Origin of the sequence: uncultured Parabacteroides sp. (assembly GCF_902493135.1) — a bacterium.
Classification (GTDB): domain Bacteria; phylum Bacteroidota; class Bacteroidia; order Bacteroidales; family Tannerellaceae; genus Parabacteroides.
Genome location: NZ_CABUOD010000034.1, coordinates 1 through 51176, shown reverse-complemented (window position 1 = coordinate 51176; position 51176 = coordinate 1). Strand labels below are relative to the sequence as shown.

Here is a 51176-nt window from a genome sequence, read left to right as displayed (position 1 = left end):
TTATCCGTGTAAATCCGTGAAATCCGTGCCTAAAAGATCGTGATAAAGGAGTTCTACCACTTATTATACAACACCACTTCGCGAGAGTCCCGTACGCTCATGGTCGGGAACCAGATGTCGTCTGCTGTCAGGCCGCATTCGTCGACGGCTTGCAGGCAATATTCCAGTTTGCCGAAATCGGCATCGACATTGTTCGTGCCGAAGGTGAACTTGATTCCGCGTTCTTTGGCTTTACGGATGATATCCATGCTTGGAATCTTGTAGCGTGCGTTGATTTCGAGTGCTATATTGTATTGGACCAATACGTCCAGGACGCGGTCGACACGCTCGTCGGTCCAGTATTTGGCATACTCTGCATTCAACTCTTCGGGCAGGAAGGTAGGATTGGCATAGATGTCGGCCGGTTCGTTGGTCAGGATCTTGACGGTCTGGTCGACCAGATGATCCATATATTGTTCTTTGGTAACATCGTCGTAGTGCACCTCTTCCGGACGGTAGATTCGAGACAGCCGGCCTTTATGGTCCACAATGGTCATGCCGTCGGTAAAGAGATAGTCGAATACGCCTAAAGCCTTTTGCGAGAAGGTGGCTGTCCATTTACGGCCTTCACCTTGTACGCCACGCAGGAAAGGCATGTCTTTTACTTCGTTGTAGTATTCGTACACTTCCTTGTCGTCGGCAAGCATACGCCCTACGCCACCTTCGCCGGCATTAGGAGCTACACCGTAGTTGATGCCGTAGTTCATCGACATGGCTTGTGCCATCTCCTTCGTCAGGCCGCCTTTCAGGTGCACATGGTAGTCTATCACAGGGAAGTTTTGCTGCTGGAAACGGATCACGGCATCGTTCTGTTCGTCTATCCGGGGCATTGTGTCCGCTTCATTGACCGCGTTTTTTTTCAAACGGGTCATGTTGAGGTTACGAAAGGCTACATCGCCGCTCACGCCTTTTAGCGCAATAGCGCCCCGGCTGAGCAGGCGCTTTGCATATTCTTTCGTACGATAGGGATATTCGGGTTCGGTATAGCATACTACCACCGTATCGTTTATGGCAACCGATATGTTATGCCCGCGTACGGCGATCTCGAAATCGAACCATTTCCCGTCTTCGGCCAATGAACGGTAGAGGTTGCGCACGGATGTGAGGCTGCCGCTTTTGCGTGTGCCGTCGATAGCTCCGTTCCGGAATGCCACCTCATAGCCTGATTGCCCGTCGGTGTGGAACAGCAAGGCTGCTTCCGCATTGTCTCCGGTGAGGGCTTGTCCGGTAAGTATAAAGTTCTTGTAATCCCCTCCTTCGGCGAACCAGGTCGATCCGGCTGTCACGGTTATTTCATTACCGTCGGCAGTCCCCATTTCGGGATTGCTGAAACGGGTTAACGGTTCTGCAACGTTGTATCGTACGCAGCCGGTAAGTCCTAAGATACTTATCAAGACCGCTATGATTGCTGTATTGGTTTTATTAATCATAATGTATTTGTTTTAGTAAATTACACATTAAAGCGGAAATGCATGATATCGCCGTCCTGGACGATATATTCTTTTCCTTCGACACTCATCTTTCCGGCTTCTTTCACGGCAGATTCGGAACCGTAGGAGATATAATCCTCATATTTGATGACTTCGGCGCGGATGAAGCCTTTCTCGAAGTCGGTATGGATCACACCGGCGCATTGCGGGGCTTTCCAGCCTTTATGGAACGTCCAGGCACGGCATTCGTCGGGACCGGCAGTCAGGAAGGTTTGCAGGTTCAAGAGTTTGTAAGCGGACTTGATCAGGCGGGCGACGCCGGATTCTTCCAAACCGATCTCCTGCAAGAACATCTGGCGTTCCTCGTAGGTGTCGAACTCGGCGATTTCGCTTTCGATCTTGGCCGCTACAACCAGGATTTCAGCTCCTTCGTCTTTTACGGCTTCGCGTACGGCATCCACGTATTTGTTGCCGTTGACAGCACTGGCCTCGTCTACGTTGCAGACATACATCACCGGTTTGTCGGTCAACAGGAACAGGTCGTGTGCGATCTTTTGCTCGTCTTTCGTGTCGAAAGAAACGGTGCGGGCGCTTTTGCCCTGTTCCAGCGCTTCCTTGTATTTGCAAAGTACCTCGTAAGCGATCTTAGCCTGTTTGTCACCGCCTGTCTGTGCCTGTTTCTGCACTTTGGCGATCCGGCTGTCGATGGTTTCGAGGTCTTTGATCTGCAACTCGGCATCGATGATTTCCTTGTCGCGCACCGGATCGACACGGCCGTCTACATGGACGATATTGTCATCGTCGAAGCAACGCAATACGTGCAGGATTGCATCTGTCTCGCGGATATTGGCGAGGAATTTGTTTCCCAATCCTTCCCCTTTGCTGGCGCCTTTTACGAGGCCGGCAATATCTACGATTTCGACCGTAGTAGGAATAACACGTTGGGGATGTTCGATTTCAGCCAGCTTGTTCAGACGTTCGTCCGGTACGGTGATCACGCCGACATTCGGTTCGATCGTACAGAACGGGAAGTTAGCAGACTGTGCTTTTGCATTCGATAAGCAGTTGAAAAGAGTAGACTTTCCTACGTTGGGAAGTCCTACGATGCCACATTGTAATGCCATTCTATTTTGTTGTTATGATTTATTCAAAAAATCTGTTTTCAGTTTGCAAAGATAAGGATTCTTTTGTATTTCTGTTGCCGGATAGTAGGCGAACCGAATATTTTGCTTATGTTTGTGTACCTTTTAATTAATGTATTATGAACAAAAAACTTAAAGCTCTTCTTTGTGTTTTGGCATGTTCTCTGATGACGACCTATGCACAACAAAAGCCGGAATGGATGAATCCGGAAGTGAATGCTGTCAACCGCGCTCCGATGCACACGCATTATTTCGCCTATGAAACGGAAGATGCGGCCTTGCAGGGCGAGCAGCAAAAGTCCTCCAACTTCATGTCGATCGACGGAACCTGGAAATTCAACTGGGTGAGGAATGCCGACCAACGGCCGCTCGACTTCTTTAAAGTTGATTTTAATGATAAGGGATGGGACAATTTCTCCGTTCCCGGTCTTTGGGAAATGAACGGCTATGGCGACCCGCTGTATATCGAGAGCGGCTATGCCTGGTGCTACCAGTTCGAAAGTAACCCGCCTTATGTGCCGATCGAAAACAACCATGTCGGTTCATACCGCCGGGAGATCGAACTGCCTGCCGGCTGGAAGGGGAAAGAGGTTTTTGCCCATTTCGGTTCCGTTACGTCCAATATGTATCTGTGGGTAAACGGCAAATATGTCGGATATAGCGAGGACAGCAAGCTGGAAGCCGAGTTCAATCTGACTAAATACCTGAAACCGGGCAAGAACCTGATAGCGTTCCAGGTGTTCCGCTGGTGTGACGGGACGTATCTGGAAGACCAGGATTTCGTTCGTCTTTCCGGAGTGGCCCGTAGCTGTTATCTCTATGCCCGTAACCCGAAATATATCGAGGACATACGGATCACGCCGGATCTGGATGCAAGCTATAGAAACGGGACGGTCCGGGTGGATCTGGACCTGAAAGGAAATGCCGCCGTAGAACTGAAACTGACGGATGCCGAAGGTCGTGTGGTTACGTCCGAAGAGTTGAAGGGGAGCGGTAAGCTGAATACCTCTTTTGCTATCGGAAATGCACGGAAATGGTCTGCCGAGACCCCTTATCTGTATACGCTGACCGCTACCTTGAAAGACGGGGACCGGGTACTTGAAGTTATCCAGCAGAAGGTCGGTATCCGGAAAGTCGAATTGCGCAATAACCAGGTTTGGGTGAACGGTTCGCCGGTCCTGATCAAAGGTGTGAACCGCCATGAGATCGATCCGGACAGGGGGTATTGGGTGACGCCCGAACGGATGCTCCAGGATATCCGGATTATGAAGGAAAATAATATCAATGCGGTCCGTACCTGCCATTATCCGGATGATAACCTGTGGTATGATTTGTGTGACGAATACGGTCTGTATATGGTTGCCGAAGCCAATGTGGAATCGCATGGCATGGGGTACGGCGAAAAGACGCTGGCCAAGAATCCGGCGTTTAAGAAGGCTCATTTGGAGAGGAACGAACGGAATGTGCAGCGTAACTTCAATCATCCGTCCATTATCTTCTGGTCATTGGGAAATGAAGCCGGTTTCGGCCCTAACTTCGAGGCTTGCTACCGTTGGGTGAAAGCGGAAGATCCGTCACGCGCCGTACAGTATGAACAGGCGGAGGAGAATGAGTTTACCGATATCTATTGCCCGATGTATATCCCGTTCGACAGTTGCCTGAAGCATCTGCGTGGTAATTATGGCAAACCGTTGATCCAGTGCGAATATGCGCATGCGATGGGTAATTCCGAAGGTGGTTTCAAAGAATATTGGGATCTGATCCGGAAGGAACCCGAATATCAGGGTGGCTTTATCTGGGATTTCGTCGACCAGTCTCCCCGTATGTTTACGAAAGAAGGTGTACAATACTTCGGTTACGGAGGCGACTTCAATAAATATGATGCTTCGGGACAGAACTTCCTGGATAACGGTCTGGTCAATCCTGACCGGCGCCTGAATCCGCATATGGATGAAGTGCGGCATATCTATCAGGATATCTGGGTAACGCCGAAGGACCTCGAAAAGGGGGAAATCTCCGTTTATAACGAATACTTCTTCCGTGATCTGGATGCTTATTACCTGGAATGGCAGTTGCTCGCCGACGGCGTGCCGGTGCAGAACGGTATTGTCCCCCGTTTGGAAGTTAAGCCGCATGAGACGAAAACAATGCATCTGGATTACGACCTTTCGCGTATCTGTGCGGATAAGGAAGTCTTGCTGAATGTCGCTTTCCGTTTGAAACAGTCCGAAACACTATTGCCTTCCGGTTATCCGGTCGCCAAGAACCAGCTTTCGGTCCGCCCCTATAAAGCTCCGTCTCTTGACAATGTGAACCGGGCGGAGAGCAATCAGCCTGTGATCACGCCGGTTGTGAAGGAAAATGATATCAACTACCTGATCGTGGAAGGGGATAACTACCGTGCCGAATTCGCAAAGGAAGATGGATTCCTGACGCTGTACACCGTGAACGATGTCCCGATGATGAAGGAGGGGGGCAAGCTGACACCGAACTTCTGGCGGGCTCCGACCGATAACGAGATGGGCGGCAATATGCAGAAACTATATGCCGTCTGGCGTAACCCGCAGATCAAGCTGGATAAGATCACCCAAAAGGCGGAGAACGGCCGGGCTCTGGTCGAGGCGGCTTATACCATGCCCGAAGTCTCTGCCAAGTTGTATCTGACTTATCAGATCAATAATAAAGGAATCATGAAAGTCACTCAGAAAATGGTTGCCGATGCTTCTGCCGACGTTCCGGACCTGTTCCGTTTCGGTATGCGCCTGCAAATGCCGAAGTGTATGGACCGGATCTCTTATTATGGCCGCGGGCCGATTGAAAACTATCCGGACCGTAATCATTCGACTGATCTGGGAAGATACAAACAGACGGTTGCCGAGCAGTTCTATCCGTATATCCGCCCGCAGGAAACAGGTACGAAGAGCGATATCCGTTGGTGGAAACAGCAGACGGTTGCCGGTGACGGGCTGAAGTTCTTTTCCGGTAAACCGATTCTTATGTCGGCCATGAACTATACGGTGGAAGATCTGGACGACGGACCGGAAAAAGGCCAACGCCATTCCGAACTCGTCCCGCAGGTCGATTATACCAATGTGCTGATCGACCTGAACCAGAAAGGACTGGGATGTATCACCAGCTGGGGTAAACGTGCTTTACCGCTCGAACCTTACCGGATTCATTATGGTAATTATGAATTCTCGTTTATCATGCAACCGGTGTTCGGCGATTATGAATAGTTTTTACTGCTATCGTAAGAGAGCGTTTACGATGATCGTAACAGGGCGTTTACGATAGCCGTAACAGAGGGCTTACGATGATCGTAACAGTGCTTTTACGATGGCCGTAACAACAAAGCCTCATCCTTCCTGCCCGGTGCAGGGTTCGGATGAGGCTCTTCATTTAACATTCAGAAAAAATATTGTTTGGGCGAATAGGCGGGAGAGGATTGGGGTATTTCAATAATCCAGTATGGCCCGGACCTGCCGCTTTTCCTTTTTGGGACATATATCGAGGCTGCTGTTTGCCATATTGAATGCCACTCCCAGGTCGATCACGCTGTTGTCTTTGCACCAGTATTCCTCGTCGTATAGCAGGGTTCCCCGGCGCTTGGCAAGGAGCAGGTTGAATTCCCGTTGCTTGGTGTGCAGCAATACCAGATTGAGCATATCCGGCAAATGCCAGTTGTCCAACGTCCCTTCGGAAATAGACTCGCAATAGATCAGGGCATCGAAATAGTCGAGTGTCTGTTCCCGTATCTCCATTACCGAACCTTTATAAGGGATGATATCGGGTTCTATATGCTGGCCGGAAGGACCTTCTCCGACCCGTATAACCACGCCGTTCGCATAAAGATCTCCGACGGCCGGAGCCTGGAAGGGGGGAAGATGGATGCCTTGCGCGATCTGATACCCTTTTTCGGGGTAATAGTAAATGAAATGGCTTAGGGATGTCGTGAGGCGGATGGAACGGATGTGACTGGCTTCGTCCGGAATAGCGATTGAAATGCCCCGATTCAGTATCTCTGTATCCGGTGTTATGTATCGATACAAGGGGAACTGTTCGGATGTGAATTCGAACGCCGCCTTTTGTACGGATGCCGGAAGATTGTCTGGGAATATGAAATACATAATTTTCCAATTGCTCCATCTGTCCCCCTGAGATGGAAAAAATAATAGAAGCGTGGGAACTGCCATCTATCCAAGCAAGAGGTATCGCCAAACACCTATCCAGCAGATAGACAACAGCCCACGCTTTATGTTTATATAATATGTATATATACAAAAAACGTGAGGCAATTGTTGTCTACTGTCCTTGCTGGATGAAAAATTGGCGATTTTCTTGCTTAAGGACAATATGATAACGCTTCTGTTTTACTATGTGATATTGCAACTCTTTGCAATAAAGTTCACTACAAAGATAGTGTATAAATGATATGATTTATAATCTTTATGTGTTTTTGTTAATGCGCTTCCAGCCAGTTCACCCCTTCACCGCAGTCGGCGATCAGAGGAACTTGCAGCTTGATTGCATTTTCCATTTCATCCAATACGATTTGTTTCACTTTTTCCAGTTCGTCCTTGTAGACGTTAAAGTTCAATTCATCGTGTACCTGCAGGATCATCTTGCTTTTCAGGCCTTCGGTTTCGAAACGGTTGAAGATACGAACCATAGCCACCTTGATGATGTCGGCGGCACTGCCCTGGATCGGGGCGTTGATCGCGTTTCGTTCGGCATATCCCCTCACGATGGCGTTGTGGGAGTTGATATCCGGCAGGAAACGTTTCCGCTTGTAGATCGTTTCTACATATCCTTTTTCTTTCGCCACCTCGATGCTTTCGTCCATGTAGGCACGGATGTCCGGATAGGTCTTGAAGTAGCCTTCGATCAGCTCTTTCGATTCTGCACGGGGAATGTTCAGCCGTTCGGCCAACCCGAATACGGAGATACCGTAGATAATGCCGAAATTGGCCGTTTTCGCTTTCCGGCGCATGTCGGAAGTGACCTCTTCGACCGGAATGCCGTATATCTTGGCGGCAGTGGCGGCATGGATGTCGGCTCCGCTGCGGAAGGCTTCTATCATGTGGGCATCCTGGCTGAGGTGAGCCATGATGCGTAGTTCGATCTGCGAATAGTCGGCGGAGAAGAAGATACAGTCTTCGTTTTCGGCTGTAAAGGCTTTCCGGATTTCACGTCCCAATTCGTCGCGTACCGGAATGTTTTGCAGGTTCGGGTTGGTGGAGCTGAGGCGGCCGGTCGAGGTGACTGCCTGGTTGTAGGACGTGTGGATCTTGCCGGTCTCCGGGTTGATCAGTTCGGGCAGGGCGTCGATATAGGTGCTGAGCAGCTTCTTCAGCCCGCGATATTCGAGCAGCTTTTCCACGACGGGATGTTTGGAACGCATTTTTTCCAGTATTTCTTCACTCGTGCTGTAGCTGCCTGTCTTCGTCTTCCTCGCTTTCTCTTCTATCTTGAGGTGATCGAAAAGGACTTCGCCGACCTGCCGGGCGGAATTGATGTTGAACTTCATTCCTGCCAGTTCGTAAATCTCTTTCTCCAACTTCTTGAGTGCGGCTGTCAGTTCTCCGGACGATTGTTTCAGGGCGACGGTGTCGAGCGTCACTCCCGTATATTCCATTTCGGCCAATACATATATTAAAGGCATCTCGATGTCATAGAAAAGCGATTCGAGCCCTTCTTTCTCCAGGCAAGGAGCAAAATAGTTTTTCAGCTTGAGCGTGATGTCCGCATCCTCGGCGGCATATTCGGCTACCTGTGGAATGGGGACGTCGCGCATGCAAAGTTGCTTTTTCCCTTTCGGCCCGATCAGCTCCTCGATGTGTACCGTTTTATATTTAAGATACGTTTCGGCAAGATAGTCCATGCCGTGGCGCAATTCGGGATTCAGAAGGTAGTGGGCGATCATCGTATCGAATAGAGGGCCGGCTACCCGGATTCCGTATTTGCGGACGACAAGGATGTCGAATTTTATGTTTTGTCCGATCTTGAGCGATTTCGAGTTTTGCAGGGCGGGGGAGAAGTGGGCAAGAACTTTGTCCGCTTCTTCGCGGGCTGCCGGAACAGGGACGTACCAAGCCTCGTTTTCCTTCACCGCGAACGACATTCCGACCAATCCGGCCTTCAGCGGGTCGACGCTATCTGTTTCCGTGTCAAAAGCAAAAAAATCCTGTTCCTCCAAAAACCGTCCTAATTCGGTTCTTTTCTCCTCTGTATCAACAAGATGATAGGTGTGAGGAGTGGACTTTAAGTTCGCGAGAGTCGAATATTTGGGAACAACCGTAGGCTCGGTCGCAAATTCTTCAAAGAGCGAGCCTTGAATGGGGCCTGTGGGAACTGCTTTTTTCTTCGTGTTACTCTTTGCCGGAGCTGACGCCGCTTTGAATTCCGTTTTGACTTTTTCCGGCTCTCCGCGCATCCTGTTAATAAATGTTCTGAATTCTAATTCGGTGTAAATCTCTATGAGACGTTCCTCATTCATCTTTTCACGGATGCATTTGGCGGCATCGAACCGGATCGGGACATCCGTCTTGATAGTGGCCAGGAACTTGGAGAAGCGGATCTGCTCCATGTTCTCCGTGACCTTCTTTTGAAGGGAACCTTTTAGCTTGTCGGTATTCTCCAAAAGATTTTCGATCGTTCCGAATTCGGTCAATAATTTCTGGGCGGTCTTTTCACCGACACCCGGACATCCGGGGATGTTGTCGGAACTGTCGCCCATCAGTCCCAAAAGGTCGATCACCTGGTTGACCGATGTCAGGCCGTATTTGCCCAGCACTTCGGGTACGCCCATAATCTCGTAGTCACCGCCGAAGCGGGGGCGGTACATGAATATATGTTCGGACACCAGCTGGCCGTAGTCTTTGTCCGGGGTCATCATATAAACCTCGAAGCCTTCTTTTTCGGCTTGCTTGGCAACCGTGCCGATCACATCGTCGGCTTCATAGCGCGGGACTTCCAGTATCGGGATATTGTAGGCTTCTATGATGTCTTTGATGAAAGGGACCGACTTGCGGATATCTTCCGGTGTCTCTTGCCGTTGCGCCTTGTACTGTTCGTAGGCTTCGTGGCGGAAAGTCGGGCCTTTCGGGTCGAAGCCTACCGCAATATGGGTCGGGTTTTCACGTTTCAGGACATCTTCCAGGCTGTTGATAAAACCGAAGATGGCCGAAGTGTTCATACCTTTGGAGTTGATACGCGGGTTCTTGATAAAAGCGTAGTAAGACCGATAAATCAATGCATAAGCATCTATGAGGAATAACTTCATCTCTTTTAACACGTTTTAGTGTGACAATTGTCGGTAAATGTACGAAAAAACTCGCTTACTCGATACTTTTTGTTACTTTTGCGCATCTTAGGATCGATTATGAAGGATAGAAGTAAAATAGAACAACCGGTTGCCGTAGAGTTTCAACGTTTTAATGATGAGTTTGCTGCTTCGCTGCGAAGCGAAACGAATCGTTTGCAATCGGCTATTGACCAGATACTGAATGCGAGCGGGAAACATGTCCGCCCCTTATTGGTACTTTTGACAGCTAAAGCATGCGGGCAGGTAACGGATAATACGATCAATTCGGCTGTTTTGCTGGAATTGCTTCATACTGCCACACTGATTCATGATGATGTGATCGACGAGACCAAACAGCGTCGCGGCGTTCCTTCCCTGAATGCCATATTCGACAACCGCATATCTGTTTTAGTGGGCGATTATGTCCTTTCCACCGCGTTGATCCGTTCTATCCAGACAGGTAATCTGCAAATCATAGGTATCGTATCCAACCTGGGCCGCGATCTTTCGGAAGGGGAGATCAAACAGTTGGAGACGGCCGAAGAAAGCATCATCGACGAGTCCTGCTATATGCAGGTGATACGGAAAAAAACGGCCATGCTGCTTTCCGCGTGTGCCGAGATCGGTGCCATCTCGGCCGCAGTATCCGGTGAAATGGTGGAAAAATGCCGGGAGTTCGGTGAATACTTAGGTTACTGTTTCCAGATCAAAGATGATATCTTCGACTACTTCAAGGAGGCGAATATCGGCAAACCGACCGGCAACGATATCCGGGAGGGAAAGGTCACGCTCCCTTTGCTGCACGCTTTGCAGACGGGCAAGAGGGAAGAGGCTGAACATTGCCTTCATATCATAAAGGAGAAAGACTTTACCACAGAGAATATAGATTTGCTGATTGATTTTGCGAAAGCGAACGGGGGAATCGAATATGCCGAACAGCGTATGCAGGTATATCATGACAAAGCGGTAGAGGTTTTGATGACATTCCCTGAATCGGAAGCACGTGAAGGTTTGCTGTCGCTTGCCGATTACATCGTAGAGCGCCGTAAATAGGTTTTCGCGTATTTACTGTCACTCTATCACTTTTCTCCTTGCATCCTTTGTATATCAACATGTATTGAGTGTGATAGATGCCCTTTTCATCTATCACTCCTGTGTCACTCTCTATCACACTTTTCTTTTCATTTAATACGTTATTGGTTGAAAATCAATTTGATAAATATGCCGAGGGAAAGTTAGGTTTGCTGCTTTATTATCAGTATCTTTGCCAGATATTACTTAAAAACAGTGACTATGACAAAAAAAGAAGCGATTAAGCTCTTCGAAGAGCGTAAAGTCCGGACCGTTTGGGACGATGAACTGGAAAAATGGTACTTTTCTATTGTAGATGTAATAGGTGTGCTAACCGACAGTGTTGATTCACGTAAGTATTGGAATAAGCTAAAACAGCGGCTTAAAGAAGAAGGAAATGAAACGGTGACAAATTGTCACCAGTTGAAATTAGTAGCCGAAGATGGAAAGAAACGTCTTACCGATGTTGCCGATACCGAACAACTTTTCCGCCTGATTCAATCCGTACCTTCTCCCAAAGCCGAACCTTTCAAAAGGTGGATGGCGCAGATTGCCAGTGAAAGAATCCTCTCCGTTGAATGCGCATAGCACTTTGGAGAAACTTCCGGAAGATACGGAAAAAGATGAATGAACTGCTTATATAAACACGACGACACCCGGATGTAGGCGATTCCTGCATCCGGGTGTTCGTTTAGGGTAGATCCGGGTGTAGCGGGAGGGAACATCCGGATGTAGCCGAATTTACGTCGTTGTCTTTTGGAAAAAAGACTATGGGCTTGTGGGAAATGTCCCGTTGCTTTTCTTATTTTCCCAAACGGTGTTCGATGTCTTCCACCAGGCTGCTGGCTCCTATGCGGAACAGATCTTTATTCAACCAGTCGTTTCCTAATACTTCCTTGACAACGGTATAGTAGCGGACAGCCTCTTCTGCCGTGCGGACACCGCCTGCGACTTTGATGCCGACGCGCTTTCCCGTGATGGAATGGTACTTTTTCAGGACTTGGCACATCGTGTAGACGGCTTCCGGAGTGGCGCCCGGATAGCCCTTCCCGGTCGATGTCTTGATGAAATCCGCACCGGAATAGACCGCGAGGATAGCCGCTTTCTGAATGCTTTCGGGAGTCTGGAGGGCACCTGTCTCGAGGATGACCTTCAGTTTGGCATCACGGCAGCTCTCTTTGATCTCCTGAAGTTCTTCGGTAAGTTCGTCATAGTTCTCTTCGAGGAAATAGCCTAAGTTCATGACAACGTCGATTTCATCGGCTCCCTGCATGACGGCCATCGCCGTCTCGGCAATCTTTATTTCCATGAAGGTCTGCGAGGAGGGGAAACCGCCTGCTACGGACGCAATCTTTACCTCCTGTGCGGAGAGGGCCTCTTTTACCGTCTCTACAAACAGGGGATAGGTGCAGATGGCGGCCACGTTGGGCACGTCGGGGCGGGTTCCTTCGAAATCGTTCACCTTGTCGACCAGTTTCCAGATGCTCTCCTTCGTGTCGATACTGGTGAGCGAGGTCAGGTCGATGAAACCGTGGATCTGCTTCAAGACGTCGGGAGTGAAGTTGTCGTTCCCCTGTTTTCCGAGCAGTGTCTTTACCCGTCCGGCGACTTCTTCCGTCGTGCCGGCCGCTTCGAATTTGGCGAATGCCTGCAGGTATTTGTTGGTGTGGAGATGTTCGGCGTCTTCATCGTGATGATGATGTCCGCATCCACATTCGTGATCGTGTTCGTGTACCATAATCTTATAGCTTTTTATTGTTTATATGTCGTTCTTTATCGCGGTCCGTTTTCTTTTGCAGATTCTTTTCGAAAGCAGCAGTCAGATCGACGCCTGTCTGGTTGGCAAGGCAAAGCAATACCCATAGGACATCGGCCATTTCATCGCCTAAATCACGGTGTTTGTCGCTTTCCTTGAAAGACTGTTCGCCGTATGTGCGGGCCATGATGCGGGCCAGTTCGCCGACTTCTTCGGTCAGGATGGTCATATTCGTCAGTTCGTTGAAGTAGCGGACGCCATACGTTTTGATCCAGCTGTCCACCTGTTCCTGTGCCTGTTTGAGCGTAATTTCTGCCATATCTTTATCATTCTTTATTCTGTGAATCGATCCAGATCGTGACAGGCCCGTCGTTCACCAGTTCCACTTTCATGTCGGCGCCGAACGTGCCGGTCTGCACTTCCTTTCCGATCTGCAAGCCCATCTCGGCGCAAAAAGCCTCGTACATCGGAATGGCTATGTCCGGTTTGGAGGCATGGATATAGGAAGGGCGGTTCCCCTTCTTTGTGGAGGCGTGGAGGGTAAACTGGCTGACCACCATCACTTCCCCTTCCGTTTCGACGACAGAGCGGTTCATAACGCCGTTTTCATCGTCAAAGATGCGGAGGTTGGCAATCTTCTTGCACAACCATTCGATATCCTCCTGCGTGTCGCGGTCTTCAATGCCGACCAGCACGAGCAGGCCTTTCCCGATTTTGGACTTCAGCTGTCCGTCTATGGTTACGGAGGCATGTTGTACCCGTTGTATCAATGTTCTCATATCTTTATTTTAAACCATTTAATAATGCTTTTGTTTTGGCTTCTCCGATCACTTCCTTCAGCTCGTCGAAGCCGGCTTCGCGGATGCGTTTTACGCTCTTAAAATGACGTAAAAGTAATACTTTTGTCTTTTCTCCGATCCCTTTTATCGTATCCAATTCGGATTTTGTCTGGTTTTTGCTTCGCTTATCCTTGTGGAAAGTGATGGCGAAACGATGCACCTCGTCCTGTATTTGCGTGAAGAATTTGAACATGAAACTTTGTATCGGCATGCCGATCGTTTCGGGAGGGAAGCCGAACAGGAGTTCCGAAGTCCGGTGTTTCCCGTCTTTTGCCAGCCCGGCAATCGGAATATCCAAGTGCAGTTCGTCCTGGATCACTTCGCGCACGACTTCCATTTGTCCCTTTCCACCGTCGGTGATGATCAGGTCGGGCAGGGGAGCCTCTTCGGCGATGGCACGCTGGTAACGGCGGCGTACGACCTCTTTCATCGAGGCGTAGTCGTCCGGGCCGACAACCGTTTTGATGTTGTATTTCCGGTAATCTTTTTTCGATGGTTTCGCCATTTTGAAGACGACACACGCAGCCACCGCATCGCTTCCCTGTATATTGGAGTTGTCGAAGCACTCGATGTGTGCCGGCAATTTCGAGAGATGAAGCGTGTCCTGTATCTCTTTTAAAAGGCGGGTGCTGCGTTGCTCCGGATTCAGTTTCTCCGCTTGTTTCAGCTTGTCGACCTTATACTGCTTCACGTTCATCTCCGACAATTCCACCAGCTTCTTTTTGTCTCCGCGCTGCGGAACGGTGATCGAAACGTTTTCCAGTTCTATATCCAGCGGAAAAGGAACGATGATTTCGCGTGCAGTGCTTTTAAAGCGGTTGCGCATTTCGATGATGCCTAAGCTGAGCAGGTCCTCTTTCGACTCGTCCAAGCGTTTTTTGTATTCGAACGTATAGGCTTGCACGATCGCCCCGTTGCCGATATGCAGGTAATTGATGTAGGCGGAATTCTCGTTTTCGGCCAGCGAGAATACATCTATATTGTGGAGCATCGGGGTGACCACTGTCGATTTGGAACGGTAATTCTCGATGACTTCATACTTTTCTTTGATCTTCTGTGCCTCCTCGAACCGCAATTCTCCGGCCAGTTTTTGCATCTCTTCGTACAGATGCTTGCTTATCTGCGAAATATTCCCGCGTAGGATTTCCTTTATCTCGGAAATGTTTTGCTGGTATTCCTCCAGTGTCTGCAATCCTTCACAAGGTCCTTTACAGCGTTTGATATGGTATTCGAGGCATACTCTATACCGTCCTTCCGCGATGGATTCGGGGGTAAGAGGGTATTTGCAGGTACGTAGCGGATACAGCTCTTTCAACATTTGCAGCATGACCTTTGCCGTGTAGATGGAAGGGTAGGGACCGTAATAGCGCGAACCGTCCCGTACGATATTCCGGGTTTGGAATACGCGCGGGAAATATTCGTTCTTGACAACGATGGACGGATAGGTCTTGTCGTCTTTCAGCAGCACGTTGTACCGGGGGCGATATTGCTTGATCAGGTTGTTCTCCAAAAGAAGCGCATCCTCTTCCGTGTCGACAACAAAGTATTTGATGTCCCGTATCTGTTTGACCAGGACACGCGTTTTGTTGCTGTCGTGTTCTTTGTTGAAATAGGAGGAAACGCGACGCTTCAGGTTCTTCGCTTTGCCTACATAGATGATCGTTCCCTTCTCGTCGAAGTATTGGTAGCAGCCTGGCGATTCCGGTATGACGGAAAGGATGTTTTTTATATGTTCCTCGGTTGCGTTCATTTCTTTTTGCATCTATTTCTATCCTATTCTCAGTCTTTTACGCTGTTGTTGTTAAAGTAAATGTTTCACGTGGAACATTCCGCCTTTAGCGCCCCAACATCACCAAAAGGATGTTGATGTCGCTCGGTGAGATACCCGGAATGCGGCTTGCCTGGGCTATCGTGTCCGGGTCTATCCGTGTCAGTTTCTGGCGGGCTTCCGTAGACAAAGACTGGATCGAATTGTAGTCGAACTTCCCTTTGATGTGGATATTCTCCAGACGGTTTATCTTGTCGGCGATGATCTGCTCGCGGCGGATGTAGCCGCTATACTTGATTAAGATTTCTGCCGCTTCGATAATCTCTTCCTTTCGTGAAACAGGAACCTTGTCCAGTTCTGTCCGGAATGCCGGAACCAGTTCCGCGATATTCTCCAACGTGATCTGAGGGCGCGGAATCAGTTCGATCAACTTGCATCCGTGTGCGAGCGGGGTAGTGCCCAACGCCTCCAGGCCGCTGTTTATATATTGCGGTTTGATGGAGTAGTTTTCTGCGAAAGAAATGATCGCGTCCCGGCTTGCCTTTTTTTCTTTCAGCAGATCGTAGCGGTCCTGCTTTGCCAAGCCGAGATGATACGACTTTTCCGTCAAACGCATGTCCGCATCATCCTGGCGGAGCAGAATGCGGTATTCTGCACGCGAGGTAAACATGCGGTAAGGTTCGTCCACGCCTTTCGTGACAAGATCGTCGATCAATACGCCGATATAGGCTTCGTCGCGTCCTAAGACGAACGGCTCTCCGCCGTGGCAATTGATATGTGCGTTTATTCCGGCCACCAATCCTTGTCCGCCGGCTTCCTCATATCCGGTCGTCCCGTTGATCTGTCCTGCAAAGAACAGGTTGCGGATATGTTTTGTTTCCAGGTTATGGTGGAGTTGTGTCGGATCGAAGAAATCATATTCGATTGCATATCCCGGACGGTAGATCTGTATGTCGCGGAATGCCGGGATCTGTTGCAGGGCGCGTAGTTGTATCTCTAAAGGCAAGGAGGAGGAGAAGCCGTTCAGGTAGTATTCCTGTGTCGTTTCGCCTTCCGGTTCCAGGAAGAGCTGGTGCTGGGGCTTGTCTGCAAACGTCACGATTTTCGTCTCGATGCTCGGACAGTAGCGCGGGCCGATGCTCCGGATCTGTCCGTTATACAACGGGGAGTCGGGGAGACCTTCGCGCAGGACTGCATGGCAGGCTTCGTTGGTGAACGTTGTCCAACAACTTAGCTGTTTCAGAACGCGGTGCGAGGTGTCCATATAAGAAAACTTATGGAAGTCGTTTTCTCCGGGCTGTTCCGCCATTTCATCGAAGTGTATGCTCCGTGCATCGATACGCACAGGCGTTCCGGTCTTCATCCGTTCGGATTTGATGCCTAATGAGACCAGTTGTTCGGTCAGTCCGGTCGCCGCCGGTTCGGCTATGCGGCCGCCTCTGATCTGTGTCCGGCCGATGTGCATAAGCCCGTTCAGGAAAGTCCCGTTTGTCAAGACTACGCTTTTCGCATGGAATTCGACTCCCATATCCGTCTTTACGCCGCATACGGTATTCCCGACGAGCAACAGTTCGCGTACGGTATCCTGCCAGATATACAGGTTCGGCAGGTTTTCCAGTATTCCCCGCCAGCATTCGATGAAACGGGCGCGGTCGCTCTGGGAGCGCGGGCTCCACATCGCCGGTCCCTTGCTTTGGTTCAGCATACGGAACTGGATGGCTGTCCGGTCCGTCACGATTCCCATATATCCGCCTAAAGCGTCGATTTCGCGGACGATCTGGCCTTTGGCGATACCTCCGACAGCCGGATTGCAACTCATTTGCGCAATCTTGTTCATGTCCATTGTTATGAGAAGCGTCTTCGAACCCATATTGGCGGCCGCCGCTGCGGCTTCACAGCCGGCATGACCGGCACCTACCACGATCACATCGTAATTGAAAGTCATTGTCCTAATTGTCTTTGTTTCTTTTGCAAAGATAGTCATACTCGGCCTTTCAGTCATCATCCCAAAGAATATTTTGCTTATGCTTTGTTTCGTTAAGGTTCGACGAAACTTATCGGTCGAGGTATGCAGCGTTTCGAATGCTGCGACCATCTTACTGATATAAGTCTAAAAGAAATGTTATGAAAAAGTATGTACTTTTGTTAGGGCTGTTGATACAGGCGGTGTCGGTTATGGCCCAGGAGGCGTCTGCCGGGAAGTCGATGTTCTCCGTTCATGCAGGGCCGTCCTGGTATTTGGGGAAAATGATCGGGATCACGAACAACGCCGACGCTTATCGGAATGGTTTACGGAATGGGATCGCCTGGGATGCCGACTATTATTTCTTGGGTGACAAATATATCTCCGGTTCGTTTAAGCTCGCTCCCGGACTTGTCTATCAGGGCGGGTGCTATAAAAACACTCATGACGAAAGTTCCGACAAGATCCTGATGCATTATATCGCGCCTCAGCTTGCCTTGTTTATGGTGAAGCAGAAATACAATCTGTCTTTGTCGACCGGGGTGGGATATCAGCATTATAAAGATAAAAGTTTTGTGTACGGCAAGCCGCGGGATGTGTCAATGAATAAACTGGCCTATAATCTGTCGGCGGGGGGTGAGTATCGTCTTTCTCCGCTTGTGGGGATTTCCGCAAAGCTGAACTGGATCGTTACCTCCTCCGAGAGCTATTCGGTCAGGTACCACGGCCAGAAATGGCAGGTCGAATCTCCTGAATTGAGCGATGGCGGAGGATGCTTCTCCCGATTATCCTTATTGTTCGGTATGAATTTACACTTTTAATCAGATACGGTTATGAGACATCTGTTATTTATCTGTTTGTTGCTGTTTTGTGTGGCCTGTGAAGAGAACGAATCGGTCGATCCGACGGTCATGCCCGAAGCTACTACGACCGGGGCGAATACATTCGGTTGCCTGGTAGACGGCTGGGTGTACACAAGTGGCCGGTGGGGGTTGCCTGTCGCGGAATATTGGGAGCGGGAAGAGGACTCCGGCATGACGGTTTCGGCGCAGGTCGGTCTTGGTTCGTTTATCCGTTTTACGATTGCCGATCCCAAGCAGGGCGAGACGCTTCCTTGCGTGAATGTATCTTTTGAGAATCAAAATATGGAGGATGGCAAGGTCTACATCTCCCGTATGTCGGACGGCGTGTTCAGCGGCACTTTCGAGGGAGGACGCATCACGAAAGGCCGTTTCGATCTGAAATACAAGGAATGAGCGATCGCTCAGGCGGCTTGGTTTATAATTGCTTTAATACTTCCATCACATAGTTCCGCCGTTGGCGGGAAATGCTGACCGAAGCTCCGTCTTTCATGCGTATATATCCGCCGTCGCTCTTGATGAAACTTTTGATTTCATCCAGGTTGATCAGGTGCGATTGGTGGACGCGGAGGAAGTTGTAGGGTGTCAGCAATTCGTCAAACTCCTTGAGTGTCTTCGATACGATCAGTTTTTCTCCTGACTTCAGATAGAAGGTCGTGTAGTTGCTTTCGGATTCGCAACGGATGATGGAACCGATTTCGACAAATTCTATCTTATCGGCGACCGACAGGGCTATTTTCTTTTGCTTGTCCAATACTTGCGTGTTTTGCAAGAGGTTCTGCATCCGTCTGTTTTCCTGTTTCCGAAAGACGACCTGGACCGCCTTGTCTACGGCATGCGTCAGTTCTTCCGGGTCGATAGGCTTCAGCAAATAGTCGAGCGCGCTGAAGCGGATGGCCTGGATCGCATAGCTGTCGTAGGCGGTAACGAAGATCACTTCAAACGGAATCTCCGGAAGACTGCCTAAAAGGGAGAAGCCGGTATCGTCGCCCAACCGGATATCCAGGAAAAGGATATCCGGTTTAGCTTCGAGCAGCACGGCACGGGCTTCGGTGACGGAACTGCAAACGGCCGATATCCTGATTTGCGGACAATGCCTCCCGATCATACGGAGCAGGTTCTCCCGGTTCCCCTGCTCGTCTTCTACGATTGCTGCTGTTATTTTTGTATTCATATTTTGTCTTATAAAGGAATGGATAGCCGGACATGGCAACCGGAAACGGATTCTTTCTCCTGCCTGTTTTCGATCGTTATGCCGATTTCCGTATTGTACAAATCCTTTAATATCTCGAACTCGTTGCTGATGGCACGGATACCGAAGCCGCTTCCCGTTTCTGCTTTCATTCCGGGACCGTCGTCGATGATGTCGATGACCAACAACTGGTCTTGCAAAGATAATCGAATTATGATTTCTCCCGTACCGCGCGGAGCGATTCCGTGTTTGACGGCGTTTTCGATGAAAGGCTGTATCAGCATCCCCGGAATCTCGATCGCATCCGGTTCGATATTTTTGTCTACCGTCAGCGAGTAGGAGAAGGGGAAACGGAGCTGTTCGAGCTTCAGGTAGAGTTGTAATTGTTCGATCTCGTCGGAGAGGGGGACCAGTTTCTTTTCGGAAGTCGCCAGCACTTTCCGCAACAGGCGTGAGAAGTCGATCAAATACTTATTCGCCTCCTGATTGGCCGAGCGGTTGATCAGGTTCTGGATCGAACTGAGCGCATTGAATATAAAATGCGGGTTCATCTGGGAACGGATGGCACGTAGTTCGAGTTCACGGATGCGGCGGCGGTTACGCTCCTTCTTTTGCCTTCCTTTCACCCTGAAATAATAAGCGATACCGATGATTGCCGCGATTAAAAGCGTACCTAATACTCCTTCTTTGAATCCCTTTATAAAGTCGTTGAAAGATTCGTCTTCCCGTTTCAGGTCGTTTTGAATGATTTCCAAGGCGGGGCTGGGATCAAATTCCCAATTCGTAAATTGCCGATGGAGGATGGTCCCGTCTTCACGCATCAGGATAGTCACGGTGCCGAGTCCCTTACGCCTTAATTCCTCTATTTGCAGATCGGAAATAGCTTTAAAAGGCTTTACCCGTTTGGCATTGTTAGATTGGAATTTTGAATATAATTCGAGTTGCACGATGGAGGCCAGCCCTTCCGATTCGAGGCGTTTCTTGAAATCGAGTGCATTTTGAAGGCTTGGCGCTGGAAGACCTTGTTCCCTCGTTGATAAAAACAGCAGGATGTATTTTCGGTCGCTTCCTTTCACCAGATGCAGGCTATCGGCTATCATAAGGCCGCTTTCCCGGATATTTTTTCCGGCTTCGAAGGGCAATAGTTTATCGTATGCTCTTCGAAGCTGATTTGTCAGGCTGGTATCCGGACAGGAGCGGATAAAATCGTTGTAATCCTCTTGAGTTTCAGCTAACGTTTTATCGTACATTAAAAATTGTAAATTCATTTCGTTTACTTGATATTTGGGAAAGCCGGAGAGGATATGTTTATTCAGAAAATAATCATCTGCCGGATTCAATACATATTTTTCCTTCGCTTTTTGTGTTTTTAGGTTCAGGTTGTCTGATTTCAATTCCTGTTTCTTATACATCGTGTAAACATTCAAAAAATAAAAGTAATTAGCAACCTCCGGTCGATGCATGCTGTATGCAAAATCGATAAGTGGATTGACCGATACGAAATAGGGAGCTTGCCAGTCGACCAAGCCGCTTTTGTGCCAAACTTCTTTATCGTTGGCATACATATAGAGATGAAGGGCAAGCGCCCCTTTAAGATACTGTTCCGAACGTTCGAATACCATCCGCCAATAAGGATCCATGTTTTTAAAATCTTTCGCTAATACATTTTGGAACAGAGATTCGCGGAGTTGGAAGGCTTTTTTCATTTTATCGGGAGATTCGAGGTCCGAAGGGTACATATAAAGGTCTGATTCGTACAGGTCGGCGAATCTTCGGTAGCTGTATTGGAGATTGTTTTGTTCGCTTCCCCGTCCCTGATAACGTCTTTTGTGCGTTGTGGCAAACAATTCTTTGTCTTGCGTGATGGAATCCCCCGGAGTAAGCCGTAGCGTCACCCGTTCGCCCACTTTGTGTTCGGTCGGGTAGGCGATGAATATCTTCTTGTGGACGGTCGAATCGTCAGACAAGTCGAAATTGACATAGCTACAGGTAAATTCCGTATTCGGAGGAAGGGAGAACGAGGCGTCGATGACCCGCGTGTTTTGTGCCAGCCGAGGCATCCCGTCTTCCTGCCAGCCGGTCAGGATATCCTGTGCCGCCGGTGCAAGCAGTTTGTCCAAGGGTAAGGAATCCTGGACAGTCGTTTCCGGATAGGCGGACAACCCTGCCTGTCTTACTCCGAAAGGGACATAGTTTTTCGAGTAAGAAAAGGTAGTTTCTTGCCTGTCTAAAGTATGTGCTTTCCGGCTTTCCCGATCGTATGTGACGCGCAGGAACCGTTTGCCGACCATCTCGTGATCGAACGTAAAGTCCTGCTGATAACGGCTGTCAAAATAGTAGAAACCGGGCTTCCCGGTATCGTTCTTGCAATCGTACAGGCTCTTGAACGTGAAATCGAGGGTGAGGGTACGTGCATTCAGCTCCGTTACGGTCGCCCTGAAGGTGATTCGTCGGATGTTTTCCGCCCGCCAGGGAACCTTTTCTTCGATGCCCGGAGCCACATAGGGATAGTAGTGGACGGACTCGATTTCCACCCAATCGCCCTTTTTCAAAGAGTCGGGTGTATAGGGAACGAACGTTTCAGCCGAACCGCTGTTTACCAGAAAAAGGAGAAGCAATAGGAGTGCTGTTTTCATACCTGTAAAAATAAGATGAATAATTGAATTACCCTTCAAATATATCCCGTAAAGACCGCTTATTGTTGATTTAATGAGCGGATGGTTGTTTTGAATGAGTATCGGACCTCGTTTATAAGCTTCTGTTTTTTTGTTTTATCAACATAATCACCGGATTGGAGTCTTCGTCCAGTTCAGATGCGATCTCTTTGAGCTTCCCTTTGAGTTCTCCTTTGTTGTAAGATTCGACAAGTTGGTAGGCTTCTAAAGAGTTCCAGGATGTAATTTCGTGACTAATGGGTTTAATCATGCTCATATAGATTTCTTTTTTTGTTGTAAAATCACCATTGTATATGGTGTATCCGGAAAAAGACTGTTCTTTCGTGTCGTATACGAAATACTTACTTGGAAATCCTTCTTGTGTGTTCCAGTCATATATATTTTTGATTGATTCCATAAAATAATAACGATCCGAAAATAACCGGATAATCAAACCCTCTTCCGGATTCATGGATTGAATCGACGGTGTTCTTGCGATAAAAGGATGTAAGTTGTAGTCCGGTAAAAAGGTGTATACCGTATCTGATGAAAGCTCTGAAAGTAGCCAATTGCCATTGAAGGGGAAGATGGAATAGTAACGACCAGGTCCGACCCCGATCACTGCTTGGCCGTTGTTTTCCTCTGTATTCCTTATTTGGCTTAAGAACTTCTTTTCTTTAAATGGGACTTTTATCTCTTGGGCAATGTGCCCATCCTGTTTGGATATAAGTACAAACGGAAGCTCTTTATTGTATTCGTCATAACAAATTAAATGCTGTCTGTCATAATTGAATATGTCGCTATAAAATTGGGAATCCGTACCGTTTTTGTGTTTAAAGCTTCTTTTGAAGTTGCCGTATAAATCATATACTACGATTTTTCTCCCTAAGATATCGTTTACGAACATTTCTTTGTCCTCTTCATCTAAAGTGACGGTGTAAAGACTTATATATTCTTCACCACTTTGTCCTTTACGATTAATCTTTCGTACGGCTTTACCGCTCCGGTCATACACAAAAATATTTCCGTCATTAATCCGGTTTCTGTTTTTTACTAATATGAATTCCTTACCGATATCCAATACGATACCTTGATTTATGAAATCATCGTTCGTTTCTAACGCAATATATTCGACATCCATAAAGTCCTGAAGTATCAATTCCTTTTTGGAGGAATAATTCTTAACAACATCAACCGTAATGAAATCATTACTGCCTTTCTGTTTTTGTCCTTTACTTTCCGCCACTATTGCCAGAAAAAGAATGATTGCTAAAGCTACATTGATTCTTTTCATATTCTATATCTGTATTTGATAAGCGATAATATAACCTAAAGGTTACTTTTTGTGTTTTACCAACATAACCACCCGATTGTCATCCTCCTCCAATGTCGCAGCGACTTCTTTTAGTTTGCCTTTCAACTTCCCCCTTTTATAGTCCCGACAAAGTTCGAAAGCATTGATAGTAGAGCACAATTCGCCTTTTGAATTGATTGGAGGCAATGTCACGATATAGATTTCTTTCTTATAAGAATAATCACCATTGTATAGGATATAGTTAAAAAAGTCCTTTTCCTGTATATCGTACATAAAGTACTTGCTCGGGAAACCTTCTCCTTTGCTAAAATCATATATATTCGTTACACTTTCCATGAAATAATAGCGATCGGAAATCAACCTTAAAACCACGAAAACTCCAGGATCCATGGTGTGGATAGGTGGTGTTCGCGCAATAAGTGGGCGCAAACTGTAATCAGGCATTAATGTGTAGATCGTATCCGAAGAGGCCTCAAATAGAATCCAATTACCATTAAAAGGAATTATACAGTTATGAGGACTTGGTCCTGCTGATCTTGTTACTCCTTTCTCATAATCTCTTACAACGATATGAAACAATTGCTTCTCTTTAAAAGGGACCTTGATTTCTTTCGTTATACTTCCATCTTGCTTCGACACAAGCAAGAACGGTATCTCAAAATTAAACTTATCATAACAGATCAAGTTGTTCTTGTCATAATCAAGCATATCCAAGTAAGACGAATTTTTCTCACTCTTTTGATTCAGATTTCGTTTGAAATTTCCTTCCAAATCATAAACCCTTATCTTCTTCGCACGAAAATCATTTACGAAAATCTCCTCATTTTCTTCATCCAACGAAACCGATCTTATAGACACGTATTCTTCTCCCCCTGTCCCCTGCGGTTTATTTTGCGGATAGCTTTTCCGCTCCGATCATATACGAAAATATTGCCATTATCATAATAATTTATCACTATTATGTATTTTTCGCCAACCGCCTGCACGCATGCCCGATTAACAAACTCATCATTTGTTTCCAGCGGAATATATTCCACATCCATGAAGTCTTGAAGAACCAGTTCTTTCTTGGGGTAAGAACCTTTCGTTACATCTACTGTTATAAAACCATCAGTCGATGAATTACCTCCACATCCTGCCATCACAAACAGGATGATTATTTCTATAAAAATTAATATTTTCATCTTCATATCATTTTATTTACTCTATTATTCTTTCACATGACAAAAATTTGCTGAAAACGGATGATATACACCAATCCCGGACATTCGATTGATGTACCGTTAGGCATGGACATATGAATCAACTTGTGTTCCAACACTGTCAATATTTTTTTACTTTTTAGACTTCACCAACATAACCACCCGATTGTCATCCTCCTCCAATATCGCAGCGACTTCTTTTAGTTTGCCTTTCAACTTCCCTTTTTTATAGTCCCTGCAGAGTTCGAAAGCATTTAAAGTAGCCCATAATTCGCCTTTGGAATTGATAGGGGTCAACATAGACATATAAAATTCTTTTTTATATGTATAATCACCATTGTATGCTGTATAACTATAAAAATCCTTTTCATGTGTATCGTACACAAAGTACGTTCTCGGAAAGCCTTCTTTTTTACTGAAATCATATACATTCTTTATGCTTTCCATGAAATAATAACGATTGGAAACCAACTTTAAAACTAAGAAAAATTCCGGATTCATAGTGTGGATAGGAGGTGTTCGTACGATAAACGGCCGCAAATTGTAATCGGGCATTAATGTGTAGATCGTATCTGATGAGGGTTCTAACAGAATCCAATTGCCATTAAATGGGATTATTCTACTGTATTCACCCGGTCCAGCAGCTCTTGTTCCTCCTTCATGTCTTAAAAGTTGAAGAAATAGCTTCTTCTCTTTAAATGGGGTTCTAATCTCTTTGGTTATGTTTCCGTCTTGCTTCGATACGAGTAGGAAGGGTATTTCTTGATTGCATTCATCGTAACAAATCAGATTCTCTTTATCATAATTAAATATATCCAAATAAAACTGGGTATCACCATCTTGTTTCTGTTTGATACTTCGTTTAAAATTTCCTTCCAAGTCATAAACCTTTATTTTTCTTGCCAAGAAATCGTTTATAAACATTTCATTGTTTTCTTCATCCAATATAACACTTCTACAAGAGATGTACTCTTCTCCCCCTTGCCCTTTACGATTTATCTTACGAATGGCTTTTCCGGTCCGGTCATACACAAAAATATCACCATTATCCTTATAGTTTTTTACTAATATGAATTCTTTACCTACATCCTGCACAAACCCTTGATTCACAAAGTCATCATTTGTTTCCAGCGGAACATATTCCACCTCCATGAAATCTTGAAGAACCAGTTCCTTTTTGGGAAAAGAATTTTTGGTGACATCTACCGTGATCAAGTCGTCTGCCGTTTGAACCTGTCTTTTGCAACCTGTCGTTATTAACAAAATAGATAGAAAGAAAATAGTTGTGCCTTTCATGCCGGGTAATTTATTATTGTTGCCAATCCTTTATTTGCCTGTTTCCAGGAATTCAAATCTATATGATAATGCTGGGGAATATCCGGCAAATGAGCAGATGGTCGTTTGGAATGAGTATTTATGATGGTAATGGCGAGCAATCGGTTTTGGGAACATTGCTCCGGTTAAAAGCAGATATAACCGGAGCATACACAGGCTTTTTCAGGCACACATATCATACAACCTCTTCAGAAGCATCCTTAACAGGAAGCGGCTCCAGACATTTCTTTTTACCGGGAAAGTTAACTTTCCCGGCATTCCTCCGGCAATATCGCCAGTGCTTTGTTCTCGTTGGCCTCCATGATCTCGCGTTCTCCAGGCCCTTTATCGTTGATGCCGCATAGATGGAGGATGCCGTGGATGATGGTACGGTGGAGTTCCTCGTTGTAGGAGGTGTTGAAGGCTTCGGAATTAGTCTTCACCGTATCGAGGCTGATAAACAGGTCCCCCGATATCTTGTCGCCGCTGGTATAATCGAACGTGATGATATCCGTATAATAATCATGTTGGAGGTACTGGCGGTTCACTTCCAGTATCTTCTCATCGGAACAGAAGATGTAGCTGATATCGCCGACTTTCTTCCCGTATGTGGCGGCAACCTCTTTCACCCAGTTGCCGACCGCTCTCTTTTTGATTGCCGGAAGCTTGATGTCTTCCGCGTAGAATGCTATTGCCATATTGTTATTCTTTTTGTGTTTTATCTTTCCGAATGGTATGTTAAAAAATATTACCCGCTATACTAATTCCAAATAGATGCACTACTAATCCGATTTACATGGGGTAGGAGTGTCATTTTGATAGTAGGTGAAAAATAGATTTGTCATAAATTTCCTGTTGTTTCTACTGTTTGTAAATTGTTACTCCAACCCTGTCGATATGTGCTTTTAAATCGGGGTTTGTAATGGATGAATAGGAGAGAAGATCGACGAAAAAGGGGAGGAGAGATGCTTCGAATGCTCCCGCGAGGCTGCACAAGTCTTCTCTTGTCAGGTTGGAGCCCTTGATTGCAAAGTCTATGTCCGAACCCGGCTTGTAATTGCCTTTTGCCCTTGAACCGAAGACGACTGCTTCCTCGACATGCGGATATTGCGAGAAGATCCGGTCGATGATCGCCTGATGACCGGGTGTCAGCCCTAATCGTATGATTGTATCTCCAACCATGTGTGTAACTCTTTTAACAGAGGAAAATATTTTGTTTGGATATTGTTTGTGACCAGTAGAGCCGTAGCCTCGTCATACGTATGAGTTGTCAGATTCCGGTCATGCAGGGCTTGCAACCAAAGGTCGCCGTCTTTGATATAACCGGATTGGAATGCTTGCCGCAAGGTGGCGCGAGGGGAGGGGCATGTGAATCCTTCCGCCTCCAGGTAATCTTTCAGGGTTTTCCATGAAAGTTCGAATGTGAATTCGTAAATCTGGACCAGCCCGGCTTGCAAGACGAAATTGTCAGGGTCGTTCCGTATGATCCGGATCGCCTCGCTTAGTCGGATGAAAGCTTTGTTGAAATTCTGAAAACGTTGTTTCCAGCGTATATCTTGTTGTTCCATGTTTCTTTCTTTATTTACGATACGAAGATACGAAATTTTTCAGGTAAAAAACAGATACGTCATAGCTACCGCCGCAATCGCCCCGGCTAAATCGGCCAGCAGTGAACAGGGGATCGTATAGTAGGTATTGCGGATTCCGACACTGCCGAAATAGAGGGCAACGACGTAGAAAGTCGTGTCGCTCGATCCTTGCACGATGGAGCAGAGGCGGCCTATGAACGAGTCCGCGCCGTAGGTGTTCATCGCGTCCAACATCATACCCCGCGCCCCGCTGCCGCTGAGCGGTTTCATCAGCATGGTAGGCAGACCTTCCACGAACTGCGTGTCCAGTCCTGCTGCCGCGACTCCCATGCGGATGCCGTCGATCAGGAAATCCATCGCTCCCGAAGCCCGGAAAACAGCAATGGCGACCAATACGGCGATGAGGTAGGGGATGATGGTCACGGCGGTTCGGAACCCCTCTTTCGCCCCTTCTATAAAGGTGTCGTAGACATTGATTTTCTTACGGATTCCGCTGATGATGAATCCGCATATGATGGAGAAAAGCAAAATGTTGGCAAACAGGGTAGAGTAGAGGGAGACCGACTGCTGGCTCATCATCCCGAAAAGCAAGGCCAGACCGCCGATGAACGCGATCATACCGCCGAAGAAAAGCAGCAGGTTCCGTTGCAGGATGTTGATCCGTTGTTTGAAGCAGACCGCCAATATGGCGACCAGGGTAGAAGAGAAGGTCGCGAGCATGAGGGGCAGGAAGACATCGGCCGGGTTGGCCGCTCCCATCTGTGCCCGGTAGGTCATGATGGAGACCGGGATCAGCGTTAGTCCCGAAGCATTGATGCAAAGGAACATGATCATCGGATCGCTGGCTGAATCCTTCTGCGTGTTCAGTTCCTGCAACTCTTTCATGGCTTTCAGTCCCATCGGCGTGGCGGCATTGTCCAAGCCTAACAAGTTGGCCGAAATGCACATGAAAATGGAGCCCGTTGCCGGATGGTCTTTCGGTATTCCCGGAAAGAGCTTGCTGAACACGGGCGCCGTCAACCGGGCAAACGCCTGTATCACGCCCCCTTTTTCCCCGATTTTCATGATGCCGAGCCAGAGAGCCAGGACTCCCGTCAGTCCGAGGGATATCTCGAACCCTGTCTTTGCCGAGGCAAAGGAGGCGTTGATGATGTTGGTGAAAACTTCCGTGTCTCCGCCGATGGCTAATTTGCAAAGTGCCACCACGAAAGCAATCAGAAAGAAGGCGATCCAGATATAATTTAGAACCATAGTAGTTGTTGACAGGTAATAAGATACTTGTTAATGGTTACAAAAATAGGAAATAATCCGCTTTATCGGAAAAAGAAGGCGGGAAATGGCAGATTGTTTGCTTAGTTGCAAAAAGCTGATTACTTTTGGAGGATGTTTTTTGTGTTTAATCAATTCAAATTTGGTGTATAATATGATGAATAAAATCGGGTTAACCTTGCTGCTTGTCTGGTTGGCTGTGATGGCTATTGCTGCCGATTATTCCTATGAGCGTAATGTCCCGTACCGTAGAAATGCAGGTGATGAATATGCTTCCAAGATGTGCCGTCTGGATATTGCTTACCGGTCGGGCGTACAAAACGCGCCGGTCGTAGTCTGGTTTCATGGCGGCGGCTTGACCGGCGGGAGCCGTGAAGTCCCTTCCGCGTTATTGACGGACGACATGGTAGTCGTAGGTGTCGAATACCGTTTGTCGCCGCATGTGGAGACGATGGAGATCGTGGATGATGCCGCTGCCGCCGTTGCCTGGGTATTCGATAATATCGGAAAATACGGTGGCGACCCCTCCTCCATCTATATTGCCGGCCATTCCGCCGGCGGCTATCTGGTCGATATGGTCGGGTTGGATAAGAAGCAGTTGGCGCGTTACGGGAAAGATGCCGACAAACTTGCCGGGATCATCCCTTTCAGTGGTCAGGTGATCACCCATTTCGAAACCCGCAACCGGCGAGGGCTGGAACCTTTGCAGCCGACGATCGACGAAACGGCTCCCTTGTATCACGTCCGTCCGGACTGCGCCCCTATCCTGATCCTTTCCGGTGACCGTGAGAAGGAATTGTATGGCCGTTACGAAGAGTCCGCCTATTTCTACCGCCTCTTCAAACTGCTCGGCCATCCTGATGTGACGCTTTACGAATTAGGCGGTTTCGACCACGGCAGTATGTGCGCCGCCGCTTTCCCCTTAGCCGTACGGTTTATCCGTGACCATACACTTTCGAATCAACCCGAAAGTAACAGATAAATGATCATTTACCTTCATTAAGTTGAATAAAAAGAATAGTTATGACAAAGATATTAGTTACTTACGACATGTTCCGCGAAGGTTTTACCGAGCTGGAAAGCAAGTATGAAGTTACTTTTCCCGAAGGAAGAGATTTTACGTACGAAGAAGTTTTAGAGATGATTCCGGAGTATGACGTGTTGTGCTCGATGTTCGATTTCCCGGTAAACAAGGAATTGATCGACCGTGCCTCCAAACTGAAAATGGTGGCAAACTATGCTGTCGGTTACAACAATATCGATGTCGCCTACTGTCTTGAAAAAGGAATCACGGTAGCCAATACCCCCGACCCCGTGACGGCCCCTACCGCCAATCTCGCACTCGGCCTGATGCTCGATGTGGCACGCCGCATTACCGAATGCGACCGTAAGCTGCGCCGGGAAGGTCTTGGCATGAAAGTCGGCGTCCTGGAGAATTTAGGCATCAACGTTACCGGGAAGACGTTGGGTATTATCGGTATGGGACGTATCGGGAAAGCCCTTGCCCGCCGGGCGAATGCTTGTGGTATGGAAGTCCTCTATCATAACCGTCGCCAACTGTATGTCGAAGAAGAGACAAAGTTGAACGTGACATACGTTTCCAAAGAGGAGCTCCTCTCCCAATCCGATTTCGTCTCCCTGAATGCCCCTTATACACCGGAAACCTACCATATCATCGGGGAAGCCGAACTGAAGCAGATGAAGCCGACAGCCGTCCTGATCAACACCGGCCGTGGTCCTTTGGTCGATGAAAAGGCTTTGGTGCAGGCGTTGAAAGACGGGACGATTCATGGCGCCGGCCTGGATGTCTTCGAGTTCGGCGATTATCCCTTGCCGGATTTGCTGGAAATGGAAAATGTCGTCCTGACGCCCCATATCGGGACGCAGACGCTGGAAACGCGTATTATCATGGCGCGTACGGTCTGCAACAATGTAATCGGATTCCTGGAAGGCGACCGTCCTGTGTCACGGGTGCTGCGTCCATGACGGCGGAGTTTGTGCTGAGTGAACTGCAATCGGTCGGTTCACCCGAAAAAGCCGCCCATCTGAGCCGGTTTTTCAAGACCGGACCGGGGCTATATGGCGAAGGCGACCGCTTTTTAGGAGTCGTCGTCCCGCAAACCCGCAGCATAGCCAAGGCCAACAAGGCGATGCCACTGAAAGAATTGCAACTCCTGCTGGATAGTCCGTGGCATGAGGCCCGCCTTTGCGCCCTGTTGGTTCTGGTCTATCGCTTCCAGGATAAGAAGACTCCGGAAGCTGAACGGGAAAAGATGTATCGTTTCTATTTGAAGAATACCCGCCGCTGCAATAATTGGGATTTGGTGGATTTATCCTGCCGGGATATTGTCGGCGAATATTTGGTGGACCGGGACCGTTCCGTCCTGTATGAACTGGCTACCAGCGATAACCTCTGGGAACAGCGGATTTCGATCGTCTGTACCTGGGCCTTTATCCGCCGTTCGGATTTTACCGATACATTGGCGTTGGCCGAACGGTTGATGACGCATAAACATGACTTGATGCATAAAGCCGTAGGCTGGATGCTCCGCGAGGTGGGCAAAAGGGACCGGGATACCCTCACCGACTTTCTGGAACGTTATGCGACACAGCTTCCGCGTACGGCTCTCCGCTATGCCATCGAGCATTATCCCGAAGACCGGCGCCAGTATTTCTTAAAGATGAAATAAGGGATGGACGAACAACTGAAAGCGAAATTGAAGGAATGGGCCGGAATCTATAATGTGAAGTCTTTTATACCCGATGACCCGGTTCAGTTCCCCCATCGGTTTGCAGGGAAACAGGATATCGAAATATCCGCGTTTATCACTTCATGGATCTCCTATGGACGCCGGGAGCTGATCCTCCGCAAGGCGGACTGGTTGCATAGCCGGATGGGCGGAAGCCCTTACGAGTGGATATTGTCCGGGCGGTATCGGGAACTGGTTTCGGAGGTCCCGGCCGGCAAGCGCGATACGTTTTACCGCTTTTATACGCATTCGGACCTGCGTGCCCTCTGTGGCCGGTTGAAAGAGATATATGGGCGCTATGATTCGTTGGAAGACGCATTGGCTGCAAGCCCCTATCCGAATCCGGTTCTTAAGTTGCAGGATCTCTTTTCCGGCATAAAGGGCATTCCGGTGATGGGTGGTACTTCTGCCTGTAAACGCCTGGCGATGTTCCTCCGCTGGATGATCCGGACCGATGGAATCGTCGATTTCGGGATTTGGCAGACCGCCTTTCATCCCCGCCAGTTGATTATCCCGCTGGACACGCATGTTCACCAGATTTCATTGGAACTCGGCTTGACGCAGCAGCGAACCGCCACCCTGAAAACGGCGCTTGAGATAACCGAGGCCCTATCGCGTATCTTCCCGGATGATCCCTGCTTGGGTGATTTTGCCTTGTTCGGGTATGATATAAACAAGAAAAAAGAGTAATGGAAAAAGAAAGAAATAAGATCGCTTCTGTTTGTGTGTATTGTGCTTCCAGCACGCAAGTCGCTCCTGCCTATCGGGAGGCGGCAACCGAGCTGGGACGCCTGTTAGGCGAACGGAACCTGCGGGTGATCAACGGGGCCGGCAATTCAGGCTTGATGTGCGCCGTGTCGGATGCTACGCTGGCTGCCGGTGGAACGGTTACGGGCGTTATTCCCCGTTTTATGGTGGAACAGGATTGGTGTCACAAGGGGCTTACCGATCTGGTCGAAGTCGACAGTATGCACGAACGCAAACAACGGATGGCCGACCTCTCGGATGCCGTGATCGCCCTTCCGGGCGGATGCGGCACTCTCGAAGAGTTGCTGGAAGTCATCACCTGGAAACAGTTAGGCTTGTATCTCAACCCGATTGTCATCCTGAACATAAACGGCTACTTCGATCCCCTTTTGGAGATGTTCCGAAGAGCCGTCGACGAGCATTTCATGCGCCCGCAGCATGCAGGACTTTGGGCGGTCGCCTCTACCCCGGCCGAAGCTGTCGGCCTGATTTATTCGGAACCACGTTGGGATGCGGATATCCGTAAACTGGCTTTGGTGTGAATCAGGGGAGCGTCAGTTCAAAAGCATTGACCTCCGGCGTGCGGATGCCCGGCTTTAGTTCTCCGCCAATTATGATTACCGTGTTGGCATTGTTTGCGATGCCGGCGCCGGCACGTGCCGGTTCTTCGTAGTCGCCTAAGTGGGTCCAGCGCTTTGTGAAAGTGTTGTATTGTAGCAGGGAGGTGTTGAACTTATACCAGTCGGCAGGATGCAGCAGATAATCCGGTTGAGGGCGGTTAAGAGCGTCACGGAAACGGTCGTAGTTCACGCCTCCTGCCAGCAGGATGGAGCTATCGCCCGATGCGACGGCGCAGCCTCCCGTAACGGTACGGTGGGAACCGTCTGCTAAAGAAGGCAAGGATCCTTCGTCTCTCCACTGTTTTGTCTCCGGATGATAAGAAAGCATGTCTGTACAGACAATGGCTTCCTGACGGGCGGATGCCGGCTGGAAACCTCCTGCCAGATAAAGTCGCACGCCGTCCCCGGATTGCTGGGCTGCCAGGACGGGCTGTACGCGGGCAGGTCCGGGAAAATCCGGTAGCCGCACCCATTCCTTTTGAGGCGACGGCGTTAGCTGCAATGAAAAGAGCAGGTTTGTTGGGACGGTTCGCGAACCGCCCTTACCTATTGTCGTTCGCAGCTCGCCGTTCCCCCCGGCGACATACAGGCAACCGCCGGCGTATGCGGCCGACAGGTTATCCATCGGCATAGGGAGTGGCGGCAGTTCGGAGATATGCAATTGTTGCTTTTCCCTGTCCCAATTCAGGAAAAAAACCTGTTTGGAAGCTCCTTGCCGGTTGTTTCCTCCGATCCAAACGATCCCTTCGGGGGTTGTGACCGATGCCCCGTAGGCAAGCGGCAACGGCAGTCTGCCGATCCTTCTCCATTCGGCGGGAGATCGGTCAGCCATATCTAATGCGTATATATCGCTGTAGTATTCTTTTGTCCCCCCTTCGGCCGCCGGTTTGTCGGGAAAGTTACACCCTCCGGCCACCAATAGCTTGCCGCCACTGATGCCCGTAAACGGAGCCGATACGCCCAATGCCGGATCCTTTTCAGTGCCGGGCAGGTCGGGCAACCGGGACCAGCTGACCGGAGCCGCTTCCGAACGGAATGTCGAAGCCGGCAGCTCCGCTTCGTTCACTAAATTGGCACGGGTGAAAGGTTGCCAGCCGTAACGGACGAATTTCGGGTTCCGGATCTGTCCGCTCCATACTTTTACGGTCTTTCCATCGATGATCTGTGCCTCTGCGGGGACGAATAAACCATCGTGTTCGGCTATCTCGAAAGTACGCAGCCGGTCGCCGTCGGAACTGTGCATGCCTTTTCCGTAATCGAATGTGACATAGGCGGCGCCGTCCTTGAATGTCGCCGAGCGGTAGAGAGGGCCGGAAGGCAGGACCTCGTGCCCGTAGGTCTTGTTGAGCGCCCAGTGAGCGAGGCGTTCCCCTATCTCCCGTTTGTGGCGCGGGTGGACATCCAGGGAGTCGCCGTGGTCGCTGCTGACCGCCATGCCGCTGTTGGGGATCGACCGGAGCATCCGGCGTTGGCTGTCCCGGAACCAGGGCCAGCCGGGACGGTCGATGCTGGATAGTTGCACATAATAGAAAGGCAATTCTTCCGCCCAGTTCTCCCGCCAGTTTTTTGTCAGCAGATGGAACAGTCTCTCATGCGCTTCCATATTGTGGGCGTTCGATTCTCCCTGATACCAGATGATCCCCCGTATCGGGAACTTTTCGAGCGGCCGGATGCCGGACTCGTATAAGTAGCAAGGCTCGTAGGGATGCCGTTGCTGTTTGTTCGCCGATTTGCGGAGATTGAGGGCGGCGCGTTCCCGTGCCCAGCCTTGAATGAAATCATTCTGTTTCCAGTCGTAGAGGATGTCGGGAAACTCGAGTTCCAACGTCTTGCGGTCTATCCAGGCTTCCGCCGGCGAACCGCCTATGGCGTTCAGGATCAGTCCGACCGGGACCTGCAAGCTGTCTGACAACATCTGCCCGAACGCAAAGGCCACGGCGGAGAAACGGTTCGCCGTCTCTTCGTTGCATTCCTTCCATTCGGTGTCCCGATAATATTGGAGCCTGTTGAGGGAGTCCAGTGTCGAAATGTCCCATTCCACCGCACTTGTCGCCCACCGGGGCTTCATATCGAAAAGGCGGATTTGCGGTTTCCCGGCGGCAAATTCCAGAAAAGCCTTTCGTTGGCTGTCGATGGCACTGCTGACCTGGAACGCCATATTCGACTGGCCGGAACAAAGCCATACTTCGCCGATCAGGACATTCGTATAATCCAGTCTTCCGGATGCGGCGGAGATACTCAACGTGTACGGTCCTCCTGCCTTCATCGGCGGCAGGGTGACCGACCATTTCCCGTCCGGAGCCGTTACCGTTTCGCCTTTCTGTCCGGCGATGCCGACCGTCACTTTTTCCCCGGCATTGGCTGTCCCGGCTATCCGGAGCGGTTTCTCCCGTTGGAGTACCATATTGTCCGAATAGGTCACGGGCATTTGAAGACCTCCGTAATCTCCGGTCAATGCCCGGCAGACTGTCCGCGCGATGATTCCGGCCCCTTCGGCTGTAGGATGCAAGGCGTCGGACAAGAGGTCGGGCCGGTCGTACAGTCCCGCTTGCAGGTCGATCAGCCCGGTATGGGCGAGTGCTGCGATTTCTTCGATGTTTTGTTGTATCTGCCAGTACCAGTCGCGTGTGCCCGATTTGAAGCGCGTGTGACGGTGGGAGATCGGCGTCAGGCGGCAGATCCATATTTCACACTTCGGATTCGCTTGCCGGAAAGCATCGATCAGGGCCAGATAATCCTTCGTGAAGTCATCCCGGTAATTCGGCCAGTCGCGCGGATCGGTGTCGTTCAGCCCGAGGTGGATGACGACCCGGTCGGCGGCAAAGTCGAGTGCCGCCTTGCATTCCTCCTGCTCGTTGTAGGAACGGTGTCCCCTTCGCAATAGCGTCGCCCCGCTTTTTCCGAAATTGGCGACTTCGTATCCGTTGCCCAACATTCGTTGGAGCTGAGCGGGATAGCTGTTCTTTTCGCGGTCCTCGATTCCGTGACCGTACGTTACACTGTTACCGATACAGGCTACCTTGATCTTTTGCGCTTGGATGGTGCCTGTCGTTTGTTTCATGCCTATGGAACAAAAGTTTTCCGCAAGGGAAACAAAAGTTTCTCTATAGGGAAACTTTTCTCCGTTCCAAGCCTCTTTCTGCGGCCAGGGAAGCAAATGAGGGATACCGGCTGCACAGGCGACCAATATCCCTACATATAAACTTATCAATATGAACAGTATGCGTTTCATGCCGGATTATTTGACCAGGTCGGTCAGCTTGACGGCCTGGAAAGTCATATGGGCGACGCTCGATTCGTAGAAGATGCCGACCGTCTCCTTGTCGATCATGGACAGGCAAGAATAGCCCCAGCCTTCCTCTTCGTCCAGCGTCACCTGGTTGGAGAGCGGCCAGGTCATGCCTCCGTCCGTACTTACCTTTATGGTGATATGGTTACGTCCCTTCGTCGTGTTCGGGTTGGAGAAGATCAGCAGGTCTTTTCCTGTTATGTTGTCTTTGGCATCCACGTGGATGAGGCTTGCCATACAAACCGGTTCCTGCAGGGCGCTGCGGCTGGACGGATGTTCGTGCCAGGTCTTGCCCAGGTCGCGGGTGATGGCCACGGCGCGGCTGCCTCCCCGGTTGTCACGCATGTTCAGCATCAGGACGCCCGGTTCGATTTCGGCAACCTGCGCCTCGGTCGTGTTCGTGCGTGCCAGGTTATGCAGATGCCAGGTGCTTCCCCGGTCTTTGCTGTACATGATGCCGGCATTCGGTACGCGGGTGGAATCGATGAACTGGATCGGGAAAACCAGCGTCCCGTCTTTCATCGTGATGCCCCGGCCCGGTCCCTGCAACAGGAAGTACCAAGAAGGATCTTTCACCTGCGAGGTGATGTTGATCGGCCGGCTCCAGGTCTTGCCGTCATCTTCGCTTTTGACAAGCATCAGTTGCGCTGTATTGTCCGGTTCCATGCCCGGCATGGAGTTCCACCAGGCACGTCCGTTTCCCATGCCGTGCGTCCAGGCGGCCACGATCCAGATCGTATTTGTCTTTTCATCCACCAGGATAGACGGGTCGCCCACTCCGTTTTGTGCGTGGGGCAGGCCGCCCGTTTCGCCGAACGTCATCGCCACGCGCATCGGTTCCCAGGTCTGTCCCTTGTCGGTGCTGCGGCTTACCCCTATGTCGACCATTTCCTGCAGGTCCACGCTGCTGTTGTAGCGGATATCGTACACGCCCAAGAGCGTCCCGTTATTGGTTGTCACCAGTCCCGGAATACGGTAGGCTGCGGCCCCGTCGTCACCGGCATGGCGGACACCGATTCCCATGCGGCGGACATCCGGTTTGCCGTCCCACACGATTGCCGCCGGCATGTTATTGATTTCCGCCATCGGCATCTGGACGGTGAAGGTAGTCAGCAGGGAAGCCTCAGGCTTCATTTCGATGCTGACCCAGTAATAGTTGATTCCTTCCACCATCGGCTGGTTGCTGGTGAAGGTCACGACATTGGCGATATCCGTCACCTCGCTCTGCTTCACGGAGTAGGCGGGATTGGCAACCTTTGTCTTGCCTTCCGCATGGCTGGAAATGTAGGCAACCGGACGGTAATGCTTTCCCTGCCGGGAAGTCGCCTCCGTTCCGCTATAGAAAAGACGTAAAGCCTTTATGTCGTTCAGGTCGATCCCCTTTTCGAATTGCAGGGAAAGCTTGTTGAGTACGTCTCCTTTGTGTGCCTGTATGCGTATTTCCACCAGGATATTGTCTGTCCGGTCGATCAGTATCGGGATCTGCGGCTTTCTGACAAATAAACTGTCGGCTGCAAAGGCCGTTTGCAGGAAGAGAAGGAGGCTGAAATAGAAAAGGATCTTTCTCATGATGTTTTTATTTTAATTATTTATCGGTCATGTTGACTGTTTTCGGGCGTAAGAAGATGACTTCCACCACCAAGGCGACGAATACCAAGCCGGCCATCATCGCGAAATCATGTCCTAAGTTGCCGGCGTCCGTCGATTCGCCCAACAGTTTTGTGATGATCGCCCCGGCAAATACCCCGGTCATGTTCATGATGCCGTAGGCGGTCGCCCGGTAGCGTGGCGATACGAACTGGCAGAGGATCGGCATGTTGTTGGCATCGAAAATGCCGAAACCGATACCGAAACAAAGCCCGCCGCCGATAATCATCGCGAAACTCGTGCCGAACCCTAACAGCAGCAGTGCCGGAATGGTCAGGGCAAGCCCGATGGAACCGGTATAAATGCGTCCCCGTACATTGCGCTGAATCCATTTGTCGGATAAGATACCGCCTGCAATCACCCCGATGAAGGAAGAGATCGCGATCGTGAAGGTGGACAATGGTCCGGCCTCCGACATATCGATGGACAAATTCTCCGAGAACAAAGTCGGCAGCCAGTTTTTAGTCGCCCAACCCGGCAAGCTCGAAGTGGCGAAGTAGAGCAGGATGATCCAGAATGAAATGTTGACGAACAACATCCCCATTCCCTTTATCGCCGCTTTCACTGGACTCTCTTTCGGTCCGGGTCCTGCATCCGGTTTGACGGCCGTATGGTCTTTTTTCTCTTTCAGGAACAGGATCAATACGAGACTGTACGCGATCCCGATAATCCCGAACCAGTGGAATGTCGTTTCCCAACTGTAGGCTCCTGCGATCGTTGCTCCGAAACCGCCCAATGCCTGTCCGGTGTAAAGCCCGGTCATATGGATGCCGACCGCTAATGACCGCGTCTTTTCTTGGTGGTAATCCGTGATCAGCGAAAGTCCGGCAGGGATATACAATGCCTCGCTGACTCCCATGATGGCGCGGAGAATGTAAATCTGGTTGAAATCAGTCGAATATCCCATCATCAGCGTAACGAACGACCAGACGAAGAGACTGCCCACGATCAGCCATTTCCGGTTGATCCGGTCGGCGACCATACCGGCGACGGGGCTCATCAGGCCGTATATCCACAGGAACACCGCCATCAGGCGCCCGAAGTTCGTGGCAGATTCCAGTTCGGTAATATCGATCATCATGGCAGACTTCATGGTCGAAAGCATCTGTCTGTCCATGTAGTTTAACAAAGCCACGCCCCAAAGCAGGGCGACAACGATCCAAGGGTAATATTTCCGATTGTTTATCATAGCCCTGAAAGAATTTCCTTACATAAAAGATTACATTTCAGAAGCATCCGGGGGATGTGGAACGGACCTTTGTACATGTTCCCCTTTGCCGGTTGCGAGAGCGTCCCGTCGTAATGGAAATAGCCGAACCATTCGCCGTATTCCTTGTCCGGGAAACGGGCGTAAGTGTATTCGTTGATCAGTTTGTGCATTTCGAGGTATTTCGGGTCGCCTGTCGCTTCATAGGCATACAGCGTGGCGATGATGGCTTCGCACTGCGGCCACCAGAACTTCATGTCGTGCCAGTATTCCTGCTGCGGACGGTTCTTGCAATCCCTGAAATAGGTGATTCCGCCATGTGTTTTGTCCCAGCCCCATTCCCAGGACCAGTCCAGGACCGTGAGCCCCATCTGCTTCAGCTGCGGGTCCCAGTTCCGGTGCTTGGCCTCTTCGAGGATGAACCATGCCGTTTCGATGGAATGGCCCGGATTGATGGTCCGGCCGGGAATCGAATCGATAAATTCGCCGTTCGGCCCGACCGTTTCGAGGATGGCCTTAAACTCCGGCTTCATGAAATCACGACGTAGTTCGGCTATCGACTCGTCGATCTGACGTGTCAGGACAGGATCGTCTACTGCCTCCCGGATGCGGGCGGCAGTATCGATCAGGATCATGCAAAAGGAATGCCCTTTTGCAACGAATCCTTCTCTGAATTTGGGCTCTAATGCGCCCGGTGTGTTTTTGTAATAGAGAATCTGTTTGAACAGCTTGACCGCTTTTTCAGCATAGCTCTTGTCACCCGAAGCGATCGAATACTGAGCCATGGCGATTGCGGCAAACGTTTCGGAAAATACATATCGGCGTTTTCGTACGGGAGTTCCTGTTTTCGTCACCTCGTAAAACATGCGGCCGTCGGTATCGAAACAATATTTCTCGATAAAGTCGATCCCGTTTTTACAAGCTTCCAGCCATTCGGCCCGTTTTTCGAGGTTGTTGTAAGCATAAGCGAGAATAAAGGCGAACCGTCCCTGGAACCAGACCGACTTGTTCGTGTCCAGCAGCGAGCCGTCCCGGTCCAAACAGGTGAAGTAGCCTCCGTTCTCATGATCGATACCGTATTTCAGCCAGAAAGGCAGAATGTCGGTCAGTAAATCGTTTTTGTATTTTTCGCCCCAATACTCCAGGTATTCGGACGGCTTTGTCGTGTCGTTCATGGCGTTTATGGATTTAGAATTTATTGCATCTGTCGAAGAAATGAATGGCTTCGAGCTCCGCTTTCATGGCGGCCTCTTCCGCATCCGTCATATTCTGGAACGGCGTCCGGTTCTTGCCCAGGTCGAGCCCGATCAGCTTCATGATCCGCTTGCCGCCCACGATATTGCCGCGATAATGGCAGATCACGTTGATCACTTCCTGTGAGAAGTTCTGGCGTTCGCGTGCCGTTTCGAGGTCTCCGGCGGCCCAGGCTTCGAGTATCCCGGTCAGCTCTTTGCCGTTGTAGTTGGTCGTTCCGCCGATGCCGCCTTGTGCGCCGCCCATTGCCAGGCATGGAAGGATTGTTTCGTCCTGTCCGTGAAGCATATCGAATTTGCCGTCTTTATACAAGCGGCACTGGTTGTATTCGTACAGGCTTTCGTATGTATATTTGATGCCGGCGAAGTTCGGGATACGCCCGTCCACCGCTTTCAGCAGTTCGACCATCGGCAGGAAAGCGCCGTTGAAAGCCGGGATATGATAGTAATAGAAAGGAAGTCCGGGTGCACCGGAAGCGATTTCTTCGCAGTATTTCACCAGTTCTTCTATCCGGTTCACTTTCGGGAATGGCGAGGCCATGGCTCCGATTCCCCAGGCTCCGATCTTTTGGGCATGCGCAGCCAGCTTGTGGCTCGCTTTTACGCAGGTGCTGCCTACGTGTACGATGACCTTGAATCCTGAAGGCGCCACTTCTACCCATCTTTCAGCCAGTTTCATGCGCTCTTCGTCGGTCAGCATATAGCCTTCTCCCGAAGATCCGTTGATAAACACTCCCTTTAAACCGTTTTTGACCAGAAGCTTAGCATACGCTTCTATCGGTTCGTAATTTACTTCCCCGTTTTCGTAGAACGGTGTGAAAGGTGCATCAATTAAGCCTTTAATCTTTTCCATTATCTGTGCGATTTAATGTGTTTTACTTTTAATAATGTATCATGCCGAGCAGCTTGCTTCTCGATAAGAGGCAGGCTCCGAATGCGCCTGCCCTTTCCCCTAATTTGGATATTCTGATTTCCGTGTCCTGGTTGACCAGGTTGAGCGAATATTTACGGATGGCGCTCTTGATCGGCAGGCTGATATATTCGCCTGCCAATGAAAGCGTTCCGCCCAGAATGACCAGTTCCGGATTGAAGATGTTCATCAGCCCGGCAATGCCTTTCCCTAAATTTAGCCCCATTGTTTCCAGAATCTCGATACAGAGCACATCTTCTTTCCGTACCGCCTCGAGCAGGTCGTCGAGCGAGATTTCCTCTCCGTTGTCCAGCTTCCGGGCGAGTATGGTGTTGCTGCCTTCCCGGTGACGTTCCATCAGGATGCGGTGGAAAGCCGATCCGGAAGCCTCTGTTTCGAGACAGCCTTTCTTGCCGCAATGGCACAGCACTTCGTTCTCGAACATGCAGAAATGTCCGAACTCTCCGGAAAAGCCGGATTTCCCGTAGTATAAATTACCGTCGATGATGATGCCCAGTCCCAGCCCCCACGCCATATTGACGAACAGGATGTTCTTTTCTCCCTGCACGGCTCCTTTCATATATTCGCCGTAGGTCATGGCCCGGCTGTCGTTCTCAATGAAAACCTTCGCCTGCAACCGTTCTTCGAGAATCTGGGCAAGGGGTTTCTCTTCGAAATAGAAAATGCTGTAGCTATAGCCCGATGTCGGATTCACGCGGCCGGTGATGTTGACTCCGATCGCCAAAATCTTCTTCCGTTCGACTGGCAATGAAACGATGAAATCGTCAATCATCTGGCAAAACTGCTCCAGTGAGGCAGGCGTATTTTCGAATTGGTAGGGGATGTTTTCTTCGAGTTGTACCTTGTCGCCCTTGAAATCGATTGCTGCGATGTTCAGTTTGTCTTTCAGCATATCGACTCCCACGAAATATCCGGATGCCGGATTGAGGCCATAAATGTTCGGTTTGCGTCCTCCGCTGGTTTCCTGTTTACCGAAGTCCAGGATATAGCCGTCATCCTGAAGCTCGGCGACCAGTTTGGTGACGGTCGGAATACTCAGGTCCATTTCACGGCCCAGATCGGCAATGGTCGCATCGCCATTGGCAATATAATAGTGGATGATCTTCTTTTTTAGAAGTTCGCTGCGGTTGTTATTATCGGAAGACAGTAAAAATTTTGTATTCATGGCTATAGAATATTATAATATTGAAATGGCTCTACAAAAGTATGTAAAATTTTTTCAAATATAGGGTTGTGAAAATAAAAATTTCAGGGTAATCATGCCGGAATATTCTATTTTGTTCCCTACGCTCGCTGTCGTGTAGAGAAAGGAGCTTGCAACAACCGAAAAGCGGCATATTCTACGCAAGTTCATGTGTGATGAAACTACAATAACCCCTCCTAAAAGACGGATATTTGTATTTCGCTAATATTCAAAACTTTGTCAAATATCTTGTTTCTTAAAAAATATTACCCTTGCGGAAAATTTGAAATATATGGGGTATAAAATCAAATTTCATGCGCTACTGTTTCGATTTGGACCAACGGGTATTTGGGGAAACGGTACAATAAGCTAAGTATGATAAAAAGTTTAGTTTTAAGAATATTTCCTCTTCGAGTTAAAAAGACTCTTGCAGGTATGTAAAACGATGTTTTTTATGTAAGTTTGCAAAAAGTAAAACGATAAAATGGAAACAAATCAAGGAGGACTTGACTCGGCCATGCTCCCATTCGTAATGCGTGAACTGGTTGAATTGGTTATGAAGAAAAAGGTGCTGTCTTTGGAAGATGCGCTGTATTATATTTATTCTTCCAAATTGTACAAATTGCTGTCGGATGAGAAAACGAAACTATGGTATTCAAGTACGTTATCGCTTTATGATACACTGGAAAAGGAAAAAACTGAAGAAAAGCGACAGCAAAACGATGATACGAAGGTTTTGCTTTTCAAGATGTTTTGTATTGAAAATTACAGGGAGGCAAAGAAACGAAGTGCGGCAGAAACTTTGTTACTGTTTTCCAAATATAAAGTCTTTGATTTTTTGGATGAAAATTTTGAAATGCTTCATACCCAAGACACAGAATATATATTAGATACTATAACGACCTATATTCATAAAAAGAAATGAGACTATATCATGGATCAACAGTAACCGTGAAACGGCCAAGCATACGAAAAGGACGGAAAACTACGGACTTTGGAAAAGGATTCTATACGACAACCAATTTCGAACAAGCAAAAAAATGGGCATTACTGAAAAAGAATAGAGAACAGAGTGAAAAAGCGATCGTTTCTGTTTATGAGGTTCCCGATAATATTCTCGATAAGGAATACTCTGTTCTTCGGTTTACAGGTGCAACAAAAGAATGGCTGGAGTTTGTGGTCAATAACCGTAGAGGCAAAGAAGCAGGTGGCTATGATTTGATAATGGGGCCTGTTGCAAACGACCAGTTGTATGCGACAATCCGGCTTTATGAACAAGGAATCGTTACGGCTGAAGCTGCTATTGAGATGCTAAAAGCGCATAAACTGTTCGACCAACTTTCATTTCATGCGGAACAGGCCGTTTTACTGCTGAAGTTTGTTGAATCAGTTGAAGTGAGAGACTGAGCAAGTCCGGCATATATCCGGATAAACAGTTTGTCACAATAATAAGAAAGAAAATTATAATATTATGAATATAAATCTAAACGGATTTACAGCGTTTGTTACCGGTAGTTCCAGCGGTATGGGCTTTGAAATGGCAAAAGAATTGCTGTCGCATGGAGCAACTGTTGTTATTGCAGCAAGAGCAGGAGCAAAATTAGATAATGCCTATGAAAAGCTGGCAAAAGAAGGATATGATGTTCATGCTGTTGCGCTCGATGTTCGGGATGAAAATTCGGTGAACGCAGCCGCCACTTGGTTCGGTGAGCATTTCGATCACTTGAATATGCTTATTAATAATGCCGGCATCGGCAATAATGCTCCTGGCATGGAGTTAGGACTTCAGCTCTATGATATACCTGTTTCCACATTTAATGCGATTGTAGAAACCAACTTTACCGGATATTTTCTGGTTTCCCGTGCTTTTATTCCGATAATGGTTAGAAATGGAAAAGGAAAAGTAGTAAATGTTTCTACAAGTACCAGTACGATGGTTCGGAAAGGAATGATTCCATACGGACCTTCGAGGGCGGCAGCAGAAACAATGTCACAGATTCTTTCGGAAGACCTTCGTGATCTGGGCATTATGGTCAATGTGATTTGTCCCGGCGGAGTGACCGATACGGGAATGACAACGGATGCAATGAGAGATTTATTTAGTCAGCACAACATTCCCATATTAAAAGCGGATGTTATGAACAAGCCGGTTTTATTCCTGGCATCTTCGTATGCGGATGGCTTGACAGGTGAAAAGATTGTCGGAAACGAATTTGATGAGTGGCTGAAAAACAGGAATATTTCATTCCCTGACTAAATGATATGATTTACCGGAGATAAAAAGGAAACTGCCGTATAGTTAGTAGTAGAATCTTTATTCGTGGATAGGGGTTTTTCTCATTTTCCCAGTCATATCAACAAAGTCAAACCAATAAAAAGAGAGTTGATATGAAAAAGAGTGTGATGTTTTTATTGTTGAGTTTAGTGTGTTTATCTGTTTCCGCACAAAATGGGAAAGTGAGAAGTGGGATAATAGGTGGTGTTTCAATGGATTGGTATAAGGATGAGGCGATGTCTAAAGGCAAAGTCGGGTTTAATATACCGGATATGAAACCTTCTTTCCATGTGGGATATCAGTTGCAAATCGAATTGAAGCATCGTTTATCGGTGGATGCAGCCTTATTATATGGGCAGAAGCGGGGAGAAATTGCCTCGGTTGGCAATAAAGCGACTCCCGTTAAAGGCTACAAAAGTAAGTTTGCAAGAAATTACATGGCTTTGAACGGAGTTCTGAATTATAATCTGATCGGGGGGTTGAAGGTAGGAGCGGGAGTTGAGCCTACTCTCCATTTTAAGGATAATATTATGATTGGGAAGACAATCAAATCTGCCTTTGACGTGCCGGTCGTCGTCAAAGCCGCCTATGCTTTCAAATACTTCGATCTGGCTCTGACATACAAACAGGGTACTTGCAATGTAATGAAAGGAGTCCCTTATATGAAATCGGGGTGGACACGTGATCTGCAAGTTTCTATCTTTGTCCCGATTTCCATTAGTAAATGAAGCCGAACATCCATAAAGGAATTTCGTTTTGGTAGGCATATTCCATGTCGTCTTTTACTATATATCCTTCAACTGCATTTTTTATTTGTGCCTTTTTTTTATTTCGTCCGCCGACTTCGAAAGTGCGTCCGTCAATTTCAAAGTCGCTTATAGGGGATGAGGTGATGAAATGCCCTACACGCATCCAAGTAAAGAAGACGGTTTCACGGATATTGCCTATATCCGGAGTCGTGTCGGATAACATGTAGGCGATGTCTGTATTGTTGAGATAGATTTTGTCTATCTTTTCCAGTACTTTTATGCCATTCGCCTTTTCGCGAAGCAGGTTGATGAGTCCGGCCTTTTCCAAGTAGAGCAGATAGTCGGGCAATGTGTTCCGGCTGATTTCCAGGTCGCGTTCCAATTTGGTATAATTAGGCTTGAATGGTACGCTTTGGGCAAGGGCATAAAGCAACTTTTTCAGTTTAAAAGCTGATGCTACATTCATTTCGGCAAATTGAGGTATGTCGGTTTCTACCATGAGTTTCACGACATTGCTTAATCGCAGGCGATACTCCGTTTCTGTGAAAAAAGGATAATAGCCAGCTTGCAGATAGCTTTTGAAAAGTTTAAGAGGACGTTCCTTTTCGTATGGGAACTGTACTTTCCCGGCTACTATGTCGGATAACGGATAGGCTGGCAATTGCCAGCCTTGGGTAAGATTGATGTATTCTCTAAAAGAGAGACCGGGCAAGTGATACTCCACTTTCCTTCGACTCAAGTCTGCACCTCCTTTTTCTAAATCCAGAATAGACGATCCTGTGTAAACGACATGGAGGCCGGGTAACTGGTCGTAGATGTTTTTTATCTCGGTTGACCATCCTTTGTATTTATGTATTTCATCAATAAAAAGTTTTTTCCCGCCTTGTGTGTAAAACCGGTAGGCTAAATCGAAAAGGCGATGATTGGTGAAATAGAAATCATCGGCTGTGATATAGAGTACATCTTCAGGTTTTTCGTACTTTTTGATGTGTTGAAGCAATAACGTCGTTTTGCCTACTCCTCTGGAGCCGACAATGGCTATTAATCTGCTGTCCCAGGCGATTTTATCGTGCAGGAAGCGAATGAAATCAGTAGATGTCAGTTCTAATTGAAGACGAAAGTTTCTATATAAGTTCTGCATCATTGTTCTCTTTTAAGTTTTTCTTTGCCACAAAGATAGTAAATTGCATGTTCTATTGTGCAGCTTTTGCTAAAAATTGCATATCGTAATGTGCGATTTGTGAAGAAAGATCGGGCTTATTTCTTGTAACAAGTATCTCCACAAGTTCAGAACCCGGCAATTCTTATTATCTTTGCCTGTCAAAGTAATAAGAATATGGAAGATGAATTTGATATAAGGGATGCACGGGTTCCGGAGAGCGAGCGGGAGTACGAGAATGCGCTTCGTCCGCTTTCGTTTCATGACTTCAGCGGACAGGCCAAAGTGGTCGAGAACCTGAAGATTTTCGTGATGGCGGCCCGGATGCGTAAGGAGGCGCTCGACCATGTGCTGCTGCACGGGCCTCCCGGATTGGGAAAGACTACATTATCCAATATTATAGCGAATGAATTGGGAGTCGGCTTCAAGGTGACTTCCGGGCCGGTGCTGGATAAACCGGGCGATCTGGCGGGAGTGCTGACTTCGCTGGAGAAGAACGATGTTCTTTTTATCGACGAGATCCACCGCTTGAGCCCGATTGTGGAGGAGTACCTGTATTCGGCGATGGAAGATTACCGGATCGATATCATGATCGATAAAGGGCCGAGCGCCCGTTCCATCCAGATCGACCTGGCTCCGTTCACGCTGGTGGGGGCGACGACTCGTAGCGGTTTGCTGACAAGTCCGCTCAGGGCGCGGTTCGGGATCAATATGCACCTCGAATATTACGAGGTGGAGACGCTGACGAAGATCGTGTTGCGCAGTGCCGATATCCTGAATGTGAAATGCGAACTGAATGCGGCACGCGAGATCGCTTCCCGTAGCCGTGGTACGCCCCGTATAGCGAACGCGTTGCTGCGTCGCGTGCGTGATTTCGCACAGGTGAAAGGGTCCGGAGAGATCGACAAGGCGATTTCTTGCTATGCGCTGGAGGCACTGAACATCGACCGCTACGGCCTGGATCAGATCGACAATAAGTTGCTGACGACTATCATCGACAAATTTAACGGCGGACCGGTAGGATTGACGACTATCGCGACTGCCCTGGGAGAAGATCCCGGAACGCTGGAAGAGGTCTACGAGCCTTTCCTTATCAAAGAAGGCTTTATCAAACGTACGCCCCGCGGCCGCGAGGTGACGGAGTTGGCTTATACCCATCTGGGACGTAACAAGGGGAGCGAACAAGGTTTTTTATTTTGTGATTGATTATGGTGACGATAGAACAACTGAAGTCGTTGAAGGAATCCGAAGATCACGTTGAATTTAAAAAGGGTGAAGGAGGAAACATTGCCTATAACGGAGGTTCTAAAACAGAACCATCCGAAAGGAGACGTTGTATTTTGGGATATGTTACAGCCTTATGTAATGAAGGTGGAGGGCATTTGGTGATCGGTATGCACGATAAGTTCCCTCATAAAGTTATAGGGACTAAGCAGTGTGAAGGTGAAATCGGTGAATTGGAAGCCCGTATTTATCGTGATACGTCTATTCGTACGACTATTTATGAACTTTATGAGGATGGGAAACGAGTTTTGGTCATTGAGATTCCTGGGAGACCGGCTGGACGGGTTTTCAAATTTGAAGATGTTACTTTGATGCGTGTCGGTGAAGAGTTGAAACCGATGTCGGATGAGCATCTTTTGAAGATCTTGCAGGAACAAGAACCTGATTTTTCTCAACAAATTTGTAAGGAACTTACCATTTCCGATTTGGATCGGCAGGCGTTGGCGGTGATGAAAGAAAAGTATGCGATAAAACAGAATAATCCTCGATTTCGAACACTTTCCGATCGTCAGATATTAATTGATTTGGATCTGATTAGAGAGGGCAAGTTGACCAATGCTGCCTTGATTTTGTTGGGAAAAGAAGATATTATAAAAAAATATCTACCTCAATGTGCCGTCATGTTGGAATATCGTAATACAGAGTCGCAAATCCATTTTGATAATCGTTTATCTTTCCGTAAATCTTTTTTTCTGTTGATAGATGAACTGTGGCAAATGATTGATTTGAGGAATGGAAGTGTTCCGGTTCAGGAAGGAGCTTATATTTTTAATATTCCTTTTTTTAACGAGGAGGTTATTCGCGAATCTGTTAATAATGCGATTGCTCACCGTGATTATAGAAGGAATGGAGAGATTGTCATAAAGCAATATCCCAAAAGATTGGATATTGTTAACCCGGGTAGTTTTCCGATTGGGGTAACGATTGATAACTTATTGATTGTGCCGAGTACTCCTCGAAATCGTTTATTGGCAGATGTTTTGCAGAAGACAGGAGTGGTTGAACGTTCCGGGCAAGGAATCGACAAAATATTCTATAATACTCTGTCAGAGGGTAAAAAACTTCCGGATTATTCGAAATCTGATCATTTCAATGTCTATTTAAGTCTTTCTTCCATTATTGAGGATCAAGCTTTTGCTTTGTTTCTTGAATCGGTTCAGTCCACTTTACCTGATGATAGAAAACTGTCCGTTTTCGAAATTGTAACACTTGAACAGATAAAACGGGGAGTGAAGAGGAGCGAGTTGGACAAACAGGCATTATTATCGTTGCAACAACGCAAGTTGATAGAAAAGAAAGGGCATACGAGTGGTATTTATTATCTATTGGCTAAGGATTATTATGTTTTTACGGACCAGCAAGCCGAATATGTAAAACGTACGGATTGGGATGAAGATCAGGTATTCAATGTTGTCAGATCTTATTTGGAAAAATATGAAAAAATCAGAATGGGAGATATGGTTTGTTTGTTTGAAGGCAGATTGACAAGGAAACAAATTCGTAAAATGGTGGAAAAGTTGTTGGAACGTAAATGGCTACAGGCTAAAGGACGGGCTAAAGGTACTTATTATATACTGAGTCCGGCTTACGAAGAAAATGTCAAGATTTTACAAAAAGCGATGAATATTGGATTGAATGTGATGAAAGAAGCTTCACTCAAAGGAAAGAATTAGAAAAGGGCCAGAAAAGGGCCAGAAAATATTTCTTTTTTGATGTTTTGTTGTTTATACTTAATTTAAAAGCCTTGATTTTATGGAGTTATATCATTATTTCATAAAATCGGGAAAGGGCCAGAAATATGTTATTGCAGATATAAATTGTTAAGTTATGGCAGGAGGAATGAAGCGGCTCGCAGGGGAGACCGCAATTTATGGTGTCAGCAGCATTGTCGGGAAGTTCCTGAACTGGATGCTGGTGCCGATGTACACGCGTGTGCTGGCTACCGAGAGCGATTTCGGGATTGTGACGAATCTGTATGCCTGGACAGCCTTGTTGATGGTGATCTTGACGTATGGGATGGAGACCGGCTTTTTCCGGTTTATGAACAAGAAGGAGATCAAGCTCCCGATGCGGGTCTACGCGACGACGTTGTTCAGCCTGGCATTCACTTCCGTCCTGTTTATGGTGTTTGTGTTCAGTGCGCTGACGCCGGTCAGTAACTTCTTAGGATACGGTGCGCACCCTGAATATATCGGGATGATGGCGGGGATCGTGGCGGTGGATGCTTTCTGTTGCATTCCGTTTGCTTTCCTCCGGTATCAGGGGAAGGCGGTTCGCTTTGCGGCGATCAAGCTGCTGAATATATTCCTGAATATCGTATTGGTGATATTCTTCCTGATCGCTTGCCCGTGGCTGTATGAGCATGCGCCGGGATCGATCGGTTGGTTGTATGTGCCCGGTTACCAGGTGGAGTATATCTTTGTCGCCAATGTGGTTACTTCGGTGGTGACATTCTTGCTTTTGGTGCCGGATATGATACCCGGACTGCGCGAGAAAGCCAGTTTCATATTGCTGAAACAAATGTTGAGATACTCGTTCCCGATCCTGATATTAGGGATTGCCGGGATTTTCAACCAGACGGCGGATAAGATTCTGTTTCCTTTCCTGTTCGAAGATAAGGACTATGCGGCTACCCAGTTGGGGATTTACGGAGCCTGTTTCAAGGTGGCGGTGGTGATGGTGATGTTTATCCAGGCGTTCCGGTATGCCTACGAACCTTTTATCTTTGCCAAGAATAAGGATGACGATAATACGAAGGCCTATTCGGAGGCAATGAAGTATTTCATCATCTTTTCGATGATTATCTTTTTGGGCGTGATGTATTATCTGGATATCCTGAAATATTTTGTGGACGCCAAGTATTATCCCGGATTGCGTGTCGTGCCGATCGTGATGCTGGGGGAACTGTTTTTCGGTATCTATTTCAACCTGTCGTTCTGGTATAAGCTGATCGACCAGACGCAGTGGGGAGCCTACTTCTCGACGATCGGTTGCGTGGTGACGGTGTTGATGATCGTGCTGCTGGCGCCGGTTTACGGGTATATGGCGTGTGCCTGGGCTTCCTTTGCCAGCAACCTGCTGATGATGATCCTTTCTTATGTGATCGGGCAGAAGAAGTTCCCGATCCGCTACGATATAAAGTCGGCGATACTTTACGGCATACTGGCAACCGTTTTCTATCTGGCGGGGATGTTGCCTCGGATCGATTCGGAAATCCTTCGCTTGGGCTATCGCACGGTCCTGCTCCTGATTTTCCTGGCAATCATCATTAAACGCGATCTCCCGTTGAGCGAATTGCCTTATATCGGGAAAAGGTTTGTATCTAAGAATATTTGAAACATTAAAGAACCAGGTTCGCGGATGACGCGGATGAAAC

40 protein-coding genes and 2 pseudogenes are annotated in these 51176 nt (G+C 48.3%); 17 read left to right on the top strand and 25 right to left on the bottom strand.

The features are described from left to right. Positions 1-53: 53 nt before the first annotated feature. The gene (locus tag RDN79_RS14335; RefSeq protein WP_298551062.1) at positions 54-1469 is read right to left on the bottom strand and encodes a DUF1080 domain-containing protein; all 1416 of its coding nucleotides are present in this window, start codon (positions 1467-1469) and stop codon (positions 54-56) included. A gap of 20 nt (positions 1470-1489) precedes the next feature. Next, complete coding sequence (ychF, locus tag RDN79_RS14330) at positions 1490-2593, bottom strand: redox-regulated ATPase YchF (protein ID WP_298551061.1); 1104 nt, start codon at positions 2591-2593, stop codon at positions 1490-1492. A 137-nt stretch (positions 2594-2730) separates the two neighbouring features. Here ychF and RDN79_RS14325 point away from each other — a divergent pair, with 137 nt between their 5' ends. Then, positions 2731-5847, top strand: coding sequence for a glycoside hydrolase family 2 TIM barrel-domain containing protein (locus RDN79_RS14325; RefSeq protein WP_298551059.1), 3117 nt, complete (start codon positions 2731-2733; stop codon positions 5845-5847). 219 nt (positions 5848-6066) lie between these two features. Here the strand turns inward: RDN79_RS14325 and RDN79_RS14320 are convergent, their stop codons facing one another. Together RDN79_RS14320 and polA are read right to left on the bottom strand one after the other, a co-directional pair. After that, complete coding sequence (locus RDN79_RS14320; protein ID WP_298551057.1) at positions 6067-6738, bottom strand: hypothetical protein; 672 nt, start codon at positions 6736-6738, stop codon at positions 6067-6069. Between the two features lie 332 nt (positions 6739-7070). After that, positions 7071-9893 (bottom strand): DNA polymerase I, encoded by a 2823-nt coding sequence (polA, locus tag RDN79_RS14315; RefSeq protein WP_298551055.1) that lies wholly within the window; start codon positions 9891-9893, stop codon positions 7071-7073. A gap of 99 nt (positions 9894-9992) precedes the next feature. Between polA and RDN79_RS14310 the strand changes: the two genes are divergently transcribed. Continuing rightward, positions 9993-10967, top strand: coding sequence for a polyprenyl synthetase family protein (locus RDN79_RS14310; protein WP_298551053.1), 975 nt, complete (start codon positions 9993-9995; stop codon positions 10965-10967). A gap of 240 nt (positions 10968-11207) precedes the next feature. After that, positions 11208-11552 (top strand): annotated as a pseudogene (locus RDN79_RS14305) (Bro-N domain-containing protein); the annotation flags it as partial. Positions 11553-11787: 235 nt separating this feature from the next. Here the strand turns inward: RDN79_RS14305 and deoC are convergent. From deoC to mnmG, 5 genes are all read right to left on the bottom strand, one after another. Next, on the bottom strand, positions 11788-12723 hold the full coding sequence (gene deoC, locus RDN79_RS14300; protein ID WP_298551051.1) for a deoxyribose-phosphate aldolase: 936 nt from the start codon (positions 12721-12723) through the stop codon (positions 11788-11790). 4 nt (positions 12724-12727) lie between these two features. Beyond that, positions 12728-13060: a nucleotide pyrophosphohydrolase gene (locus RDN79_RS14295; RefSeq protein ID WP_293732421.1), complete on the bottom strand. Its 333-nt coding sequence runs from the start codon at positions 13058-13060 to the stop codon at positions 12728-12730. A gap of 7 nt (positions 13061-13067) precedes the next feature. Beyond that, positions 13068-13520, bottom strand: a complete 453-nt coding sequence (dtd, locus tag RDN79_RS14290) for a D-aminoacyl-tRNA deacylase (protein ID WP_005633815.1) — start codon at positions 13518-13520, stop codon at positions 13068-13070. Between the two features lie 4 nt (positions 13521-13524). Further along, entirely contained in the window at positions 13525-15330 is a 1806-nt protein-coding gene (gene uvrC, locus RDN79_RS14285; RefSeq protein ID WP_298551046.1) for an excinuclease ABC subunit UvrC, read from the bottom strand. Between the two features lie 85 nt (positions 15331-15415). Further along, a complete protein-coding gene (gene mnmG / locus RDN79_RS14280; protein ID WP_298551043.1) occupies positions 15416-17293 on the bottom strand; it encodes a tRNA uridine-5-carboxymethylaminomethyl(34) synthesis enzyme MnmG in 1878 nt (625 codons plus the stop codon). Positions 17294-17472: 179 nt separating this feature from the next. Between mnmG and RDN79_RS14275 the strand changes: the two genes are divergently transcribed. Continuing rightward, positions 17473-18132: a hypothetical protein gene (locus RDN79_RS14275; protein ID WP_298551041.1), complete on the top strand. Its 660-nt coding sequence runs from the start codon at positions 17473-17475 to the stop codon at positions 18130-18132. Positions 18133-18144: 12 nt separating this feature from the next. After that, positions 18145-18567, top strand: coding sequence for a hypothetical protein (locus RDN79_RS14270; protein WP_298551039.1), 423 nt, complete (start codon positions 18145-18147; stop codon positions 18565-18567). Between the two features lie 22 nt (positions 18568-18589). Here the strand turns inward: RDN79_RS14270 and RDN79_RS14265 are convergent, their stop codons facing one another. The 9 genes and pseudogenes from RDN79_RS14265 to RDN79_RS14225 all read right to left on the bottom strand — a co-directional run bounded on the left by RDN79_RS14265 (position 18590) and on the right by RDN79_RS14225 (position 28688). Next, complete coding sequence (locus RDN79_RS14265; RefSeq protein ID WP_298551037.1) at positions 18590-19345, bottom strand: LytTR family DNA-binding domain-containing protein; 756 nt, start codon at positions 19343-19345, stop codon at positions 18590-18592. Between the two features lie 8 nt (positions 19346-19353). Beyond that, the gene (locus RDN79_RS14260) at positions 19354-21999 is read right to left on the bottom strand and encodes a sensor histidine kinase (RefSeq protein WP_298551035.1); all 2646 of its coding nucleotides are present in this window, start codon (positions 21997-21999) and stop codon (positions 19354-19356) included. Positions 22000-22111: 112 nt separating this feature from the next. Next, entirely contained in the window at positions 22112-23311 is a 1200-nt protein-coding gene (locus tag RDN79_RS14255; RefSeq protein ID WP_298551033.1) for a 6-bladed beta-propeller, read from the bottom strand. 42 nt (positions 23312-23353) lie between these two features. Further along, positions 23354-24516, bottom strand: a pseudogene (locus RDN79_RS14250) (6-bladed beta-propeller). A 150-nt stretch (positions 24517-24666) separates the two neighbouring features. Further along, positions 24667-25830, bottom strand: a complete 1164-nt coding sequence (locus RDN79_RS14245; protein ID WP_298551031.1) for a 6-bladed beta-propeller — start codon at positions 25828-25830, stop codon at positions 24667-24669. Positions 25831-26111: 281 nt separating this feature from the next. Continuing rightward, positions 26112-26546, bottom strand: coding sequence for an rRNA maturation RNase YbeY (ybeY, locus tag RDN79_RS14240; RefSeq protein WP_298551029.1), 435 nt, complete (start codon positions 26544-26546; stop codon positions 26112-26114). A gap of 163 nt (positions 26547-26709) precedes the next feature. Beyond that, positions 26710-27030 carry a nucleotidyltransferase family protein gene (locus RDN79_RS14235; RefSeq protein WP_298551027.1) on the bottom strand — a complete coding sequence of 107 codons (321 nt, stop codon included), beginning with the start codon at positions 27028-27030 and terminating at the stop codon, positions 26710-26712. Further along, positions 27003-27416, bottom strand: a complete 414-nt coding sequence (locus tag RDN79_RS14230; protein WP_298551025.1) for a nucleotidyltransferase substrate binding protein — start codon at positions 27414-27416, stop codon at positions 27003-27005. Before RDN79_RS14230 ends, RDN79_RS14235 begins: the two co-directional genes overlap by 28 nt. 39 nt (positions 27417-27455) lie before the next feature. Beyond that, positions 27456-28688: a nucleoside recognition domain-containing protein gene (locus RDN79_RS14225; RefSeq protein ID WP_298551023.1), complete on the bottom strand. Its 1233-nt coding sequence runs from the start codon at positions 28686-28688 to the stop codon at positions 27456-27458. A 172-nt stretch (positions 28689-28860) separates the two neighbouring features. Here RDN79_RS14225 and RDN79_RS14220 point away from each other — a divergent pair, with 172 nt between their 5' ends. Genes RDN79_RS14220 through RDN79_RS14200 form a run of 5 tightly spaced genes read left to right on the top strand, consistent with a single transcriptional unit; the run spans position 28861 to position 32745 of the window. Next, entirely contained in the window at positions 28861-29688 is an 828-nt protein-coding gene (locus RDN79_RS14220; protein ID WP_298551021.1) for an alpha/beta hydrolase, read from the top strand. A gap of 41 nt (positions 29689-29729) precedes the next feature. Next, the gene (locus RDN79_RS14215) at positions 29730-30692 is read left to right on the top strand and encodes a 2-hydroxyacid dehydrogenase family protein (protein ID WP_298551019.1); all 963 of its coding nucleotides are present in this window, start codon (positions 29730-29732) and stop codon (positions 30690-30692) included. Beyond that, positions 30689-31396 (top strand): DNA alkylation repair protein, encoded by a 708-nt coding sequence (locus tag RDN79_RS14210; protein WP_298551017.1) that lies wholly within the window; start codon positions 30689-30691, stop codon positions 31394-31396. The genes RDN79_RS14215 and RDN79_RS14210 overlap by 4 nt, the downstream gene beginning before the upstream one ends. A gap of 3 nt (positions 31397-31399) precedes the next feature. Next, entirely contained in the window at positions 31400-32146 is a 747-nt protein-coding gene (locus RDN79_RS14205; RefSeq protein ID WP_298551015.1) for a TIGR02757 family protein, read from the top strand. After that, complete coding sequence (locus RDN79_RS14200; protein ID WP_298551013.1) at positions 32146-32745, top strand: TIGR00730 family Rossman fold protein; 600 nt, start codon at positions 32146-32148, stop codon at positions 32743-32745. The genes RDN79_RS14205 and RDN79_RS14200 overlap by 1 nt, the downstream gene beginning before the upstream one ends. Position 32746: 1 nt before the next feature. Here RDN79_RS14200 and RDN79_RS14195 read toward each other — a convergent pair whose 3' ends face one another. The 6 genes from RDN79_RS14195 to RDN79_RS14170 form a co-directional block, all read right to left on the bottom strand. Further along, positions 32747-35884 (bottom strand): cyclically-permuted mutarotase family protein, encoded by a 3138-nt coding sequence (locus RDN79_RS14195; RefSeq protein ID WP_298551072.1) that lies wholly within the window; start codon positions 35882-35884, stop codon positions 32747-32749. Between the two features lie 177 nt (positions 35885-36061). Continuing rightward, complete coding sequence (locus RDN79_RS14190) at positions 36062-37681, bottom strand: sialidase family protein (RefSeq protein WP_298551011.1); 1620 nt, start codon at positions 37679-37681, stop codon at positions 36062-36064. 16 nt (positions 37682-37697) lie between these two features. Continuing rightward, the gene (locus tag RDN79_RS14185; RefSeq protein WP_298551070.1) at positions 37698-38945 is read right to left on the bottom strand and encodes an MFS transporter; all 1248 of its coding nucleotides are present in this window, start codon (positions 38943-38945) and stop codon (positions 37698-37700) included. Further along, positions 38945-40141: an AGE family epimerase/isomerase gene (locus tag RDN79_RS14180; protein WP_298551009.1), complete on the bottom strand. Its 1197-nt coding sequence runs from the start codon at positions 40139-40141 to the stop codon at positions 38945-38947. The genes RDN79_RS14185 and RDN79_RS14180 overlap by 1 nt, the downstream gene beginning before the upstream one ends. Before the next feature lie 13 nt (positions 40142-40154). Next, a complete protein-coding gene (locus RDN79_RS14175; RefSeq protein ID WP_298551007.1) occupies positions 40155-41072 on the bottom strand; it encodes a dihydrodipicolinate synthase family protein in 918 nt (305 codons plus the stop codon). Between the two features lie 28 nt (positions 41073-41100). Continuing rightward, a complete protein-coding gene (locus RDN79_RS14170) occupies positions 41101-42315 on the bottom strand; it encodes an ROK family transcriptional regulator (protein ID WP_298551005.1) in 1215 nt (404 codons plus the stop codon). A 502-nt stretch (positions 42316-42817) separates the two neighbouring features. On the opposite strand from RDN79_RS14170, the gene RDN79_RS14165 reads away from it, so the two are divergent. The 4 genes from RDN79_RS14165 (at position 42818) to RDN79_RS14150 (ending at position 45336) form a co-directional block, all read left to right on the top strand. Next, entirely contained in the window at positions 42818-43258 is a 441-nt protein-coding gene (locus tag RDN79_RS14165) for a DUF3791 domain-containing protein (RefSeq protein WP_298551003.1), read from the top strand. Then, a complete protein-coding gene (locus RDN79_RS14160) occupies positions 43255-43740 on the top strand; it encodes a DUF3990 domain-containing protein (RefSeq protein WP_298551001.1) in 486 nt (161 codons plus the stop codon). Before RDN79_RS14165 ends, RDN79_RS14160 begins: the two co-directional genes overlap by 4 nt. A 64-nt stretch (positions 43741-43804) precedes the next feature. Continuing rightward, positions 43805-44590 (top strand): SDR family NAD(P)-dependent oxidoreductase, encoded by a 786-nt coding sequence (locus RDN79_RS14155; protein WP_298550999.1) that lies wholly within the window; start codon positions 43805-43807, stop codon positions 44588-44590. 230 nt (positions 44591-44820) lie between these two features. After that, a complete protein-coding gene (locus RDN79_RS14150) occupies positions 44821-45336 on the top strand; it encodes a hypothetical protein (protein WP_308573245.1) in 516 nt (171 codons plus the stop codon). Here the strand turns inward: RDN79_RS14150 and RDN79_RS14145 are convergent. Continuing rightward, positions 45326-46498 carry an ATP-binding protein gene (locus tag RDN79_RS14145; RefSeq protein WP_298551068.1) on the bottom strand — a complete coding sequence of 391 codons (1173 nt, stop codon included), beginning with the start codon at positions 46496-46498 and terminating at the stop codon, positions 45326-45328. The genes RDN79_RS14150 and RDN79_RS14145 overlap by 11 nt on opposite strands. Positions 46499-46693: 195 nt before the next feature. Between RDN79_RS14145 and ruvB the strand changes: the two genes are divergently transcribed. The 3 genes from ruvB to RDN79_RS14130 all read left to right on the top strand — a co-directional run bounded on the left by ruvB (position 46694) and on the right by RDN79_RS14130 (position 51136). Continuing rightward, entirely contained in the window at positions 46694-47722 is a 1029-nt protein-coding gene (gene ruvB, locus RDN79_RS14140; RefSeq protein WP_298550995.1) for a Holliday junction branch migration DNA helicase RuvB, read from the top strand. A gap of 2 nt (positions 47723-47724) precedes the next feature. Next, complete coding sequence (locus tag RDN79_RS14135) at positions 47725-49473, top strand: ATP-binding protein (RefSeq protein ID WP_298550994.1); 1749 nt, start codon at positions 47725-47727, stop codon at positions 49471-49473. A gap of 154 nt (positions 49474-49627) precedes the next feature. After that, on the top strand, positions 49628-51136 hold the full coding sequence (locus tag RDN79_RS14130) for a lipopolysaccharide biosynthesis protein (protein ID WP_298550992.1): 1509 nt from the start codon (positions 49628-49630) through the stop codon (positions 51134-51136). The last annotated feature ends 40 nt before the right edge of the window (positions 51137-51176 follow it).

Bases quoted from the DNA above. Each gene is read 5' to 3' on its own strand.
- RDN79_RS14320 (WP_298551057.1), bottom strand. From the start codon at position 6,738: ATGTATTTCATATTCCCAGACAATCTTCCGGCATCCGTACAAAAGGCG.
- polA (WP_298551055.1), bottom strand. From the start codon at position 9,893: ATGAAGTTATTCCTCATAGATGCTTATGCATTGATTTATCGGTCTTAC.
- RDN79_RS14230 (WP_298551025.1), bottom strand. From the start codon at position 27,416: ATGGAACAACAAGATATACGCTGGAAACAACGTTTTCAGAATTTCAAC.
- RDN79_RS14195 (WP_298551072.1), bottom strand. From the start codon at position 35,884: ATGAAACAAACGACAGGCACCATCCAAGCGCAAAAGATCAAGGTAGCC.
- RDN79_RS14255 (WP_298551033.1), bottom strand. From the start codon at position 23,311: ATGAAAAGAATCAATGTAGCTTTAGCAATCATTCTTTTTCTGGCAATA.
- RDN79_RS14190 (WP_298551011.1), bottom strand. From the start codon at position 37,681: ATGAGAAAGATCCTTTTCTATTTCAGCCTCCTTCTCTTCCTGCAAACG.
- RDN79_RS14155 (WP_298550999.1), top strand. From the start codon at position 43,805: ATGAATATAAATCTAAACGGATTTACAGCGTTTGTTACCGGTAGTTCC.
- RDN79_RS14150 (WP_308573245.1), top strand. From the start codon at position 44,821: ATGGATTGGTATAAGGATGAGGCGATGTCTAAAGGCAAAGTCGGGTTT.
- uvrC (WP_298551046.1), bottom strand. From the start codon at position 15,330: ATGAACGCAACCGAGGAACATATAAAAAACATCCTTTCCGTCATACCG.
- RDN79_RS14175 (WP_298551007.1), bottom strand. From the start codon at position 41,072: ATGGAAAAGATTAAAGGCTTAATTGATGCACCTTTCACACCGTTCTAC.
- RDN79_RS14205 (WP_298551015.1), top strand. From the start codon at position 31,400: ATGGACGAACAACTGAAAGCGAAATTGAAGGAATGGGCCGGAATCTAT.
- ychF (WP_298551061.1), bottom strand. From the start codon at position 2,593: ATGGCATTACAATGTGGCATCGTAGGACTTCCCAACGTAGGAAAGTCT.
- RDN79_RS14245 (WP_298551031.1), bottom strand. From the start codon at position 25,830: ATGAAAGGCACAACTATTTTCTTTCTATCTATTTTGTTAATAACGACA.
- RDN79_RS14220 (WP_298551021.1), top strand. From the start codon at position 28,861: ATGATGAATAAAATCGGGTTAACCTTGCTGCTTGTCTGGTTGGCTGTG.
- ybeY (WP_298551029.1), bottom strand. From the start codon at position 26,546: ATGGCAATAGCATTCTACGCGGAAGACATCAAGCTTCCGGCAATCAAA.
- RDN79_RS14210 (WP_298551017.1), top strand. From the start codon at position 30,689: ATGACGGCGGAGTTTGTGCTGAGTGAACTGCAATCGGTCGGTTCACCC.
- mnmG (WP_298551043.1), bottom strand. From the start codon at position 17,293: ATGACTTTCAATTACGATGTGATCGTGGTAGGTGCCGGTCATGCCGGC.
- RDN79_RS14235 (WP_298551027.1), bottom strand. From the start codon at position 27,030: ATGGTTGGAGATACAATCATACGATTAGGGCTGACACCCGGTCATCAG.
- RDN79_RS14335 (WP_298551062.1), bottom strand. From the start codon at position 1,469: ATGATTAATAAAACCAATACAGCAATCATAGCGGTCTTGATAAGTATC.
- RDN79_RS14275 (WP_298551041.1), top strand. From the start codon at position 17,473: ATGAAAAAGTATGTACTTTTGTTAGGGCTGTTGATACAGGCGGTGTCG.
- RDN79_RS14310 (WP_298551053.1), top strand. From the start codon at position 9,993: ATGAAGGATAGAAGTAAAATAGAACAACCGGTTGCCGTAGAGTTTCAA.
- RDN79_RS14225 (WP_298551023.1), bottom strand. From the start codon at position 28,688: ATGGTTCTAAATTATATCTGGATCGCCTTCTTTCTGATTGCTTTCGTG.
- RDN79_RS14165 (WP_298551003.1), top strand. From the start codon at position 42,818: ATGGAAACAAATCAAGGAGGACTTGACTCGGCCATGCTCCCATTCGTA.
- RDN79_RS14135 (WP_298550994.1), top strand. From the start codon at position 47,725: ATGGTGACGATAGAACAACTGAAGTCGTTGAAGGAATCCGAAGATCAC.
- RDN79_RS14130 (WP_298550992.1), top strand. From the start codon at position 49,628: ATGGCAGGAGGAATGAAGCGGCTCGCAGGGGAGACCGCAATTTATGGT.
- RDN79_RS14170 (WP_298551005.1), bottom strand. From the start codon at position 42,315: ATGAATACAAAATTTTTACTGTCTTCCGATAATAACAACCGCAGCGAA.
- RDN79_RS14160 (WP_298551001.1), top strand. From the start codon at position 43,255: ATGAGACTATATCATGGATCAACAGTAACCGTGAAACGGCCAAGCATA.
- RDN79_RS14215 (WP_298551019.1), top strand. From the start codon at position 29,730: ATGACAAAGATATTAGTTACTTACGACATGTTCCGCGAAGGTTTTACC.
- RDN79_RS14325 (WP_298551059.1), top strand. From the start codon at position 2,731: ATGAACAAAAAACTTAAAGCTCTTCTTTGTGTTTTGGCATGTTCTCTG.
- RDN79_RS14180 (WP_298551009.1), bottom strand. From the start codon at position 40,141: ATGAACGACACGACAAAGCCGTCCGAATACCTGGAGTATTGGGGCGAA.
- RDN79_RS14260 (WP_298551035.1), bottom strand. From the start codon at position 21,999: ATGAAAACAGCACTCCTATTGCTTCTCCTTTTTCTGGTAAACAGCGGT.
- ruvB (WP_298550995.1), top strand. From the start codon at position 46,694: ATGGAAGATGAATTTGATATAAGGGATGCACGGGTTCCGGAGAGCGAG.
- dtd (WP_005633815.1), bottom strand. From the start codon at position 13,520: ATGAGAACATTGATACAACGGGTACAACATGCCTCCGTAACCATAGAC.
- RDN79_RS14200 (WP_298551013.1), top strand. From the start codon at position 32,146: ATGGAAAAAGAAAGAAATAAGATCGCTTCTGTTTGTGTGTATTGTGCT.
- RDN79_RS14295 (WP_293732421.1), bottom strand. From the start codon at position 13,060: ATGGCAGAAATTACGCTCAAACAGGCACAGGAACAGGTGGACAGCTGG.
- deoC (WP_298551051.1), bottom strand. From the start codon at position 12,723: ATGGTACACGAACACGATCACGAATGTGGATGCGGACATCATCATCAC.
- RDN79_RS14145 (WP_298551068.1), bottom strand. From the start codon at position 46,498: ATGCAGAACTTATATAGAAACTTTCGTCTTCAATTAGAACTGACATCT.
- RDN79_RS14265 (WP_298551037.1), bottom strand. From the start codon at position 19,345: ATGAATACAAAAATAACAGCAGCAATCGTAGAAGACGAGCAGGGGAAC.
- RDN79_RS14270 (WP_298551039.1), top strand. From the start codon at position 18,145: ATGAGACATCTGTTATTTATCTGTTTGTTGCTGTTTTGTGTGGCCTGT.